The sequence below is a fragment of the Anaerococcus porci genome, assembly GCF_009696575.1.
Taxonomy (GTDB): Bacteria; Bacillota; Clostridia; order Tissierellales; family Peptoniphilaceae; genus Anaerococcus; species Anaerococcus porci.
The window spans coordinates 57,672-105,491 of the sequence record NZ_VULQ01000008.1; the positions used below are offsets into that span (position 1 = coordinate 57,672).

The 47,820-nt window shown below is 29.5% G+C and carries 42 protein-coding genes and 1 pseudogene (1 of these 43 cut by a window edge); 12 read left to right on the top strand and 31 right to left on the bottom strand.

Annotation, left to right across the window (positions count from 1 at the left end; all coding sequences use genetic code 11):
• A protein-coding gene (locus FYJ26_RS07365; protein ID WP_154541112.1) for a DNA internalization-related competence protein ComEC/Rec2 crosses the window boundary here: on the bottom strand, nucleotides 1-650 show its 5' portion. 1,519 nt of this gene lie to the left of the window's left edge; only the first 650 of its 2,169 coding nucleotides appear in the window; the start codon lies at nucleotides 648-650; its stop codon lies off the left edge, out of view.
• A 43-nt stretch (nucleotides 651-693) separates the two neighbouring features.
• Here FYJ26_RS07365 and FYJ26_RS07370 point away from each other — a divergent pair, with 43 nt between their 5' ends.
• Nucleotides 694-1,437 (top strand): alanyl-tRNA editing protein, encoded by a 744-nt coding sequence (locus FYJ26_RS07370; protein WP_154541113.1) that lies wholly within the window; start codon nucleotides 694-696, stop codon nucleotides 1,435-1,437.
• Between the two features lie 41 nt (nucleotides 1,438-1,478).
• On the opposite strand, the gene leuS is transcribed toward FYJ26_RS07370, so the two are convergent.
• The 16 genes from leuS to hflX all read right to left on the bottom strand — a co-directional run bounded on the left by leuS (nucleotide 1,479) and on the right by hflX (nucleotide 17,701).
• The gene (leuS, locus tag FYJ26_RS07375) at nucleotides 1,479-3,887 is read right to left on the bottom strand and encodes a leucine--tRNA ligase (RefSeq protein ID WP_154541114.1); all 2,409 of its coding nucleotides are present in this window, start codon (nucleotides 3,885-3,887) and stop codon (nucleotides 1,479-1,481) included.
• 9 nt (nucleotides 3,888-3,896) lie between these two features.
• On the bottom strand, nucleotides 3,897-5,285 hold the full coding sequence (asnS, locus tag FYJ26_RS07380) for an asparagine--tRNA ligase (RefSeq protein WP_154541115.1): 1,389 nt from the start codon (nucleotides 5,283-5,285) through the stop codon (nucleotides 3,897-3,899).
• A complete protein-coding gene (locus FYJ26_RS07385; protein WP_154541116.1) occupies nucleotides 5,282-6,598 on the bottom strand; it encodes a replication-associated recombination protein A in 1,317 nt (438 codons plus the stop codon). The genes asnS and FYJ26_RS07385 overlap by 4 nt, the downstream gene beginning before the upstream one ends.
• Before the next feature lie 46 nt (nucleotides 6,599-6,644).
• Nucleotides 6,645-7,100, bottom strand: a complete 456-nt coding sequence (gene nrdR, locus FYJ26_RS07390; protein ID WP_154541117.1) for a transcriptional regulator NrdR — start codon at nucleotides 7,098-7,100, stop codon at nucleotides 6,645-6,647.
• A 1-nt stretch (nucleotide 7,101) separates the two neighbouring features.
• Nucleotides 7,102-8,187 carry a cell division protein FtsZ gene (gene ftsZ, locus FYJ26_RS07395; RefSeq protein ID WP_154541118.1) on the bottom strand — a complete coding sequence of 362 codons (1,086 nt, stop codon included), beginning with the start codon at nucleotides 8,185-8,187 and terminating at the stop codon, nucleotides 7,102-7,104.
• A 23-nt stretch (nucleotides 8,188-8,210) separates the two neighbouring features.
• Complete coding sequence (locus FYJ26_RS07400; protein ID WP_154541119.1) at nucleotides 8,211-8,981, bottom strand: cell division protein FtsQ/DivIB; 771 nt, start codon at nucleotides 8,979-8,981, stop codon at nucleotides 8,211-8,213.
• Nucleotides 8,982-8,983: 2 nt separating this feature from the next.
• Nucleotides 8,984-10,069, bottom strand: coding sequence for an undecaprenyldiphospho-muramoylpentapeptide beta-N-acetylglucosaminyltransferase (gene murG / locus FYJ26_RS07405; RefSeq protein WP_154541121.1), 1,086 nt, complete (start codon nucleotides 10,067-10,069; stop codon nucleotides 8,984-8,986).
• Nucleotides 10,066-11,379, bottom strand: a complete 1,314-nt coding sequence (murD, locus tag FYJ26_RS07410) for a UDP-N-acetylmuramoyl-L-alanine--D-glutamate ligase (RefSeq protein ID WP_154541123.1) — start codon at nucleotides 11,377-11,379, stop codon at nucleotides 10,066-10,068. The genes murG and murD overlap by 4 nt, the downstream gene beginning before the upstream one ends.
• On the bottom strand, nucleotides 11,376-12,326 hold the full coding sequence (gene mraY, locus FYJ26_RS07415) for a phospho-N-acetylmuramoyl-pentapeptide-transferase (protein WP_154541125.1): 951 nt from the start codon (nucleotides 12,324-12,326) through the stop codon (nucleotides 11,376-11,378). The genes murD and mraY overlap by 4 nt, the downstream gene beginning before the upstream one ends.
• 5 nt (nucleotides 12,327-12,331) lie before the next feature.
• Nucleotides 12,332-12,724, bottom strand: a complete 393-nt coding sequence (locus FYJ26_RS07420; RefSeq protein WP_154541127.1) for a septum formation initiator — start codon at nucleotides 12,722-12,724, stop codon at nucleotides 12,332-12,334.
• A 1-nt stretch (nucleotide 12,725) separates the two neighbouring features.
• Entirely contained in the window at nucleotides 12,726-13,646 is a 921-nt protein-coding gene (rsmH, locus tag FYJ26_RS07425) for a 16S rRNA (cytosine(1402)-N(4))-methyltransferase RsmH (RefSeq protein WP_154541129.1), read from the bottom strand.
• A gap of 1 nt (nucleotide 13,647) precedes the next feature.
• Entirely contained in the window at nucleotides 13,648-14,061 is a 414-nt protein-coding gene (gene mraZ / locus FYJ26_RS07430; protein WP_154541131.1) for a division/cell wall cluster transcriptional repressor MraZ, read from the bottom strand.
• A gap of 258 nt (nucleotides 14,062-14,319) precedes the next feature.
• A complete protein-coding gene (gene lgt / locus FYJ26_RS07435; RefSeq protein ID WP_154541132.1) occupies nucleotides 14,320-15,090 on the bottom strand; it encodes a prolipoprotein diacylglyceryl transferase in 771 nt (256 codons plus the stop codon).
• Between the two features lies 1 nt (nucleotide 15,091).
• Nucleotides 15,092-15,835, bottom strand: a complete 744-nt coding sequence (locus FYJ26_RS07440) for a YebC/PmpR family DNA-binding transcriptional regulator (RefSeq protein ID WP_154541134.1) — start codon at nucleotides 15,833-15,835, stop codon at nucleotides 15,092-15,094.
• An 8-nt stretch (nucleotides 15,836-15,843) separates the two neighbouring features.
• On the bottom strand, nucleotides 15,844-16,491 hold the full coding sequence (locus FYJ26_RS07445; protein WP_154541136.1) for a YigZ family protein: 648 nt from the start codon (nucleotides 16,489-16,491) through the stop codon (nucleotides 15,844-15,846).
• The gene (gene hflX / locus FYJ26_RS07450) at nucleotides 16,466-17,701 is read right to left on the bottom strand and encodes a GTPase HflX (protein ID WP_154541138.1); all 1,236 of its coding nucleotides are present in this window, start codon (nucleotides 17,699-17,701) and stop codon (nucleotides 16,466-16,468) included. Before hflX ends, FYJ26_RS07445 begins: the two co-directional genes overlap by 26 nt.
• Nucleotides 17,702-17,868: 167 nt before the next feature.
• On the opposite strand from hflX, the gene FYJ26_RS07455 reads away from it, so the two are divergent.
• Nucleotides 17,869-20,790, top strand: a complete 2,922-nt coding sequence (locus tag FYJ26_RS07455; RefSeq protein WP_154541140.1) for a transglycosylase domain-containing protein — start codon at nucleotides 17,869-17,871, stop codon at nucleotides 20,788-20,790.
• Between the two features lie 36 nt (nucleotides 20,791-20,826).
• On the opposite strand, the gene FYJ26_RS07460 is transcribed toward FYJ26_RS07455, so the two are convergent.
• From FYJ26_RS07460 to FYJ26_RS07470, 3 genes are all read right to left on the bottom strand, one after another.
• Nucleotides 20,827-21,333, bottom strand: coding sequence for a P-loop NTPase family protein (locus FYJ26_RS07460; protein WP_154541142.1), 507 nt, complete (start codon nucleotides 21,331-21,333; stop codon nucleotides 20,827-20,829).
• 50 nt (nucleotides 21,334-21,383) lie between these two features.
• Nucleotides 21,384-22,247 carry a thymidylate synthase gene (gene thyA / locus FYJ26_RS07465; protein WP_154541144.1) on the bottom strand — a complete coding sequence of 288 codons (864 nt, stop codon included), beginning with the start codon at nucleotides 22,245-22,247 and terminating at the stop codon, nucleotides 21,384-21,386.
• 67 nt (nucleotides 22,248-22,314) lie between these two features.
• Complete coding sequence (locus FYJ26_RS07470) at nucleotides 22,315-22,560, bottom strand: GlsB/YeaQ/YmgE family stress response membrane protein (RefSeq protein WP_154541146.1); 246 nt, start codon at nucleotides 22,558-22,560, stop codon at nucleotides 22,315-22,317.
• 172 nt (nucleotides 22,561-22,732) lie between these two features.
• Between FYJ26_RS07470 and FYJ26_RS07475 the strand changes: the two genes are divergently transcribed.
• The 3 genes from FYJ26_RS07475 to FYJ26_RS07485 are packed head-to-tail and all read left to right on the top strand — an operon-like array spanning nucleotide 22,733 to nucleotide 26,153.
• Nucleotides 22,733-23,446 (top strand): response regulator transcription factor, encoded by a 714-nt coding sequence (locus tag FYJ26_RS07475; protein WP_154541148.1) that lies wholly within the window; start codon nucleotides 22,733-22,735, stop codon nucleotides 23,444-23,446.
• The gene (locus FYJ26_RS07480) at nucleotides 23,427-24,740 is read left to right on the top strand and encodes a sensor histidine kinase (protein ID WP_154541150.1); all 1,314 of its coding nucleotides are present in this window, start codon (nucleotides 23,427-23,429) and stop codon (nucleotides 24,738-24,740) included. Before FYJ26_RS07475 ends, FYJ26_RS07480 begins: the two co-directional genes overlap by 20 nt.
• A gap of 45 nt (nucleotides 24,741-24,785) precedes the next feature.
• Complete coding sequence (locus tag FYJ26_RS07485; RefSeq protein WP_154541152.1) at nucleotides 24,786-26,153, top strand: hypothetical protein; 1,368 nt, start codon at nucleotides 24,786-24,788, stop codon at nucleotides 26,151-26,153.
• A gap of 45 nt (nucleotides 26,154-26,198) precedes the next feature.
• Here FYJ26_RS07485 and FYJ26_RS07490 read toward each other — a convergent pair whose 3' ends face one another.
• Entirely contained in the window at nucleotides 26,199-27,251 is a 1,053-nt protein-coding gene (locus FYJ26_RS07490; protein ID WP_154541154.1) for a TIGR04086 family membrane protein, read from the bottom strand.
• Nucleotides 27,252-27,568: 317 nt separating this feature from the next.
• The gene (locus FYJ26_RS07495) at nucleotides 27,569-28,501 is read right to left on the bottom strand and encodes a hypothetical protein (protein ID WP_154541156.1); all 933 of its coding nucleotides are present in this window, start codon (nucleotides 28,499-28,501) and stop codon (nucleotides 27,569-27,571) included.
• Between the two features lie 189 nt (nucleotides 28,502-28,690).
• Between FYJ26_RS07495 and wrbA the strand changes: the two genes are divergently transcribed.
• Complete coding sequence (wrbA, locus tag FYJ26_RS07500; protein ID WP_154541158.1) at nucleotides 28,691-29,281, top strand: NAD(P)H:quinone oxidoreductase; 591 nt, start codon at nucleotides 28,691-28,693, stop codon at nucleotides 29,279-29,281.
• Between the two features lie 394 nt (nucleotides 29,282-29,675).
• On the opposite strand, the gene FYJ26_RS07505 is transcribed toward wrbA, so the two are convergent.
• Nucleotides 29,676-30,167, bottom strand: a complete 492-nt coding sequence (locus FYJ26_RS07505) for a macro domain-containing protein (RefSeq protein WP_154541160.1) — start codon at nucleotides 30,165-30,167, stop codon at nucleotides 29,676-29,678.
• 169 nt (nucleotides 30,168-30,336) lie between these two features.
• Here FYJ26_RS07505 and FYJ26_RS07510 point away from each other — a divergent pair, with 169 nt between their 5' ends.
• On the top strand, nucleotides 30,337-30,582 hold the full coding sequence (locus FYJ26_RS07510; RefSeq protein WP_154541162.1) for a YkvA family protein: 246 nt from the start codon (nucleotides 30,337-30,339) through the stop codon (nucleotides 30,580-30,582).
• Between the two features lie 65 nt (nucleotides 30,583-30,647).
• Here FYJ26_RS07510 and FYJ26_RS07515 read toward each other — a convergent pair whose 3' ends face one another.
• The 7 genes from FYJ26_RS07515 to FYJ26_RS07545 form a co-directional block, all read right to left on the bottom strand.
• Nucleotides 30,648-32,276, bottom strand: coding sequence for a hypothetical protein (locus tag FYJ26_RS07515; RefSeq protein WP_154541164.1), 1,629 nt, complete (start codon nucleotides 32,274-32,276; stop codon nucleotides 30,648-30,650).
• Nucleotides 32,260-33,024 (bottom strand): ABC transporter ATP-binding protein, encoded by a 765-nt coding sequence (locus FYJ26_RS07520; protein WP_154541166.1) that lies wholly within the window; start codon nucleotides 33,022-33,024, stop codon nucleotides 32,260-32,262. The genes FYJ26_RS07515 and FYJ26_RS07520 overlap by 17 nt, the downstream gene beginning before the upstream one ends.
• A gap of 85 nt (nucleotides 33,025-33,109) precedes the next feature.
• Nucleotides 33,110-33,751 (bottom strand): pyroglutamyl-peptidase I, encoded by a 642-nt coding sequence (gene pcp, locus FYJ26_RS07525; protein WP_154541168.1) that lies wholly within the window; start codon nucleotides 33,749-33,751, stop codon nucleotides 33,110-33,112.
• 193 nt (nucleotides 33,752-33,944) lie between these two features.
• On the bottom strand, nucleotides 33,945-34,952 hold the full coding sequence (locus tag FYJ26_RS07530; RefSeq protein ID WP_154541170.1) for an alpha/beta fold hydrolase: 1,008 nt from the start codon (nucleotides 34,950-34,952) through the stop codon (nucleotides 33,945-33,947).
• Nucleotides 34,949-35,158, bottom strand: a complete 210-nt coding sequence (locus FYJ26_RS07535; RefSeq protein ID WP_154541172.1) for a cold-shock protein — start codon at nucleotides 35,156-35,158, stop codon at nucleotides 34,949-34,951. The genes FYJ26_RS07530 and FYJ26_RS07535 overlap by 4 nt, the downstream gene beginning before the upstream one ends.
• On the bottom strand, nucleotides 35,145-35,888 hold the full coding sequence (locus FYJ26_RS07540) for a class I SAM-dependent DNA methyltransferase (protein WP_154541174.1): 744 nt from the start codon (nucleotides 35,886-35,888) through the stop codon (nucleotides 35,145-35,147). The genes FYJ26_RS07535 and FYJ26_RS07540 overlap by 14 nt, the downstream gene beginning before the upstream one ends.
• Nucleotides 35,888-38,515 (bottom strand): valine--tRNA ligase, encoded by a 2,628-nt coding sequence (locus tag FYJ26_RS07545; protein WP_154541176.1) that lies wholly within the window; start codon nucleotides 38,513-38,515, stop codon nucleotides 35,888-35,890. Before FYJ26_RS07545 ends, FYJ26_RS07540 begins: the two co-directional genes overlap by 1 nt.
• A 476-nt stretch (nucleotides 38,516-38,991) precedes the next feature.
• On the opposite strand from FYJ26_RS07545, the gene FYJ26_RS07550 reads away from it, so the two are divergent.
• The 5 genes from FYJ26_RS07550 to FYJ26_RS07570 all read left to right on the top strand — a co-directional run bounded on the left by FYJ26_RS07550 (nucleotide 38,992) and on the right by FYJ26_RS07570 (nucleotide 46,336).
• The gene (locus FYJ26_RS07550) at nucleotides 38,992-39,810 is read left to right on the top strand and encodes a pyruvate, water dikinase regulatory protein (protein ID WP_154541178.1); all 819 of its coding nucleotides are present in this window, start codon (nucleotides 38,992-38,994) and stop codon (nucleotides 39,808-39,810) included.
• Nucleotides 39,807-42,437, top strand: coding sequence for a pyruvate, phosphate dikinase (gene ppdK, locus FYJ26_RS07555; RefSeq protein ID WP_154541180.1), 2,631 nt, complete (start codon nucleotides 39,807-39,809; stop codon nucleotides 42,435-42,437). Before FYJ26_RS07550 ends, ppdK begins: the two co-directional genes overlap by 4 nt.
• 181 nt (nucleotides 42,438-42,618) lie before the next feature.
• Entirely contained in the window at nucleotides 42,619-44,868 is a 2,250-nt protein-coding gene (pflB, locus tag FYJ26_RS07560) for a formate C-acetyltransferase (protein ID WP_154541182.1), read from the top strand.
• Between the two features lie 33 nt (nucleotides 44,869-44,901).
• Nucleotides 44,902-45,654 (top strand): pyruvate formate-lyase-activating protein, encoded by a 753-nt coding sequence (gene pflA / locus FYJ26_RS07565; RefSeq protein ID WP_154541184.1) that lies wholly within the window; start codon nucleotides 44,902-44,904, stop codon nucleotides 45,652-45,654.
• A gap of 43 nt (nucleotides 45,655-45,697) precedes the next feature.
• The gene (locus FYJ26_RS07570) at nucleotides 45,698-46,336 is read left to right on the top strand and encodes a Crp/Fnr family transcriptional regulator (protein WP_229771225.1); all 639 of its coding nucleotides are present in this window, start codon (nucleotides 45,698-45,700) and stop codon (nucleotides 46,334-46,336) included.
• A gap of 197 nt (nucleotides 46,337-46,533) precedes the next feature.
• Here FYJ26_RS07570 and FYJ26_RS07575 read toward each other — a convergent pair.
• Nucleotides 46,534-47,704: pseudogene (locus tag FYJ26_RS07575) on the bottom strand (IS256 family transposase).
• Nucleotides 47,705-47,820 lie beyond the last annotated feature (116 nt).

The window sequence follows — 47,820 nt, forward strand, 5'->3', positions numbered from 1 at the left end:
GAAATACCTAAAGATGATAATTCACTTATATTCTTATACTTTTCTGATAAAACCACAGCCTTTACAAAATCAGATGCATCCTCACTTAAATTATTGTCAAAGATAGATTTTATATAAAAACTAAATTTTTCTTTAAGTCTTAAATTAAGATATTTCGTTTTTTCTACTCTCTTCAAATCTATAATTTTAAGTCTTGATTTAACCCCTTTTCCAAGCATGTAATTCCTATAGTTGAAAAGATAAGGGTTGGTATTCTTAGAGACTAGATCTATTTCAAAATTTCCTATAAGTCTATCTCCAAGATTAAATTCTTTGTCTGATATAAGAATTGATTTTTCATCTATTTTATAAATTTTATCTTTAGCCTTAACTGTATAAATAAATCTATCATTAGTGCTAGACTTATCCACTACTAAAAGTGATAAGTCTAGTTTTTCATATTTGTTCAATTTAAAAGAATTAAAATTTATTCCTGCTATGAAATTTCCTAAAATTACTGCTAGAAAAAAATAAAAAATTGTTTTTTTCATAAATAAAAGACATAGGAAAAAAAGTCCTAAAATCAAGACTAAATTAAGACCTTCAAAATATACAAAAAAACCTATTCCACAAATAAAACCTAATAAGCTTAAAAATAATATTTTTCTCATATCTATCTCCCACTTAAATTATAACATATGATATAATTATAGTATGAAAGATTTATTATACATAAGTCATCCCTTAATAGATGAAATTAGTGCAAATATAAAAAAGAAAAAATATAATTATCCTTATACTAAACTTATCTTAGATAGAAGCATTTTTATTCCGAAAACCGCCTATCTTCTGGATGAAAATCCCGAAATATCCTCATTTAAAATAAAAAACATACAGATGGTTGAAAAAGATATTGTATATACAATTGAAGGAAATATAGAGAAAAAGGAAGTCTACTTAAAAATTGATAAAAAAGCAAGACTTAAAAATTTATATTATAATACTGCATTTTATATTTTTAAGGCTATCTTTTATCAATTCTATAATAACAAGAACATAAGCCTTTCAATAGAAAAAAATAAATCTCGAATTAAGGTAGATAATTTTTATGAAAATTTTGATTTAAAAGCTTTTAAAGAACTTTTTGAAAAGATTATAAAGCTTGGTCTCGACATAAATATAGAAGAGGAAGAAGTTTTTATTGATGGATTTGAAAGATTTCCAAATCAGGGTGTATTTTTGAGAAATACCAAATATTTAGAAGGTATTTATGTTTTTTCATTAGAAAAAATTGAAGATAAGCTTTTAATTGATTTTATAGTTGGAGATGACTATTTAAAATTTGTTAGTAAGAGTATGGATTTGATTGAATATATTAAAAATATTTCTACAGGAGATTTAGATTCTAGTGAAAAGATTACTAAGATTATATCCGCTATACAAAATCAAAAATATTAATGGACTATTCATAAATTTATGAATAGTCCATTTTTTAGTCTTTATTTTACAAGTAGATTTAATATCTTGCCTGGTACATATATTACCTTAAATATATCTTTTCCATCTATATATTTTTGTATGTTTTTATCATTTTCTGCCTTACTTACAGCATCTTCTTGATCTGCATCTTTACTTATATTAAGTTTAGTCCTAACTTTGCCATTTACTTGAACTGGAAGTTCAATTGTATCATATTCAAGCTTAGATTTATCATAAATTGGCCATGATGCTTGATTGAGCTCACCTTCAAATCCTATCTCTTCCCATAATTCTTCTGTTAAATGAGGGGCAACTGGATTTAATAAAATTAAGTAAGTCTTATAATCTTTTTTGGTGATTGTCCCTTTATTTCTAAATTCATTTAATAGACTCATCAAAGCGGCTATAGCTGTATTATATTTTAGTGATTCATAATCATCAGAAACCTTTTTAATAGTTTGATTTATAAGAATTTCTAAATCTTTTGAATATTCTTCTCCATCTTCTACTAATTCATAAAGGTTAAATACTCTTTCAAGATATTTCCTACAACCTTTAACCCCCTCGTCTGACCAAGGAGCAGTTGATCTAAAATCACCAATAAACATTTCATATACTCTTAGAGTATCAGCACCATAATCTCTTACTATGTCATCAGGATTTACTACATTTCCTCTTGATTTAGACATTTTTTGATGGTCTTCTCCAAGAATCATTCCATGAGATGTTCTTTTTTGATATGGTTCTTTTGTAGGAACCTTACCTATATCATATAAGAACTTGTGCCAAAATCTTGAATAGAGTAAATGAAGTGTTGTATGTTCCATTCCGCCATTATACCAATCAACTGGTGTAAAGTATTCTAGATTTTCTTTGCTTGCAATATCCTTACTATTATTATGATCTGTGTATCTTAAATAATACCATGAAGAGCCTGCCCATTGTGGCATTGTATCTGTTTCCCTTTTAGAAGGCTTTCCGCAGATTGGGCAAGTAGTATTTACAAAGTCATCTATTTTTGATAATGGACTTTCTCCATCATCTGTCACCTCATAGCTTTCTACTTCAGGAAGCTCTATAGGAAGATTTTCTTCCTTTTCTGGAACCCAACCATGTTCTTGACAATAAATCATAGGAATTGGTTCACCCCAATATCTTTGTCTAGAAAATACCCAATCTCGAAGTTTGTAATTTACTTTTGCAAAGCCTATCTCATTATCTTCAACATATTCTATCATCTTAGCTTTGGCTTCATCAACTGAAAGACCATTTAAAAAATCTGAATTTATCATAAGTCCCTTGTCATTTGATATTGTAGGAAGTTCTTCATCCCCATTGTCAATTACAGGAATTATTGGCATATCAAATTTTTTAGCAAATTCAAAATCTCTTTCATCATGGGCTGGTACTGCCATAATCGCACCTGTACCATAAGATATAAGTACATAATCAGATATCCAAATTGGAACTTCCTTTCCATTTACAGGATTTATGGCAGATATTCCATCAAGTTTAACCCCTGTTTTTTCCTTAGAAAGCTCACTTCTTTCAAAATCTGACTTTTTCTTAGCAAAAGTTTGGTATTCTTTAACTTTATCGAGATTTTTAATATCATCTTTAAATTTTTCAAGCATAGGATGTTCTGGTGCTATTACCATATAAGTTGCGCCAAAAATTGTATCAGGTCTTGTAGTATAGACATTTAATTTATAATCCTTATCCTTTAATTTAAAGTCTATTTCTGCACCATAGCTTCTTCCAATCCAATTTTTTTGTTGAGTTTTGATTTTTTCTTCATAGTCAACATCATCTAAATCATCTATGAGTCTGTCTGCATATTTTGTAATTTTTAACATCCATTGATTTTTAACCTTATGGGTTACATCTGAGCCACATCGTTCACACTTACCATCAACTACTTCTTCATTAGCAAGTCCTATCTTACATGATGGACACCAGTTTATTGGCATTTCTTTTTTGTAGGCAAGCCCATGTTTATAGAGTTGTATAAATATCCATTGACTCCATTTATAATAATTTGGATCAGTTGTATTAATTTCTCTTGACCAGTCAAATGAGAAACCAATTGATTTCATTTGCGACTTGAAATTTTTAATATTATCTCTTGTAACTATTGCTGGGTGTATATGATTTTTTATAGCATAGTTTTCTGTTGGAAGACCGAATGCATCCCAACCCATTGGATAAATTACATTTTCTCCTTCTAGTCTTCTCTTTCTTGCTACTATATCTAAAGCCGTATAAGGTCTTGGATGGCCTACATGAAGACCTTGACCTGATGGATATGGAAATTCTACTAATGGATAGAATTTCTTTTTATCCTTATCTATAACAGCTTTAAATGTTTCCTCATCATCCCATATTTTTTGCCATTTTTTCTCAATAGCATTTGGATTATATTCCCTCATAATTACTCCTTAGTTTTTTGATGCAAATGACTTAACTGTTCTTGGATATTGTATTACGTCACGAATGTTCTTCATTCCAGTAAGATACATTACAGCTCTTTCAAAACCAAGTCCATATCCTGAATGAACAACAGAACCATATCTTCTAAGATCTAGATAATTTTGATATTCATCTATGTTAAGTCCATTATCTTCCATAGATTTTACAAGTTCATCATATCTTTCTTCCCTTTGGCTTCCCCCTATCAGCTCACCTACAGCTGGAACTAATAGATCAAAAGCAGCTACAGTTTTCCCATCTTCATTTCTTCTCATATAAAAAGCCTTTATGTCTTTTGGATAGTCTGTAACAAAAACAGGTCCATCTACAATCTTTTCTGATAAATATCTTTCATGTTCTGTTTGAAGGTCCATTCCCCATTCTACTGGATATTCAAAATCTACATTGGCTTCTTTTAGTTTTTTTATAGCATCAGTATAGGTAATTCTTGCAAATTTAGCATCTTTTACCTTTTCAAGCCTTTCTATAAGTGTATCATCAATTTTTTCATTGAAAAAAGTAATCTCATCTTTACAATTTTTAAGAACATAGTCAATCATATACCTAATCATATTTTCCGCTACATCCATACAATCATTGTAGTCAGCAAAGGCAATCTCTGGCTCAAGCATCCAAAATTCAGCTGCATGTCTTGGTGTGTTTGACTCCTCTGCCCTAAAAGTTGGTCCAAATGTATAAATGTCTGAAAAAGCAAGAGCAAAATCTTCTGCTTCCAATTGACCTGATACTGTAAGATATGATTTCTTTCCAAAAAAATCCTTAGAATAATCAACTTTTCCTTCATCATTTAGATTAGGTTTTTCAAGATTTTGGGTTGTAACTTGGAACATCTCTCCTGCTCCTTCAGTATCAGATGCTGTAATTATAGGTGCATTTAAGTAGATAAATCCTCTTTCTTGGAAGAAATTATGAAGAGCAAATGCAAGTTTACTTCTTAATCTAAATACTGCCCTATAAGTATTTGTTCTTGCTCTTAGGTGAGGAATAGTTCTCATGTATTCAAGAGATTGTTTTTGTTTTTGAATAGGAAATTTTTCATCACTATGGCCTAGTACAATAACCTTATTTGCTTGAAGTTCAAAGGCTTGTTTTGCATTATTTGTTTTAACCAATAACCCACTAACCCTTAATGATGCTGAAAGATGTTCTTTTTTTAGTTCTTCAAAGTTATCTAAGTCTTTACTTAACACAACTTGGAGGTTCTTAAATATAGTTCCATCGTTTAGTTCTATAAAACCTACATTCTTAGTAAACCTCGCTTGTCTTATCCATCCTTCAAGAGTAATTTCCTTATCAATAAATTTTTCTAAATCTCTTTGAATTTCTCTTAATTTCATTTGTCTAATCCTCTCTTAACTTTTTCTAATTTTTCTACAAGCTCTTTTTCATATCCAATATTTTTTGGCTCATAAAATTTTTCATTTTTATACTCATCTGGTAAATAATCTTGTTTAACATAGCCATTATAGTTATGAGGGTAAAGATACTCATCTTTTACTAATTTTTTGCTATCTTTATAGTGAGTATCTTTTAATTTATTTGGAACTTCTAAATCCCTCTTATTTTTAACAAAATCCATAGCCTTATTTATAGCAAGATATGTGGAATTGTTTTTAGGACTAAGTGCAAGATAAACGCAAGCCTCTGCTAAAATAATTCTTGCTTCAGGCATTCCAACTGCTATTGACGCATTAAAAGCATTAGTTGCAATATTTAATGCATTTGGATCTGCAAGAGAAATATCTTCTGCAGCAAAAATCATCATCCTTCTTCCTATAAATTTTATATCTTCACCTGAGTTAAGCATTTTTGCTAAATAATAGATACTTGCATCAACATCTGAACCTCTCATAGATTTTATAAAAGCAGATATTGTATCGTAGTGCCTGTCACCATTTCTATCATATATTGAAATCTTTTTTTGAATTGAATCTAAGATAGTTTGGCGGTCAATTTCTATTATACCTTTATTATCATCTTGTGAAAACACAGCTATCTCTAAAGCATTTAAAAGTGCCCTACAATCTCCATTTGAATAGGATATTAAGGTTTCTATTGCATTATTTGTTATACTTATATTTTTTCTTTGGAGTATTCTATCCTTATTTATTGCTCTATCTATAAGCATCTTTAAATCATTATAGCTATGACTTTTCAGCTCAAAAACATACATTCTAGATATCAATGCCTTATTTACTTCAAAATATGGATTTTCTGTTGTTGCCCCAATTAATATAATTGTAGAATCTTCTACAAAAGGCAGAAGATAGTCTTGTTGTGATTTATTAAACCTATGAATTTCATCTATAAAAAGTATAGTCTTTTTATTTTCAAATTTAAGATTATCCTTTGCTATTTCTATTTTTTTCTTTAGATCGGATATACCGCTTGCTACAGCAGATATTTTTTCAAAAGCCATATCAGTAGTATTTGATATGATTTCTGCAAGTGTAGTCTTACCAACTCCTGGAGGTCCATAAAAAATAGATGAGTAAATCCTATCTGCCTTAATCATCCTTCTTAAAATCTTTCCTTCACCTATCAAATGTTCTTGACCAATAAAATCATCAAGTGTTTTAGGTCTTAGCCTATCTGCTAAGGGAGCTGATTTTTCAATTTCTCTTATCCTATTTAATTCAAATAAATCCATGCTTTTCCTATCTTTAAAAAAAAGATGCTATCCTTCATGAATAACATCAATTTTCATCTTTTAAATTTTTTAATTCTTCGTAAAAACTTTCTACATCCTTAAATTCTCTATATACTGAAGCAAATCTAACATATGCTACTGGATCTATATTTTTAAGTTTATCACAAACAAATTTTCCTATTGTAGTGGAAGATACTTCCTTTTTTCCCAAATGATTTATTTCAAGTTCTATTTCATTTGCTATTTGTTCAATTTGATCGATAGAAACTGGTCTTTTCTCACAAGATTTTACTATACCATTTATAAGCTTTGACCTATCAAAAGATTCCCTTGTATCATCTTTTTTTATAACCATAAGTGTCCTGTCTTCATACCTTTCATAAGTTGAAAATCTCTTGTTACAGCTTTGGCAAAGCCTCCTTCTTCTTATAGCAGTATTATCTTCTGTAGCCCTCGAATCTATAACTTTTGTATCATTTGAGTCACAATATGGACATTTCATTTTATTTTAAGAAGTCAGGAAGATCTATATCATCAAATGGATTTGATATTTTTTGTGAATTCTGTCTTTTTGTTGTATTTTTCGCTGGTGCTTGTCTTCTATTTTCAATAACTTCTCTTCTTTTTTGAGAATCTTGATCAAAACCTGTTGCTATTACAGTAATCTTAATATCGTCACCTAGGGATTCATCACTTCCAACACCAAAAATGATATTGGCATCAGAATCGATATGCTCTCTTATTAACTCTGCTGCTTCATTTGCTTCCATAAGTCCAACTTCTGCTGCAGTAACATTTAATAATACTGCATTTGCACCTTCTATTGATGTTTCAAGTAGTGGAGAGTTTACAGCAGCTTTTGCAGCATCAACTGCTCTATTTTCACCACTTGCCCTACCAATACCCATATGAGCAATACCTTGGTCTGACATAATTGATTTAACATCTGCAAAGTCAAGGTTAATAACATTTGGTATAGCTATAAGTTCTGATATACCACTTACAGCATCCATAAGTACTTGGTCAGCCATTTTAAATGCTTCTACCATAGATGTTCTTTTTTCAACTATTTGTAAAAGTCTATCATTAGGAATTGTAATCAATGTATCTACACTATCCTTAAGTGCTTCTATACCACCTTCTGCGGATGTTTGTCTTTTTCTTCCCTCAAATGTAAAAGGTTTTGTAACAACTCCTACTGTAAGTATACCTTGCTCTTTTGCTTTTTTAGCAACTACTGGAGCCGCACCTGTACCAGTTCCACCACCCATTCCAGCAGTGATAAAAACCATATCAGCTCCTTTAAGTGCCTCATCTATTTCAGATTCACTTTCTTCAGCAGCCTTTTCTCCAATTTCAGGATTAGCACCTGCTCCAAGTCCTCTTGTAAGCTTTGCACCAATTTGTAATTTTATATCAGCATTAGCTTCATTTAATGTTTGAAGGTCTGTATTAAGCGCTATAAACTCAACTCCAGAAAGTCCTCCTTCTCTCATTCGGCTTATGGCGTTATTTCCACCACCACCTACACCTATTACTTTAATTTTGGCTAAGGCATTATTTTCTACTTCCATATTGATATTTGCCATATTCCTCCCCCGTTTCATAACTTTTATTTCTCATTATCTTGATCTAGACTTGTTTTATCGACTTCAACTACAGGATCTTTACCTTTATCAAGTCTTATAGTGTAGGCTTTAAGCCCTTTATCACTAATATCTTTTAAAACTGAATCGAGTAGTTTCAGCTTATAATCATAATTATTTAAATCTCCAAAATTAATATGAATATCATTTATTATTATACCAATATCCTGATTGTTTTCCAAGTCTATTTCTTCTAAGTTAAGGCTATACTTATATTCTTGAATTTTCTCTATAAAACCAAGAACTTGCTTATTATCTGTAAACTTTTCACCAAGTTTTGGTTTTTTTTCTATCCCTTTTAATACAACTAGGCCATTCTTATTACTTGTCTTATCTAAAACTTTAGATTCATTTGATATTATATACTCTTTATTGTTGAATGTTGCTGTCATAAATGCAAATTCTTCTTTTACATTTATAAGTATCTTATCTGGATATTCTTTTTGTATATCGACATCTTTAATAATTTCTTCTTTTTTTAAGTTTTCTATACTCTTATTCGCATCATAGAAAAAAATATTATTTCCTATAGGATTATTTAATTTAGATAAGATTTCTTCATCGCTTAAAATTTTATTGCCTTCAATATATATTTGAGAAATTTTAAAATAATCATTCTTAAATATATTATAAATAATAACAATAAAACTAATTATTAATAAAAAAATCATGAACAAAGATGTAAAAACTTTTTCTTTTCTTTTTTTCTTTACTTTTCTTCTTTTTCTTTTTTCCATAATTAACTTGCCATAAGTTTTCTGATTATATTATAAATCTCATCAGCTGCTTTAGGATTTTGTAAACTATTGGCCTTCTCTCCCATGTTTTTTAATTTATCCTTGTCATTGATTATCTCTTTTATATTATCATATAATTTTTGACCAGTTAAATCTTTTTCAAGAATCATCAGGCTTGCACCATGTTCAAAATAGTTTCTTGCATTAAATTCTTGATGATTTTCTGTTGTATAAGCCTTTGGAATTAAAATAGAAGCCTTTTTTAAGGATGAAATTTCAGTCAAGCTCATAGCTCCAGAAGAGGCTATAACTAAATCACTTACAGCATAAAAAAGGTCAATACTATCTATATAAGAAAAAATTTTAAGAAATTCATTATTATATACTTCTTTTTTGAAATTTTCAAAATACATATTTCCTGTTTGATGAAGTAGGTAAAAATCACCCTTCATAAGTTGGCTCATTTCTTTTACTGCTTCATTTAATGCATATGAGCCGTTTGATCCACCAAACGAAAATACTACTGGTATATCCTTTTTTATACCAAGCTTATCTAAATCCTTTTTTGAAAAATCTTCATTAAAGTTTGTTCTTACAGGGTTTCCAGTAATATAAATATTATCTTTGTTTTTCAGGTGTTTTTTAGCCTCTTCGAATGATATACAAACCGCATCTACCCTAGAAGATAAAAACCTTGTTGTTATTCCAGGAAATGAGTTTGACTCATGAATCATAGTTTTTATATGTTTTCTAGATGCTTGATAAATAATTGGAGCACAAACATATCCTCCAGTTCCTATGACAAGATCTGGTTTAAAATCATTGATTATTTTTTTAGCCTTAGAAAAACCCTTTAAATTTGTAATAAGAGATTTGAATAATCTCTTAGATATCTTTCTTGGAAGACCCATAGCTTCTATAGAATGGAATTTATAATCATACTTTTTTACAATTTTTTCTTCAGGTCCACCCTTTATTCCAACATAAAGAATTTCAAGATCATCAATTTCCTTTTCTAATTTTTGGCATATTGCAATGGCTGGATAGATATGCCCTCCCGTTCCTCCGCCTGATACTATTATCTTCATCTTGGCTCTCTTTCTTTTACTAAATTCTTAAAGTCATTTCCTCTTTCTTCAAAACTTTTATACATATCCCAACTTGCTGATGCTGGAGATAATAAGACTATATCATTTTTCTTCATTATCATAAATGCTCTATCAACAGCATCTTTCATGGTATCTTCTATAAAATATTTTATACCATAATCTTCGCTGACAGATTTTAAAATATTTTTAGTTTGACCAATTAAAATAATAGCTTTTATTTTTTTACTTGAACTTTCAAATAAGGGTCTGTAGTCTATATTTTTATCATAACCTCCAGCTATTAAAATTACATTCTTATCAAAACTTTCTAAGGCTTTTATTGCAGAATCAACATTGGTTGCCTTTGAGTCATCAAAAAATTTAACATTATTAATTTCTGTAACAAATTCAAGTCTATGACTTATAGCCTTAAATGTTTTAATATATTTAACTATTTCATTTATATCAATTCCGTATAGATATAATGCCAAGACTGCTGCCATGGCATTTGATATATTATGATTACCTACAATTTTTAAATCATTCCTAGAAAATAATTTTATAGGTTCATCTATGTTTAAAACTATATCATCACCATCTAGGTATATACCATTAGATATCTTATCTTTTGTTGAAAATTCATAAATATTTGCATTGAAGTTTTCTTTATTTTTACTTAATATTTTATCATCATGATTTATAATAATATAATCTTTTTGATCTTGATTTCTAGCTATACTTAACTTATCTTTAATATAGTTTTCCTCACTTTTATGCCAGTCTATATGATCTGGTGTAATATTTAAAATGATTCCAATATGAGGTTTGTAAAACTTTGTATTATGTAGTTGAAAAGATGAAACTTCTTCTACAAAGACTGCTTCATTTTTATACATTTGCCATAGAATACCTTCACCAATATTTCCAACTGCTATAGCTCTTTTTCCTGACTCATTTAAGATATGGCTTATAAGTGAAGTTGTTGTTGTTTTGCCATTTGTTCCAGTTACTGCCAAAAATTCTTTATTATTAAAAATTCTATAAGATAATTCTATATCTGATATTATCTCATTATTTTTTTCAAGAACTTTTACTATCTCATCATCCGGTTTTATACCAGGGGATTTTACTACAAAATCAAATTTATCCTCTTTTTTTACATCAGAAATAGGGCTATAGTCATAGCCCTTTAATCTATCGTCTTCTTTTTTGAGTTTGTCAAAAGTATAAACTTTATATCCCTTACTTGCTAATGTTTTTACCGTTGAAATACCTGTTATTCCTAAACCATATACTAAAACTTTTTTCATATTGCTGCCAATAAAGTAATCAAAGATAAGATTACTGATACTATTGTAAAACCAGTAACTATTTTTGGTTCTTTGTATCCTTTCAATTCAAAATGATGGTGGATTGGTGTCATTAAAAAAATTCTCTTTTTATTTCTAAGCTTATATGAGCCTACTTGTAGGATTACTGAACCAGCTTCAGCTACATATATACCTCCTAATATCACTAAAAAAAGAGCCATTTCCATATTTAGTGCAAGTGCTACTACAGCCCCACCTATAGCCATAGAACCTGTATCACCCATAAATACTGATGCAGGATTTGAATTATAAAATAAAAATCCTAATAGTCCAGCCAACATAATACTTGCAAATAATTTATCTTCAACACTTGTTGCAAGAATTATAAACGAAATAAAAACAGGAATAGAAACTGATGAAGAAAGTCCATCAAGTCCATCCGTAAGATTTACTGCGTTAGATGTTCCTATCATTATAAACATCATAAGTGGTATGCCAAATATTGAGATGTTAATTCTGGTATGAGTAAATGGTATCCAGAGTTTAGTTATGGTGTCATTTTGAAATATAAAACATAAAAGTGCGATTACAAACGATAATCCTACTTGCAATACAATTTTTTGTTTGGCAGTAAGTCCAAGTGACCTTTTTAAAACAAGCTTTCTAAAATCATCAACAAAACCTATTGCTCCAAAACCAAATGTTGCAAGAAGCAATATAAAAGTTTTCATAGAAAAAGGAACAAAAATCAATGTCATTACAAGCGTTGATATCAAAAATATAATACCACCCATTGTCGGTGTACCCGCTTTTTCATAGTGACTTTTTGGCCCTTCTTCTCTAATATTTTGCCCTATATGGCTATTTCTTAAGATTGGAATAATAATTCTTCCAAGTATAAGTGTTAGTATTAATGTTAGTAAAATTATTCTTAAAATATCTTTCATTTCTCCTACCTATCAATATCAAGATAAACAATATTGTTCTTGTTCTCATATACCATACCCAATTCTTCTATTGCATATCTTTGAATTTCTTTTAAATCAACTGTATCTTCTAGGTTTTTATTAAGCCTATCACGTGTAAGTTGATAAGATGTATATTGACTTTGTAAACTATTATACTCGTTTCTTGTATTATTCAATTTTATGTAATTTTTAATAGTAATAAAGCCCATTACTATAAAAGATAAAAATAATAAAGCTAAAATATTTGCTTTAAACTTTTTATCTTCTTTTTTAAACTTATTATACTTAAGCTTTAGATTATAATCAGTTTGATTTTGCAAACTTAGCTTTTTAATTCTTTTTCTATTTTGTTTTCTTTTTCTTAAAGCTTCCTGCATATCAAACCCTTTCAACTACTCTAAGCTTTGCACTATGAGACCTTCTATTCTCCTTAAGCTCAGACTTTTTAGGTAAAATTGGTTTTTTTGTAATTACTTTTACCTTCCTTTTGTGGTTACACACACAAACCGGGAAATCTGGTGGACAAATACAGTCTTTGCTCATTTCTTTAAATTTATTTTTAACAATCCTATCTTCAAGCGAATGAAATGTAATAACACATAACCTTCCACCTTTTTTAAGATTGTCTACTACAGTTTCTAAAGTATTTTCCAAAACTTCAAGTTCACGATTAACTTCGATTCTCAAAGCTTGGAATACTCTTTTTTCAGGATGAGCTTCGTTTGAGTTTACAGAATTCATAACAATATTTCGGAGTTGTAAAGTTGTATTAATTTCTTCATTTTTTCTGTAATCTACAATGGCTTTGGCTATAGTTTTAGAATATCTTTCTTCGCCAAAATTTTGGAATATCTCCCAAAGCTCATCCAAAGAGTAATCATTGACAATATGCTTTGCTGTTAACTCATTATCTTTGTCCATTCTCATATCTAAAGGACCGTCTTTCATATAAGAAAAACCTCTATCTGCCTTGTCAATTTGATATGAACTTACGCCAATGTCCATCAAAGCGCCATCTAATTTATCTACGCCTGCTTCAAGGAGAACATTTTGTATATTTTCAAAGTTTCGGTTAAAATACAATACATTCGAGAAGTTATTTAAGTTCTCCTTAGCTGCTTTGATAGCTTCTTTATCCTGGTCTAGTCCAATTAAAAGTCCGTCTTCATTAAGTCTTTCCAAAATCTCTTTAGAATGACCTCCCTTACCTAAAGTTAGGTCAGCATAAATACCATCTTCTTTTATATTCAAGTTTTCAATTGATTCATTTAACAAAACTGATATGTGTGAAAATTTCATACTACTGATCCATTATCTCTGATAAGTTTCCTTCTACATCTTCTATATATTGGTTCCAATTATCCAAATCCCATATTTCTATGTTGGTATTGTTACCAATTATCATAGCTTCGTCTTTTAATTTGGCATATTCGCGTAATTGCTTATTTATTAGAACACGTCCTTGTTTGTCTAAATAAGCTTTGATAGTGGAAGAAAAAAACAATCTTTTCATTGCCCTGTTGTTTTTGTTTTGGTAGGATAGTTCTTCATACTTTTTTGCACGATTTTGAAACTCTTCTATAGTATAAATAACTAAAGAGTTTTCAGGGCCCTTTGTAATATAAAATTCATCTCCCAAGTCATCTCTAAAGTCACTTGGCATCATTATTCTATTTTTAGAATCTACTTTATGAATGAATTCTCCTAAAAACATGACCCACCTTCTACCACATATTTCCACTTCACTTATATCTTATAACAAAGCCTACAAATTGTAAAGACTTAAAAAAAATATTTTTAAGAATAAATTTCAACTTTTGACTATAAATTCAAACTAATTAATGTTTGGTGGTAGAAAAACCCAAAAATAAAAAATAAAAGGGCTATTGCAAAATTATGAATTTCTATCATTGTGCAACAGCCCCAGTATGAATATAAAATTGTAAGCTAAGTATCGAATATCCTTAAAAATCTAGCATCTATTCTTCTTTATGAATTGTCCCATGTTCAAATGTTTATATCTTACAAACAAATATATGCCTAAAATAAGGTAAATTACACTTGTAAATTGTGCCATTCTTATAGGCCCTATCATTAAAGAATCTGTCCTTAAAGCTTCTACAAAAAATCTAAGTACTCCATATGCCATAAAATATATAGCAGTTTGCTTTCCCTTGGCAGGTTCTTTTTTCCTATAATTTATCAAAAATAAGAATATAAGAAAATCTCCAATAGATTCATAGAGAAAAGTAGGATGAACCCTTACCCCATCAACAAGGATTGCCCAAGGAAGATTTGTTGCACTACCATGAGCTTCACCATTTACAAAATTACCCCACCTTCCTATAGCTTGCCCTAAAGCAAGTGATGGTACCATAACATCTGTTATATCAATAAGTGGAATTTCTTTTTTCTTACTATAAAAATATAAGGCAATTATCGCAAATAAAATTCCTCCATGAATAGCAAGACCTCCTGCCCTAAAGTTTAAAATTTCTATAGGATTATTTTTATATAAATCCCATTCAAATACAACATACCAAAGCCTAGCCCCAACTATTGCAAAAGGTAAGGTTACAAATAAAATATCATAAATGAAATCCTCACTAAATCCCCTTCTTGAAAACTCTTTTTGAGCAAATTTTGCGCCTATTAAAATTCCTGTAATAATAATAATTGCATACCAATATACATCTATACCGAATATAGAGAAGGCAACCCTATCAATTTTAAAATCTAACATATTAATCAATTCCTAAATCTTCAGGTACTTTCCAATTTGTATAAACCTCTTGAACATCATCGTTATCTTCAAGATTTTCTATCAATTTAGCTATTTGTTTTAAGTTTGATTCTTGAGCTTCAATTAGATTGTCTGCTATATAAGATAAGTCAGCTTTTGATAACTTATATCCAGCTTCTTTAAATTTATCTACCACTGGTTGAAATTCATCAACGCTAGTTGTTATTTGATATACATCTTCATCCTCTTCTACATCTTCTGCGCCAAACTCAATTGCCTCAAGCATAAGCTCATCAAAGTCTATAGAATCATCCTTATCAATTTCTATAATACCCTTTCTATTAAACATAAACATTACTGAGCCATCTGTTCCAAGGTTTCCTCCAAACTTATCAAATAAATGTCTTATATCTGGAGCAGTCCTATTTTTATTATCTGTAAGACAATCAACTATTACAGCTACCCCATCTTTAGCATAACCTTCATATATGACTCTTTCAAAATTTGCTCCATCTGTTGAACCACTTGCTTTTTTAATAGCTCTTTCAATATTATCGTTAGGCATATTTTCTGCCTTAGCCTTATCAATAGCAGCTTTTAGTGCAGGATTATATTCAGGGTTATCTCCACCTTCCCTTACTGCAACTGAGATAATCCTATTTAATTTGGTAAATATCTTACCACGTCTTGCATCTTCGCTACCTTTTTTGTTTTTTATTTTGCTCCATTTATTATGTCCTGACATATATCCTCCTAATTCTTAAATAACATAACAATTTCTTTTTCTTCTATTTTTATGTTAGCACTTGTCATGTCTATTAATTCATTTTTAAAATCTTCAAATTTATCATATTTTATATAAAGTCTTATTGATACATCTTGAAGATAATCCTTATCTATAATAATATAATTTCCTTCATTTAGGAAATTTTCTATTATTCCAAGTAAAGTATAATTAAAAGTAATTTTACTGTCTATATATCTTCTTCTATAAGTAATATTTCCTTCTATACAATCTGCTACACCCTTAGTATAGGCACGTACAAGCCCTCCCTTGCCAAGTTTTTTACCTCCAAAATATCTGCTTACAACACATACCACATTATAAACTTTTTCTTTCTCAAGAACTGATAACATAGGAAGTCCAGCTGATCCTTGTGGCTCACCATCATCAGAATACCTTTTAATTTCAGGCTTTTCATTTATGATATAGGCATGACAATTATGACTTGCATCCTTGTAATTTTTCTTTATTTTTTCAATAAAGTCTAAAGCCTCAGCTTCTGTCTCTACATATTTAATATTAGTAATAAAGGTGGACTTTTCTATCTCAAATTCATCAATGATTTCCCCTTTTATAGTTTTGTAATCTTCACTAATTTTTTTTGATATATCTCTCATACTTATTATAATCTTTCTTTGAAATATTTAGCTTGAGAACAATCCCATCGTTATTATAATCCTTATTGTCTACATCATAATTTGACATTATATAATCTAAAATTTTCCCATCCTTATATGAAATTTCCATAATAACTTTTATATATTCTTCTTTAATTAAATCAACTATTTTTTCCTTAAGTCTAACTATATCATTTTTATCTCTTGCTGACATATAGATTTTCTCAGCCTTTGCTCTATTAATTAATATATTCATTTTGTCATCTACAATATCAAGCTTATTAAATACATAAAGAATTTTCTTTTCTCCTACATCTATATCATCTATAGCCTTATCTATTGTTTTTAGCTGAGTTTCAATATCATATGATGAATCAATAATAACCAAAAGCATATCAGCAAATTTTATCTCTTCTAGAGTTGTTAGAAATGAATCATTAAGTTCCTTGGAAAGATTATCAATAAAACCTACTGTATCTGTTAGTGTTACTTTTGTATTTGAAAAATCAAGTCTTCTTGTTGATGTATCAAGAGTAGCAAATAACAAATCATCAGAATAAACATATTTCTCTTTCCCATATAATTTTAGCATTTGGTTAAGAATCGTTGATTTTCCTGCATTTGTATATCCTAATAAAGATATATTTAAAATATCTTCTCGACTCTTTCTGTTGACCACTTTTGTCTTCTCTAGATTCTTTAATTTCTCTTCAATTGATCTTATATCTCTTATTATAGCCCTCTTATCTGTTTCAAGCATGGTTTCACCTGGTCCCCTTGTACCAATTCCACCAGACTGACGAGATAGATAAGAAAACCACTTGTTAATTCTCGGAAGTTGATATTTTAACTGAGCAAGTTTTATCTTTAACTTGCTTTCTTTTGTATTAGCTCTTTGGGCAAATATATCAAGAATTAAAGTAGTCCAATCTACCACATGAAGCTTCATCTTCTCTTCTAGATTTCTAAGCTGACTTGCTGAAAGTTCTACATCAAATACAACAGTTTTTACATCAAGCTTTTTTGCTATATCTTCTATCTCTTCAACCTTACCACTTCCTATGTAATAGGAGGGATTCACTTTATTTATAACTTGGCTAATCTTTGCAACAGACTTAGCACCTGCTGTATTTATCAAAGATTCAAGTTCAAAACTCTTATTTGGATTCTCTTTTTCATTGTAAACATTAACTTGTATAACTTCTTGCATAAATTTCCTTTCTTTAATAAATTATACATTTTTTTGGCTTATTTTAAAGATAGACAAAATTCTATTATCAAAATATGTAATTTTATAGATTAAATACTTAAAAGATGATAAAATAATAGTGTAATTCTATTATTTTTAAAGATAAGACTTTAAACAAGGAGGTCAAAATGAATAAAAAAGTCTCCCCTATAGTTTTAAAAGTTTTACTTATTACAATACTGGTTTTAATCGGTCTAGGAACAGTGTTTTCTGGACTGATAGGTGGTGGAATTCTACAAGTTATGAAAAAAACCCCAGATATAGATCCAGAAAATATAAAATATGAAATGAGTGAAAATTCTACTATAGTTGATAAAGACGGAAATGAGATAGACTCTATTAGAACTAGTGAAAATAGAGAGATAGTTGATTTTAAACAAATGCCTGAACATTTAAAACATGCCTTTATAGCTGTTGAAGATGAGAGATTTTTAAAACATAATGGTATAGATCCTATCTCTATTATAGGTTCAGCTATCCAAAATTTTAAAAGTGGTTCTATTGTAAGAGGTGGTTCAACCTTAACTCAACAGTTGGCAAGAAATACATACCTTTCCAACGATCAAACATATGAAAGAAAGATTAAAGAAATTTATTTAGCCTTAAAAATTGAACAATATTTGAGTAAAGATGAAATTCTTGAAGCATATATGAACAGAGTTTTTCTTGGGCAAAATTCTTTTGGTGTTCAAGCCGCTAGCAAAACTTATTTTTCAAAAGACGTATCAGAGCTTACAATTGCAGAAGCAGCTGCAATTGCAGGTATAGTTCAATCTCCAACAGAATACGCCTTATTTAAGGCTGTTCCGACAAGCGAAGTTACAGATGAAAGAATTTTTGGAGAATTTTCTATAGATGGACAAAAATATTCAGCAGTATATAATGAAAAGCCTTTTGAAAGACAAAAGTATGTACTTTCAAAAATGCTTGAAGAGGGCTATATATCAGATAGTGAATACAAAGAAGCCTTATCAGAAGATGTAGCAAGTAATATTAAACCACCTGAAGATAAGTCTCCACTTATGGCCTCATACTTTAATACTCTTTTAGAAAAACAAGTTGTTAAAAAGCTTCAAGAAACCCTAAACATTGGAGAAAGACAAGCCTGGGATAAACTCTACTATGGCGGGCTTAAAATTACTACTACTGTAGATAATGATATGCAAAGTAAACTTGAAGATGTTTATGAAAATTTTTCAGAAAGCATTCTAGGTAATACACAAGGATGGGGTTCAGCTCCTTTACTTGACTTAAGATATGATAATTGGGGAAATATAGTTAAAAACGATGGAACTTTAATATATTATGCTAAAAGTAATGTTATGAATGATAATAATGACTTTACTATTTCAAGTGATGAAGCTTACTATGATGAAAATTCTAATTTGATTATAAATTCAAATAAAATTAGCCTTAATAATACAAACCTTGTATTTAAAGATTATTACAGTTTGGATGATAAAAACTCCAACTTAAGAACTCATAAAACAGGATTTGTTAAATTTCCATCCAACGAAAACATAAGAGAAAATCAAGATGGATCTATTCTTATATCAGCCTCCTACCTTAAAAATCATAATGATTTTGTATGGCAAAATGAATCTGGATCATTTTCTTTTAATAAAGAGTATTATGATACAGACCTAGAAGGTGTTATACAACCTCAATCATCCACAGTGGTAATTGATCAAAAAAATGGAGAAGTTAAGGCTATTATGGGAGGTCGTGATCAAAAGGGACAAAAAATATTAAATAGAGCAATAGATCAGCCTAGACAACCTGGCTCATCTGTAAAGCCTTTAGCAACCTATACAGCTGCTCTAGATCACGGATATAACCTAGCTACAGGTATAGATGATGTTCCATTTATGAAGAATGAAAATGGAGAAATATGGCCTGAGAATGTTTATAGGTCTTATAAAGGGATTGTAAGTCTAAGGGATTCCTTGGTTTATTCTGTAAATACAAATGCTGTAAGAACTCTAAAAGATATAGGCATTGATACTTCAAAGAAATATTTGAAAAATTTTGGTCTTATAAAAGAAAATGGTGATGATAATTTCGTTACAAAAGAAGAAGATTCACAAAAAAATGATGAAAACCTTGCAGCTATGGGACTTGGAGCTATGACAAAAGGTCAATCAGTTCTTGATATGACAGCAGCCTATGCTGCCCTTGCTAATAATGGTGAGTATATAGAACCTCTAACCTTCTCAAAAATTGAAGATAATCAAGGAAATATAATATTTGATGAAAAAGATAAGAAGAAAAATAAGGTTACAAGTCCTGAAACAGCCTATCAAATGACATCTGCTCTAATGTCTGCTGGAAAAAACTATGGAACAATTAACTTATATGGAACAGATTATGCAACAAAGACAGGAACTAGTGATAATAATATAGACTTTTGGTGTATAGGATACACACCTTATTACACAGTTGGAGTGTGGATGGGATCTGATAATCAAAACATATCTCTTAACTCTTATTCTACTGATAGGACTGCTTTAATGTGGGGAGTTATAAATAATAGGATACTCCATGACTATAAACAAGCTTCATTTGAAGAGCCTAGTGGAATTATACACGCTAAGGTTGACACTATAAGTGGTAAACTTCCTACCCAAGCATCTTACGCAGATCCAAGAAATACCGTAAAAGATGAAATCTTCTCTAAAGATAATTTACCAACAGAACAAGATGATGTCCACGTTTGGATCTTAGTTGATACAAGAAATAATCTACTTGCATCAAATAAAACTCCTAAAAACTTACAAGCAAATAGGGCCTTTATAGATAGGAAGGGAAGCTATGATCCAAGCAAGTGGAATGGAATTTTACCTGAAGACTGGAAATATTCTATACCTCAAAAGTACTCGGATCTTGGTTATGTTGAACCTAAGCCTAAAGACGATAATAAATCTAATAATGCAAAAAAACAAGACGATAAAAATCAAAATAATCTAGAAAATAAAGATGGTCAAAATCAAGATGAAAAGCAACAAAATAAACAAAATCTTGAAGGAGAAAATCAAAAAAATAATAATTAAAAAATGCTGTTGTAGGAACTTCCTACAGCAGCATTTTTATCCTATTGATTCAAGAAACAAATCTTTTTTGTTGTCATTATCTATAATAACAATTCTTTTTTCAAGCTTTAACTTGTTTAGCTTATCTAAAATTTTGCTTCTTTCATTCTTATCAAAATTAAGTAGCCAAGAAATATATTCTTTATTAAGCTTCTCAGTCCTATCAAGAGATGGATCATCCTCATCATTTTTCTCAGTAAGAGATCTTTTTACCGATCTTTTCAAGTTTGATACAGGTGGAAAATCTAAATAAATTATAGTATCACTTGCATCTAGTCTTATATCTAAAGTTTTTGGATAATAACCATCAAATATAAAAGAATCCTCATTTCTTATAATATTTTCTTGTATTTTTAGAAACTCATCTTCAGATATGTGTTCCTTTTCATTTTTCCACCAAATCTTATTAAGGTAGTATACCTTAATACCAAGCTTTTCGCCTAGTTTTTTGGCTAAAGTGGATTTTCCGGATCCTCCGGAACCAATTATAGTAATTTTCTCCATAATTCCTCCATAACAAAGAAACTATACTCATAGCTTTTAAAATTTCAAGACTATAAGGCTATATCTATATCATACTTAGTTTGATCAGGATAGTAATCTTCTAATTTAAAATCATCAATAGAAAAATCTTTAAATTCCTTAATATCCTCATTTATTAAAAGCTTAGGATTATTCCTAGAATCCGGTTTAATATTAATAATCTTTTTAATACTTGGTATATGTTTCTTGTATATATGATAATTTTGAATAAAATGAACAAAATCCCCTGCTTTATATCCAGTAACCTGAGAAATCATTCTTAAAAGAACATAGTATTGAAATGCATTAATTCCGCCGGGAGCCGCAGCCGCAAGAAAATCCCCACTTCTTTGAATTAATGTTAAATTCAAATAACCTCCAGTAACAGTCCACATAGTTAAAAATGCACATGGAATAAGGGTCATTTCACTCATATCATCTACATCTATTAAATTAATAATAAGTCTTCTATTAAGAGGATTGTTTTTAAGCTCACTTATAAGCCTATCAATTTGATTTGTAATTTTCCCTGTTTCAGGAGACTTAAATTCTTTATTTATTTGATATCCATAAGCCTTACCTAAGTTTCCTTTTTCATTTTTCCAAGAATCCCAATAATTTACCTTGTACTTTTCTTTAAGTAAATCCACATCATTAGATCTATCTTGGTAAATCCATAATATTTCCTTAATAGCTGATTTCCAAGCAATCTTCCTAAGACTTGTTAAAGGCACTTCTCCTTTCTCATATCTTACAAATTGTTGAGGAAGATAGAGAGTATAAGCATTCTCTCCATTTTCCCAAACTGGCCTTACATCCTCATTAAGAGATTCTTCATCATAACCATTATTTAATATATCTTTTGCTATTTTTATATATTTGTCGTTTACATTCATAAAATCACTATACTCCTAAAAATCATTTTAAAAAAATCGGCCTAAGCCGATTTTAATTTCTTAAAAGTTATTTATTTTTACCAGTTATTGCATTATAAATGAAAATTAGTACAACTGAACCAATAACTCCAGCTATAATGTCACCAATAAGTCCAGTACTAGCAATATTTAGAAGACTGAATATCCATCCTCCTATTACTCCACCTATTAGACCTACTATAATATTTGCTAAAGCTCCCATTTGAGCATCAGTTTTCATTATCATACTAGCGATCCATCCGCATAAAGCACCTATAATTAATGAACCTATCATAATTCTTCTCCTTTAATTAATACTATACCTTAAAAAGCAAAGCTAATTAAGTGTTTCTTTTTGTCTTATTATATATATACCCACTTTTTTGCAATATACATAATAAAAACGCAAATATTTCATATAGTAAAATAAAATATACTAGGGTATAAAAATAATAGAGGTGAATTAGATGAATAATATTAAAATATTAATAATAGAAGATGAAGCTGGAATTTCAAAGATTATAAAGTCATATCTAGAAAAGGAAGATTACGAAGTTTACCAAGCATATGATGGTGAAGAAGGCTTAAAAATTTTTCAACAGAATGAAATAGACTTAGTCTTACTCGACTTAATGATTCCAAAAATATCAGGAGAAGAAGTAATCAAAGAAATTAGAAATAAGTCTGAAATACCTGTAATAATGGTTACAGCAAAGGTAAATGAAGATGATATAGTAAATGGTCTAAAACTTGGAGCTGATGACTATATGACTAAGCCATTTTCTCCTAAAGAATTAATTCAAAGGATAAAAACAGTGCTTAGAAGAATTGAAAAATACAATATACCAAGAGCTGATATTATAAAAACTACAGATGGAAGACTTGAAATGGATCTTGAATACAACAGATTTTTTAAAGATGGAAAAGAAATTTTTTTAACCAAGAATGAATTCCAAATTATTAAGACACTTTTTTCAAATCCAAATAAGATATTTACTAGAGAAGAAATAATTGAATTAACTTTTGGTTATGATTATGATGCCTATGATAGGGCAATTGATACCCACATTAAAAATATTAGACAAAAAATTGAAGATAACCCTAAAAAACCTACCTATATTAAGACAATCTATGGAATGGGATATAAGTCAGGTGGGATAGATGACATCCTTAAAAAATAAAATAATTAAAAACTTTGTTGCGGGAATTCTTGCCTGTATTCTTGTTTTTTCTATAGCTATATCTTATCTTTTAGGAATCTATACTAAAAATTTCCTTGATACAACAGAGTTTAGGAGACCATCTGAGATAAAAAAAGAATTTGAACATTTATTAAAAAGTGAAGATCCAAATAACTTTAAAGAAAGACTAGATTGGTTTTCTAAGAATTTAAATGTAGATATAGAAATCTTAAATAAGGATAATGAAACTGTTATGATTTTTAAGGGCAGAAAATCTGATCATAAGTCAGGAAAAACTCAATCCTATGAACTTTATTCGCCTAATCTTAATGACTATATGGCACAGCTTATAGTGACATATGATTCAGGAGAAATGGCTGCAAATGAACTTTTAAGTAATTTTAAAAATTCATTACTCATAGCTATTGTAATTTCTGTTTCTATAGGAATTTTAATAGCTTTAATCTTATCTGATAACATTACAAATCCTATTAAACAAATCTCTGATGCAACTATAAAGATTAAAGATGGGGATTATAATATAAAACTTAAAGATAGTCAGATAATAGAACTTGAAAACTTACAAAATAATATAAAATATCTCTCAAGCAATTTGAAAAATCAAAAAGAATTAAGAAAACAATACGCCCAAGATATATCCCATGAACTTAGAACTCCTATTACAAATTTACAATTATATATAGAAGCCATAAAAGATGGAGTTATTGAAGTTGATGATGATACACTTAAGTCAATTCTTGATGAAATATTTAGGCTTGAAGGTTTGGTAGTAAATTTAAATAAGTCTTTCGATGATAATACTGAGTATGTAAAAATCAGAAAGAAAGAATTTAATCTTTCAATACATCTAAAGTCAATCCTTGATACTATAAAACCAAGGTTTAATAAAGAAAACATTGCTTTGGTTGAAGATATAAAGGACAATGTAGTAATCTTTTCTGATAAGGATAAAATAACACAAGTAATACAAAATATTATCTCAAATGCTATCAAGGCTATAGATAAAGATGGACTTATAAAAATATCTTTAACTGATGATAAAACAAATATTTATATAGATATAAAAGATAATGGAGTAGGAATAAGTGAAGATAGAAAAGAAGTCATTTTCGAAAGATTTTATAGGATTGATGATGCAAGAAATACCAAACTAAATGGACATGGACTAGGCCTATCAATAAGTAAAAACTTTGTAGAAAGTCTCGGTGGTAAAATTAAACTCAAGTCAAAGCTTGGTAAAGGCACTACTTTTTCAATAATTTTACCTAAATAATTTGGGAAATATTACAATATTTGTTATATTATTTATAGGTGAACTATGAAAAGAAAAAAAAATTTATCATCATCAAGACATAAAAACAAAAGAACAAGAAAAAAAGATATAAGAATAAGCTCAACTAAAAAAAGAGATAAAATAAGAAGGAAAAAAAAGAAAAAAACCTATATGAGAAGGAGGTTAGTCCTTCTTCTTATTTTATTTTTAATAATTTTTCTTATATTTAGATTTGTATATGGATTCTTTAACCAATATAAAAATTTTGATTACCCTGAATTTAGAAATCAGTTTCTAGAATCAATTACACAAAATGTATTTGTTGCAAATACAGATGGTAGATCCCTAACAAGTTCTGAGAAAGAGAAAGATTTTAAAAAGCTTTATGAAACTATAGTTAGAAATCATGTTATAGATAATGATAGTGAGGAAGCTTTTAAAGAGTTCTCGGACTCCTATGATTCCAATTTCAATAAAGTAAAGGAGTCAAAAACTGACCAAGAATTTTATGATATAATAGATTCTTATTTAAGCATACTTTCCGATAATAGGACAAAAATCCTAGATAAAAAATCATATGATATGATTTTTGACTATTATAAGGAAGATAAAAACTCTCCAAGAGCTAAAATTTTAGGAAATAGTCAAGTTGTAAATAGGTATAAGAGACTCATAGGAAAAAAATCAAATCTTCCTAAAATTAATATTAATGAAAACGGGTCTATACTTGAAATAACAATTCCTGCCTTTAATAGTATGAATTTAGAAGAAGATATGAATAAGATAAAAGATATCCTAAAAAAGAATACAAATATAAAAAATATTTACTTAGATTTTTCGGATAATGAGTCCATAGATGATAAGTATGCCTTTAGACTACTTTCTCTTTTAATTCATGATGATTATCAAAAGGAAAAACTTGTCTTTTATAGGGGAAATCTTCTTAAGGAAAACCTAAGTTTTATGAAGGAAAATAAAGATAATTTAAATATATCATCATCTTTTATGGAAAATCCCTCCAGTAAGTATCCTGAAAAACTTGATTATATAAACAAAGACTATTATATGTATTACGACACTATTAATATAGATATAAAAAAAGATAGGGATCTTGAAAATAAAAATATTTTTATTCTTGTAAATGAAAATACTAAAAACTCCCCTATTACCCTAACACATCTTCTAAAAGAAACATCCAAGGCATATATTGTTAAAAATGCCTTAGATAGTGAAACTAGCAAAAATGATAGAATTAATTATCTACGAAGTGATTTTTTTAATCTTGATTATTCAGGACTTGTAATTTCAATAGATGATTCATATGAACTTGATGAAAATGATAAGTATCTAAAATATGATCAAAAAATAAATACAGACAATCCAAAAACTTACGTACTTGAAAATATAAAATAAAACAAAGAAAAATCCTGAAATATTCAGGATTTTTTCAATCTTAAATTAATATTTAATCATATATTCTTCGCCAAGTCTTGCGACATAAATCTCTATACCAAGACCAATTATTAGAAATAAGATTATTAATGCTGTTGCAAATGATGCTTTATTTGTAGTGCTTTCAGTACCATTTTTAACATCTTTTATAGTCTTATCAGCTTCTTTATTAGTTTGATTCAAAGCTTCTTTAGCATTTGTAATTTGTTTACTTGCTTCTTTAGAAGCTGTTTCTAAACCATTGAAAATATTATCTACTGCTTCTTGAGATTTTTGTGCTGTTAGGTTGGAATTTTTATAAACTTCTTCTTGAATAGTTTCCTTATTAATAGAATTTGTAATATCTGTTGCTCTCTTTTCAAGTGAATCAGAAAGATCTTTTAAAATTTTATCTTTATTTTCTGGATTTGTTAAAAGTTCCTTTCCAGCGTTTGATATTTCAGCTTTTACTTCATTTAAATTCTTTGTTATAAATTCTGGTTGTAGTTCAGCTATATCTGTTTTAGAAAAAGTATTCTTGATATTTTCTTCAAGCTCTTTTGTATCGACACCAGATATAGAATCAGCAACACTTGATAGGACATTTCCTCTTGCATCTCCTGCTGTACTTATAACAGAATCAGCCACTGTTTGAACCGGTTGTTCTGCAAGACCTAAAGCTTGTACTATTATTGTTGTTATTAGTGAAAATAGAAGAATAATTGAGAGAGCCCAACTCATAAATCCATGTAGTAGCGGTTGTCCTTTAGAAAAAACACCTGTTATAAAACCTGAAACTATAAACGAAATTAAAAGTATTATCACAGTTGCAATTGCAACTCCTATTCCAGTTGATGATAGTGAATTTTGGTTATTTGGAGAAAAAATCCCAAGTCCCAATGCCCAAACTAATAAACTTAAGACTATAAATACAGCTGAAAATGATATTGCACCTGCAATTATTGCACTCCAAGAGATTTTATTATCTTTTAAACAATTATTTGTAGCTCTTACTCTTCTGCTTTCTCTTGAATCAGAAGATTTTCTTTGACTATTTTTGTCGTCACGTCTTTCAGTCATTATATTCTCCTTTTTACTTATAATAGCCTATCATTATTTATTATACCTTTACATTTTATAAGCAAAAGCAAATATTATATATTTCAAAATATATTTCCAAAATGCTTATATATAATTCTTGAATTTATTAAAGAAAATAATCTCCAAAAAATTAACTATATTAAACTATGAAACTTAAGAATATATTGGTATTATAAATCTTACAAAAATTTAATAAAAGTAGCTCAACGAAGTCATATAATTTCTTTTTCCATCGTATATCCCTTTATTCTCTATCTTTTTTAATATATTTTATAAACACATAATACATTAATATATTAATTTTTATTTCTATTTATATATTGATCTTGAACTAATTCAATTTCTCTTATCATATCTCTTCCATTGAGCATCTTCTTGATATTTTTAACATCTAAGATTAATACATTTCTAAATATAAGCTCGTTTTTAGATTCATCTTTTAAAAAAGAAGAATTTATGACAAGGACTGGTCTTATATCATCATCCCTTATATTTTTAATATCGTCAGCAAGCTTATTAGCAAATCCTTTATCAATATCTCTTTGTCTTTTGTAATTTCTAATCTCTATTGCATATTTTTTATTTTTCTTTTTTGCAAATAAGTCAAATTTATTGCTTCTTTCATAATCTTCTTGATATGGTTCAACCCAATAAGAAGAGTTTCTAAGAGCCTTTGAAATTAGTTTTTCATTAGTTAAATCCTCATTAATTTCTCTAAGAGCCCTTAAAAGATTTTTAGGCTTTATTTTAAAAATTGCAGTAGTTTGAATTTCATCTTTTCCTATTATCTTTTCATCAAATCCTATCATAAGATCATTTACTATAGTAAATGATCCATGGGCTATAGCATTTCTTATATGCCTTAGCATAGATTCAGTCTTGGTCTCATTATCCGATTGGGTTAAAATAATCTTTTGAGTATTGATACAAATTCTTTTCCTATATTCATTTGCTAAATCCTCATCTATTTTATCAGTAAAAAGACAATCCTCATCCCTAAGTTCCATATAATTCATTATTTCTATAAAAGTATAAAGATCATATTCCATATTAGAAACTAATTCGTTAGATTTTGATTGAATAGATGATATATCTGGCACGTACCACAAAAGATATGCTATTGCATTTACCATGTCATCTGTCATTTTGAGAGGTATTTCCTTATGTATCAATGAATATTCTACAGGTTTTCTACACTTGTCTTTTTCAAATTTATCAGTTAATTCCATATCTCATCCTTTTTTTATTTAAACTACTTCTCTTTTTCTATTTTTACCCAAAATTCCAAAAGTAAAGCTTGCTTTATTAAGATATAAATAAAAGTTAATTAATAAATAATGTTTAGAATTCCTGAATATGGTTATATTTATAATATCACTAGTTAGAGATAATTTTTGAAATAAAAAGGAGAATAAACAATGAAACTTGCAATAATATACTATTCACAAACAGGACACAACTTTCAAATGGCTAAATGGGCTAAAGAGGAAGCTGAAAAAAATGGAGCAGAAGTAAGACTTCTAAAAGTTAAAGAAACTTTAGATGAAAGTTTAGCTGAAAATAATCCAGCTTGGAAAAAATACCTTGATGAATCAAAATATATAGAGGAAGCTACATCAGATGATTTAATATGGGCTGATGCAATTTTGTTTTCAACACCAACTAGATTTGGAAATGTAGCAAGTCAACTTAAAGCATTTATAGATGCACAAGGTGGTATTTGGGCTCAAGGTAAACTTATAAATAAGGTGGTTTCTGCTATGTCATCAGCACAAAATAACAATGGTGGTCAAGAAGGAACCATCAAAGCAATCTATACAACAGCAGCTCACTGGGGTGCAATAATTCTTCCTATTGGATATACTGCAGATGAAGTTTATACACAAGGTGGAAATCCATATGGAGCAAGTGGTACAGCTACAAATGATGGTTTTGCAAACGACCTTGAAGGTGCAGTAAGAGTACAAGCCAAAAGAGTTGTTGATGTAACAAGTAAACTAGTTGACTAATAAAAACGCAAGATAAAGCTTGAAGATTAAGTGATAATTGTATTTTGTAATTATCACTTAATTTTTTCTATTTTAATCATATTTCAACTCTCACTTAATCAAATATCTTACTGACTATATCATTAATTCTATGATTTTTAGCCCTATATCAATTAATATTAGATTAGTTTGATATATTATCTATATACTTCAGCCTTATAGAGTATTAATTATCCATAAATAATGTATCAATTTTCTAATCAAAAAGTGTTTTACAAAAACTTTTTCTGTATTTAGCAATCTTTAGTAATATTGCTATAAGTTTACATATCTGGCTTAATTTTAATTACTCTAATTAGAAATCAGCCCTTATGCTTTAGATATTATTAATATTTTTACTGAAAGAATTCTATGATTAAGACATTATTAAATTAATTAAGCTATTGCCAAGAATCGAAAGATAAACTTCCATTTCATTATCATGAAGAAATTCTTCTATAGTATTCCTTGCTATCATAAAGGCTTCATTTAAAGGATATGCATAGATTCCAGTTGAAATAAGAGGAAAAGCAATTGATTTAATATTATTTTCTTTGGCAAGCTTTAAGGAGTTCATATAAGAATCTTCTAAAAGTTTCCTACACACTTCCTTATAAATTTCATTATATATTGGACCAGCAGTATGGATTATATATTTTTGTTTTAAATTAAACCCATCTGTAATAACAGCTTGCCCCGTTTTTATAGGTGAAAGCTTATCACAAGCTTTTTTTAAGTCTTTTCTTCCTGCAGCTCTAAAAATTTGTCCACAAATTCCTCCACCTTCTAAAAGATCTATATTTGCTGCATTTACAATAGCATCTACATTCAATTTTAAAATATCTTTATTTATTACTTGTAAAGTCATTTTTTCTCCTTTTATACTATTATAACTTGAAAAAATCATTTTGCATAATATAGTTATTTAAATCAACAATTAAAATCAAGCTTTAAGATTTTTAATTTACAAAAAGAAAAATCAAAGTATAATTAAGTTAGAAATTAAATATATTTATAAAAGAAAGAAAAGGGATTATATGCTCAAAAATAATTTTTCAAAGATATCAACTTTTATTCCAGTATACTTTAGAGCTATGAGGGATAAAAATACACCAAAGCTAGCAAAGTTTTTGGGACTTTTTGCAATAGCTTATGCTATTATGCCTGCTGATTTAATTGCTGATACCATTCCATTTTTAGGAATATTAGATGATGCTATTGTTTTGCCATTTTTAATTTATGTAACTAGTAAAATGATACCTGATTCTATTATGAATAGATAGAAAAAGATACTTAAAAGAAAATAAATAAAATTCTAGAGCTGTCAAGTTGTCTAACAGCTCTTTTTTTAATTTTTGATTTTAAATGTTTTTGGTGAAAACTTATATATTAAAAAGCTAGCAAGTAAGGCAAATAAAAAAATAAATACCGACATTGCCAACATAAACTTAATTTCCCCCAAGTAAACCATTAATGATGGAAATGCAAAGATAAACATATAATATATTCCTAAATTCATTAACACAACTAGGATTGATTTTTGATTGCCTTCCTTATCAAAGGGTTGAAATAAATAATATTGAAATAAAGGTAAAACAGTAAAAAATATCCCATTTAATATTATATAAACTATAGGAAGAATAAAATTAACTATATCCCCATCTATAAATTTAAGGAAAAAAAACATATAAATCAAGGTCATAGCAATAATTGGAATAAGCATAATCTTAAATATAGCCCTAAATCTTAACCAAAACATTTTTAATAACTTCTTATCTTCCCTATAAAAACCATAATACAAAAGTGATGAATCGCAATTTTTATAAAAAGCTATAAGAATCTTATCTTGCTTAAAAAGTATATAGGATATTATTGGTATAGCATATATCAAGATTTTATATACCTCATCTGAGCTTACTTTAAGTCTTGATAAAATCCAAAAACATCCAAAACCAACCAGTATAAAAATACCTGTCATTATAAGAGTTGGTTTATATAAAATTCTCCTATGTCTTAAGAAAAATAGTCTATTTAAATACTCAAATCCCTCTACATTTATTTTTTTATTTACCCTTATATCTTTATCTTTAAGCTCAACTAAATTTTTATTTGTATTCTCTGCCTTTCTCATTTGCTCACTATAAGAATTTACAGCCTTTTCTATCATATTATCATAAGCTCTAAAATTCTTTAAAAAACTTATTGAAAAGTATATTCCAAATAAATTTAAAAGCAAAAAACCAAAGCTTAATACTTTTATATCAACTCTTATTAAAAGAGTAAGAAATGATATAAGAAAAACAAAAAATAAAACCAAAATAATTTTTACAAAAGGATTTTTAATAAATTCTTCTTTTCTATCTCCATTTATCCTTGTCCAAAAGGCTGTCATATTTATGATAAAAAAGTAAAGACCTAAGCTGTATAAAAAAGTATAGACTGGATTAATACCTGCAAGTAATAAGGATACTATACAAAAGGCAAGACTTCTACCTATAAAGCATAAAAATGGCTCAAAAAATGTAAAAATCATAGCCAAGTCCTTAGGATAATAATTAAAATTTTTACTTAAATCATTAAACTTATAACCATTATCCAAGATATTGTTTCCTAAAAGATTAAAGGCAATATATACGACAAAGGGAAGACAAGTAAAAAGGAGTTCTTTACCACTTTTAGGAAAAGAACTTAAAATAGATATTCCTAAATCACTTCCAATATCACCTATAAGTTTTACCCAAACACCACTTACAGCTATTACAAAAATAAAACTTAAAAAAGATTTTATAATTTGCCAAATAATTGAAAAAATCGGTATAAAGGTATGCATTATCTGTTTGAAATCATAAAAATAATACTTATCACCTAAGTATTTACCCATCAATGGGATTTTTCTAATCCCATAGATAAGGCCATTGAAGACCTCACTTACCTTAATCCTTTCACTTGTTAAAAATAAACTAAGATAATGATTCATACTCATCCTCCAAATCTTTAAAGTTTTTATCTAGCACTTTTATACTATCATCAGATGTAGTTAAAAGAGTAATTATCTTATCTTCAAAGTCTTTATCATTTTTGATAGATTCGTCAACCTTTTGAAGATTTTTATTATGTAGTAGAACTATGTTATCACAAATATCTTTGGCAAGTTGTAGGATATGAGTTGAAAAAATTATTATATGCTCTTTATGGATTTTTCTTATAATCTTTTTCATCTCAAATTGAACTACTACATCAAGGCTTGTAAGCGGTTCATCCATAAGAATAACCTTTGGCCTGAGTATTAAAAACATAAGCATTTGAAGTTTATTTTTCATTCCAGTCGAATAACCTTGGATAAGTATATCTATATCATTTATATCAAAATCTACGATCTTAAAATAATCTTCTATAGGTTTTTTATCCTTTATCCTATCCTTATTGGCTTCTATAAAAAACTTAATGAACTCTCTTCCTGTAAGAAATTTGGGAAGATTTGGTTCTGCCACCATGAAAAATACATCTTTGAAGTTTATCTCATTTTTCACCCCATCCTCTTCTAAGAAAACTTTTCCTTTGTCTTTTTTTATCTGTTCACTTATAAGAGAAAAAAGCGTTGTCTTACCTGAGCCATTTCTTCCTAGAAGTGCATAGACTATACCTTCTTCAAATACATAATCTACATTTTCTAAAACCTCCTTTTTGCCAAACGATTTGGATAAGCTTTCTATAATTAACTTCATATATCCTCCTTTTTTACAAATATAGCATAAAAATCAAATATAGAAAACTGCTATAAAGCTAAAGCCTTATAGCAGCAAACTAAAACTATGCTATTTGTCCACCAGTAACTTCTAAGTCATCACCATCATGATTTACTATAGCTCTAATTGCAGCATTTAGTCCCTTGACTATATCATCAAGGTTCATAGAAGCTGTATTTGGCTTATCTAAAACTTGATTTGGTAAAAATGGTACGTGGATGAACCCCGCTTTAATATTTCCATATTTTTCAGCCAAGTAAAGTGCTTGATACATTATATGGTTACAAACAAAGGTCCCAGCGCTATTTGAAATAGAGGCTGGAATATTTTCTTTTTTAATTTCTTCAACCATAGCCTTTATAGGAATTGATGCAAAGTAAGCATTTTTACCATCTTCTCTAATTTTGACATCTATAGGTTGATTTCCTTCATTATCTTCTATTCTTGCATCATCTTGGTTTATAGCTACTCTTTCAACAGTTAAATCGTACCTTCCACCAGCTTGACCTACACAAAGAATAACATCTGGTTTAACTTCTTTTAATTTTTCTTCAAGCACATCTGCTGATTTGTGAAATACTGTTGGTATTTCAAGTTTTATAACTTCTACACCCTCTATATTTTCATCAATTCTTTTAACCGACTCAATAGCAGGATTAGTAGTTTCTCCACCAAAAGGATCAAATCCTGTTACTAATATCTTCATAATATCCCCTCTCTTTCTTATTATATAATTACCCAAAGATTTTAATATTAAATATAATATTTTAAAAAGCTTATATGCTTAATTTTCTTCTGTTTTATTTGATTTTATCCAAACACATACTTTATTTTTATAAACTAATGATTTTAAAGACTATATTCTATCTTTATAATTTCATCATTATAAAAATTAAGACTTATTCAATGTTAAAAAACTTATTTATATCATCAAAAACATCTATGTTATTTTCTTCATTTAAAACTTCATGCTTCATTTTGTCATATATTTTATAGTCTATATTTTCATATCCTAATGATTTTAAAATACCAAGGCTTCTTTTTATTCCTTCTTCTCCTCCTGTCACATCATCATCTATTCCATTTAAAGAAAGGATTTGGAGTTTCTTATTTCTAAGTTTATATTTTTTCTTTTCATTTAGTCCTTTTACAAGGGAAAACAAAGAAACATTACTTTTTGCAAGAAATCCATTAAGCCTCATTGGATCATTTTCCTTTATCCTTATATTTTCTTTATTATAAGATATCCAAGATGAATCTTTTGAAGTGATTCCTGATAGTTTATCTAAAAGCTTTGACCTTCTTTTCTCTCCTAGATAAAAAGAGATTATATTTCCCAAAAATACACCTATACTAGCTATTGGAATATAAGAAACAGTTCCTGTAAGAACTAATTTATCTATAGTTTGATCATTCTCTTTCAAATAATTTCTTGCAATTAAGGAACCCATGGAATGACCAAGCATATAAATTTTTTTGTCCTTATGAAGCATCCTTATATACTTATTTACAATTACCTGGTCATCTATAAGCTCATGATAGTCTCTTATAAAGCCTGAAGGATGATTTTCTGAAATACTTTTCCCATGTCCCCTGTTATCAGCTATAACTACAGCATATCCCTTATCATTTAGGTATTTTGCAAATTCTAAATAATTTAAAGAATGTTCTAGCATTCCATGGATTATCTGAACTACAGCTTTGGGCTTTTCTAAATCAAATAAATTTACATATAAATCGAATCCATCGCTATTAGTTAAAATTATTTTTTTCCTATCCTTAAGGTTTTTTTCCTCTTTTATAAAAAACCTAGATCCATTTTTTAAATCTTTATAATTTTTATACTTAAAGGCATAAAAGATTTGAGGTAGAAGGATAAAAAATAATAAAACAATTATATATTTCATCTTCCAATCTCCCTTACATTAAAGGCAGTATTTCCCCTACCAAAATCTTTTGTCTCAAACTCAACCTTAGTATCTTTTTTTATAGTCCTGTAAGAGTCATCAGATATAATTTCAGAATAATGAAAGAAATAATCTTCTCCACCATCTGTTTCAATAAAACCATATCCTCTTTTATTGTCAAAAAATTTAACCCTACCTTCTTTCATTTTTATCCTTTCTAGCAGAAAATAAAATCCTTAAGCTATAATCCTTGACTTGGGCAAATGTGTCCTCATCTAATATTTTTATATCAGTGAAGTTATTGTTTTTAAGTAAGGCTTTCATAAAATCTATTGAATAGTATCTTTCTATTTGATTTTCTACAATTCTTTTGTATGAACCATCATTATTTTTTATAAAAAAATTAAGTTCCATATCAATTATGTCGCCTTCTTTTATATTATCCCGAGTGTAGAATATATCTTCATATTCATATACAAATGAGTTCGACCCGAAAACTTGATCCATTTTATAGGCTGAATTTATATCAAAGACTAAAAGTCCACCTTCTTTTAAATTCTTATAAGAATTTTTAAATAATTTTCTCAACTCATCTTCATCAGTAACATAGTTTATAGAATCAAGAAGGATTACTATTAAATCATACGAATTTTCATTTAAAAAATCTACCATATTGTAATTATATAAGCTTACATTATCTTCTTGATGTTTTTTAGAAAAAACCTCAAGCATAGACTGAGATAAGTCAAGGGCATCTATATGGTCAAAATCATCAAAAAAGTATTGGGTTAGCATACCAGTGCCGCATGCTAACTCCAACATCTTAACTTTTTTTATCTTATATTCATCACATAGTCTTTTTATATTTTGGCTATACTTTTCATATTCCAAATCAAAAGATAGTTTATCATATATATAGGCAAAATCTTTATACATTACTTATATTCAATTACCTTATAAGACTCTTTTGTTTTTTCTAAAAGGTCTTGATATTTTTCAAGCTTTTCGCGTTCTTCATTTACTACTTTTTCTGGTGCTTTTGATACAAAACCTTGGTTGTTTAATTTTCCTTCTGCTCTTTTTATTTCAGATTCAATGTTTTTAATCTCATCTCTTAGTCTTTTTCTTTCCTTATCATAGTCTATAAGATTTTCTAAAGGAATATATATTTTAAAGTCATTAAAGATAAGATTTACTGCATCTTCTACTTCCTTATCTTCAGCTATTATAGATATTTCACCAGACTTAGAAAGATTAATAAATTGACCCTTTAAATCATCTAAGAAACTTCTTGTTTTCTCATCAGATGAATATATTACAAGATCTTGTCTAGTTTTTGAACCAAGATTTAAAGTTTGTCTTTGATTTCTTATTGATTTTATAGCTTCAATTGCTCCATCTACAATTCTTGCTTCATTATCAAAGTTAAAGTCATCACTAGCCTTTGGCCAATCTTCAACTATAAGCATATCCTTTTTATTTGGCAATTGCTTGTAGATTTCTTCTGTTATAAATGGCATAAAAGGATGAAGAAGGGCTATCATATCTTTTAGAACATATACTAAAACTTTTTTAACTGTGGACTTAGCCTTATCATCTTCTGAGTTTAGTCTTTCCTTGGCAAATTCTATATACCAATCACAAAACTCTTCCCATATAAAGTCTTCAATCCTACTTGCAGCAAGACCAATTTCATATTTATCTAGGTTTTTAGATACCTCTTCTATAACATTATTTAATCTTTTAAGTATCCACTTATCCTCAAGACTTAGGTCAAAATCTTTAAATTCTACATCGTCAGACTCATCTATATTCATTAAAACAAATCTTGTTGCATTCCAAAGTTTATTTGCAAAGTTTCTACTTGCAATAATTCTTTTTTCATCATAACGCATATCATTTCCTGGAGAATTCCCAGTTATTATTGTAAACCTTAGGGCATCTGCGCCATAGTTATTTACTACATCAATTGGATCAACTCCATTTCCAAGGGATTTTGACATCTTTCTACCTTGAGGATCTCTTATAAGACCTGTGAATAAAACATGGTCAAACGGAATCTTATCTGTATTATAAAGAGAAGAAAATACCATTCTTATAACCCAGAAAAAGATTATATCATAGCCAGTAACAAGAATATCTGTTGGGAAGTAGTATTTATAATCTTCTGTTTCATCAGGCCAACCTAAGGTTGCAAAAGGCCAAAGAGCTGATGAAAACCAAGTATCGAGGGTATCTTCTTCTTGGGTAACCTTCTTACCTTCTAGCATTCCATTTTCATCTGGATCATCTTCAGACACAATAATCTCTCCATCTTCAGTATAGAAAACTGGGAGTCTATGACCCCACCATAATTGTCTAGATATACACCAATCTCTGATATTTAAAAGCCAATTCATATAGGTCTTTCCTATAGATTCTGGAATTAAATTTAATTCACCATTTTTATAGACTTCTATTGCTTTTTTGGCAAGATCTTCCATCTTAACAAACCATTGTTTAGAAATCAATGGTTCTATAACAACCTTTGTCCTTTCACTATAACCTACAGCATGCTCTATAGTTTCAGTCTTAATTAAAAGATTTTCTTTTTCTAAATCTTCTATTATTAGCTCTCTTGCCTTATACCTATCAAGACCTGAATATTTACCATAGCCTTCTTTAATGTGGGCAGCCTCATCTATAACTACACATTGTCCCAACTTATGTCTTTTTCCAACTTCAAAGTCGTTAGGATCATGGGATGGAGTGATTTTTACACAACCTGTACCAAATTCCATATCTACATAGGAATCTTCAATTAAGGGAATCTTTCTTCCTACAAGAGGAAGTATTAAGTTTTTCCCAATTTTATCCTTAAATCTCTCATCTTCTGGATTAACTGCTACTGCCAAATCTCCAAACATGGTTTCAGGCCTTGTTGTAGCTATGGTTATATAATCATCACTATTTTCAAAGAAATATTTTATATACCATAAGTGTCCCTCTTGATCCTTATGATATACTTCTGCATCTGATAAAGCAGTTTTTGCTTCAGGGTCCCAGTTTACAATCCTATTTCCCCTATAGATTAGACCTTCATCATACATCTTTTTAAAGACACGTCTTACAGCTTTTGTAAGATTTTTATCCATAGTAAAGGAATCCCTATCCCAATCGCAAGAAACTCCTATCGTTCTTAATTGTTTTTTTATGGTTCCACCATATTCTTCGGTCCAATCCCAACATTCTTTTAAAAACTCATCACGACCAAGCTCATCCTTGCTCTTTCCTTCATTTCTTATTTTTTCAACAACCTTAGCCTCAGTTGAAATTGAGGCATGATCTGTTCCCGGTATCCAACAAGCTTCAAAACCTTGCATTCTCTTATATCTGATTATAATGTCTTGAATAGTATTATTTAAGGCATGACCTAGATGAAGTTTTCCAGTTATATTTGGTGGTGGCATAACTATAGTAAATGGTTTTTTATCCTTATTAACTTTTGACTTAAAATAGCCACCCTCTTCCCATTTTTTATAAATATCTTTCTCAAAATCTTTAGGTTCGTACTTTGTTTGCATAAAATCTCCTAACTAAAATAAATTAAAAAATGGTAACACATTCTCTAGGACGAGATTATCGCGTTACCACCTATATTCCTTTTATAAAAGGCTCTTATTTGCATATATGCATGCTACAATTAAACTATTTCAAACTAACCTTCATAGGTTTTTCTTAAAGACTTCCACCAACCGTCTTCTCTCTATAAAGATCCACCTACTACTCCTTTTTGTCAAAGTTTAGTATTTAATTCTTTAATCATTATATTTTACTTTAAAAAAATGTCAATATTCTTATATTATTCCTTTTTTTATACTTTTCTATGAATAAATAGAAAAAATACCATAAATATCGAATAAAAGGAAAAGATAAAATAAAAGCCTTTAAATATAAGCTTGTATAAATATATAAAAATAGAAAACGATTATTATGCTTGGATTTTTATAAAAAAATGCTATAATTATATTAGAATCTAATGTAAGGAGGTGGTAGCTTAATGAAGCTAAGTATAAATATTCTTTCAGATACTAGCGGATATGCAACTGAGCAAATTGTAAAAGTTTCTCTTAGTCAATTTGATGTTGATACTATTATAAATATATATCCTGATATAAGAGATATTGATTCTTTGAAAGATAACTTAGAATTTATAAGAAAGACTAATGAAAACTTTTTCATCTACCACTCATTTCAAGATTCACAGATGAATGTGTATATCAATAACTTTTGTGAGCTAAATAATATATCATATGTAGACATTACTGGATATTCTATAAGGAATTTATCAAAAAAACTCAAACTAAAACCTAAAAATAGGTACTCTAGCCAAAGTCTTTATGAGAGCATTCACTTTAAGACTATGAATGCTTTTGACTTTGCCATAAAATATGATGATGGTAAGGATTTTAGATCACTAAAAGCTTGTGATATAGCTATTATTGGAGTTTCTAGGTCATCTAAGACCCCCCTATCTATCTATCTTGCTAGTAAGGGTCTTAAGGTATGTAATATACCTATACTATTAAAGGCAAGCCTACCTAGAGAATTATTTGAAATAGATTCAAATAAGATTTTTGGTCTCACTATAGATGAGAATAGGTTAAAAAGTCTTAGGGAAGAAAGACTGAAAAGTTTAAATATCTTCAGTGAAAGTAAGTATTCAGATATTAATGAAATAAGAAAAGAACTTAAATATGCTAAAGATATTATGGATGACTTATCTTGTAAAATTATAGATGTTACAAATAAGTCAATAGAAGAAACTTCTGATATCATAGTTAATACGTTAAATGAATACGAAAGGGGAAAAAAATGACAGAAAAATACGTATACAATTTTAACGAGGGCGACAAATCAATGCGCTCATTACTTGGTGGTAAGGGCGCAAATCTAGCAGAAATGACAAATATGGGCATCAATGTACCATATGGTTTCACAGTTTCAACAGAAGCTTGTGCAAGATTTTATAAGGAAGATAAAAAGATTTGGGACAGTCTAAAAGATGAAATCACAAGGCATATCAAAGACCTTGAAGAACACAATAAGAAAACCTTTGGTTCTACCGAAGACCCATTATTAGTATCAGTAAGAAGTGGTGCTCCTGTTTCAATGCCAGGTATGATGGATACAATCTTAAACCTTGGTTTAAATGATGATGCAGTTATAGGCCTTAGCAAAAAAACAAATAACGAAAGATTTGCTTATGATTCTTATAGAAGATTTATACAAATGTTTGCAGACGTTGCTATGGGAATTGATAAAAATAATTTTGAAAAAGTACTTACAGCCAAGAAAAGAGCAAATGGTGTAAAAGAAGATACTGACCTTACAGCAGAAGATTTAAAAGAGGTTGTAGAAAAATACAAGTTAGTTTATAAAACTCTAAAAGGCGAAGACTTCCCACAAGATCCTAGAGAACAGCTTGATGCGTCAATAACTGCAGTATTTGCATCATGGAATAACGAAAGAGCAATCCTTTATAGAAAACTTAATGATATTGATGATTCTATGGGAACCGCAGTAAATGTTCAATCAATGGTATTTGGTAATATGGGTGATAATTCTGGTACAGGAGTAGCTTTCTCAAGAAATCCAGCTACAGGTGAAAACAAACTATTTGGTGAATACTTAATAAATGCTCAAGGTGAAGACGTAGTAGCAGGAGTTAGAACACCTAAAGAAATTGCCACCTTAAAGGAAGCTATGCCTGATGTCTACCAAGAATTCTATGACACAAGCGAAAAACTTGAACAACATTACAAAGATATGCAAGATATGGAATTTACTATACAAGATGGTAAATTATATCTACTCCAAACAAGAAATGGTAAAAGAACTGCTCAAGCTGCAGTAAAAGTTGCTGTAGATATGGTTCATGAAGGTCTACTCGATGAAAAAGAAGCAATTCTTAGGGTAAATCCTAAGGACTTAGATGGAATCCTTCACCCTACCCTATCTCAAAAAGCAATAGATGAAAATACCCCAATTGCAAAAGGTCTTGCAGCAAGTCCAGGAGCTGCTGTAGGTTATATTGCCTTTACAGCAAAAGAAGCTAAGGAAAGAGCTGCTAAGGGTGTTGATGTAATTCTTGTACGTGAAGAAACAAGCCCTGAAGACTTAGAAGGCATGGTATCAGCTACAGGAATACTAACTGCAAGGGGTGGTATGACAAGCCATGCTGCCGTAGTTGCAAGAGGTATGGGAAAATGTTGTGTATCTGGTGCCCATGATATAGAAGTTATAGAAGATGAAAGAGTTGTATTAGTTGACGGTAAAGAGTTGACAGATGAAAACATAATCTCTATAGATGGTTCTACAGGAAATATCTATCTAGGAGAGCTTGAAACACAAAATCCAAAACTTGAAGGTGACTTCGGTGAATTTATGGGTTGGGTTGATAAGTATCGTGATATGAAAGTTAGAACAAATGCCGATACACCAAATGATGCTAAACAAGCCCTCGAATTTGGAGCAGAGGGAATTGGTTTATGTAGGACAGAACATATGTTCTTTAAAGCTGATAGAATCTTCCAAGTAAGAAAGATGATTCTAGCTCACAATAAAGAAACTAGAAAAGAAGCCCTAGATAAAATTCTTCCAATGCAAGAAGATGACTTCTATAAAATCTACTCACTCATGGGTGAAAGACCAGTTACAGTAAGACTATTAGATCCACCTCTTCACGAATTCTTACCACGTGGACAAGAAGAGATAAGAACTCTAGCTGAAGACTTAAATATGGAAATAGCTCAAGTTAAGAAAAGGATATTAGACCTTGAAGAAGTAAACCCAATGCTTGGATTTAGAGGACTTAGACTTGGGGTAAGATACCCAGAAATCTCAAGAATGCAAGCAAGAGCTATAATTCAAGCTGCTTTACATTGTCATGAAGATGGAATTAAAGTTGTTCCAGAAATAATGATTCCACTTTCATCTGATGCAAAAGAACTTTCTTATGTAAAAGAAGAAGTAAAAGATGAAATTGAAAAAGTATTTGAAGAAAAAGGTAAAAAAATCGACTATCTACTAGGTACAATGATTGAAATCCCAAGAGCTGCCATAACAGCTGATGAAATTGGAGAAATAACTGACTTCTTCTCATTTGGTACAAATGACCTTACACAAATGACATTTGGACTTTCAAGAGATGATGCTGGTAAATTCTTAGACTTATACCTTGATAAGGACATCTTTGCAAAAGACCCATTCCAAGTACTAGATCAAAAGGGTGTTGGTTTCTTAGTAGAAACTGCAGTAGAAAAGGGCAAAAAAGCAAATCCTAACCTTCACTTAGGTATATGTGGAGAACATGGTGGAGAGCCAACTACAGTTAAATACCTATATGGAGTAGGACTTGACTATGTATCTTGTTCACCATTTAGAGTTCCTATAGCAAAACTTGCAGCAGCACAAGCAGCTATAGAAAATCCTAGGAAAAAATAATATAAAAAAGTAGATGAAAATCAATTTTCATCTACTTTTTATTACTCTCTAAAATTCATTATAAATTCATAAAAATTTTTATTATGTGATTTAAATCACTGACTTAACTCTCCCCTTCCTTATATAATTGACATATAAATAAAGAAACTATTTAAATTAACATAAATTATAGGAGGCTACAATGAAGGCATATGAAAATTTTAAGGGTCAGATTTGGAAAGACGAAATAAATGTTCGTAATTTTATCCAAGAAAATTACACCCCCTACGAAGGTGATGAATCTTTTTTAGTAGGTATGAGTGAAAAAACTAAAAAACTTCACCATATAGTTGATGAAATGATTAAAAAAGAAGTCACTGAAAATTATAGAAATGCTGATACTACAAGATTTGCAACAATAGATGGATATGACGAAGGCTACATTGATAAAGAAAATGAAGTTATATTTGGTCTTCAGACAGATGAAGCTCTTAAAAGAATTGTAAATCCATATGGTGGATATAGGATGGTTGAACAAGCACTAGATGCTTATGGTCAAAGTATGGATAAAACTTTAGAAAAAACTTTTAAAGAATTCAGAAAAACTCACAACCAAGGTGTGTTTGATGCTTATACGAAGCAAATTAGAAAGGCTCGTTCAGTAGGACTTTTAACAGGTCTTCCAGATGCCTATGGACGTGGTAGAATAATCGGTGATTATAGAAGAGTAGCTCTATATGGTATGGATAGACTAATTGAAGAAAAGATAAAAGACTTAGATAGACTTCCTATAAGTGAAGAAGATATAGAAGCTTCCATTAGACTTAGGGAAGAAGTTTCTGAACAAATTAGGGCTTTAGGTAAAATTATCAATATGGCAGATAAGTATGGTTTTGATATAAGAAGACCAGCTGAGAATGCAAAAGAGGCTGTTCAATGGCTATATTTTGGATATCTTGCTGCAGTTAAAGAAAATAATGGTGCTGCAATGAGCCTTGGCAGAAATACTACATTCATAGACTGTTATATCCAAAGAGATATGAAAAAAGGACTAATTGATGAAAAGATAGCTCAAGAATTAATAGATCAACTTGTTATTAAACTAAGACTTGTAAGACACTTAAGAACACCTGAATATGATGAAGTGTTTGGTGGAGACCCAACTTGGGTTACAGAATCAATCGGTGGTATGGGACTAGATGGGAGAAGTCTTGTTACAAAAACAGCCTTCCGCTTCCTTCACACCCTTACAAATCTTGGTCCATCTCCTGAACCAAATATGACTGTACTTTGGGCAAAAGATTTACCAAAAGCTTGGAAAAATTACTGTTCAAAAATGTCAATTAATACAGATTCAATCCAATATGAAAATGATGATTTGATGAGAAATATGTATGGTGATGACTATGCTATAGCATGCTGTGTATCTGCTATGGAAGTTGGAAAAGAAATGCAATTTTTCGGAGCACGTGCAAATCTAGCTAAATCACTCCTCTACTCTATAAATGGTTCAATTGATGAAAAGAAGAGAAATAAGGATGGATCATTTATAAAAGTATTTGATGATGTAGAAAAAATTGAAGATGATTACCTTGACTATGATAAGGTAATGAAAAACTACAAGAAAGTTTTAGCGGAAGTTGCTAAAATGTATATAAAAGCTTTAAATACTATTCACTTCATGCATGATAAGTACGCATATGAAGCTGGACAAATGGGTCTTTTAGATACAAAAGTCAAGATAAATATGGCGTGTGGAGTTGCGGGTCTTTCAATTGCTGCTGACTCACTTTCAGCCATAAAATATGCTAAAGTTAAGCCAATAAGAGATAAAGATGGTATAGCGGTTGACTTTGAGACTTTTGGGGACTTCCCTAAGTATGGAAATGATGATTCAAGAGTTGATGATATTGCTGTAGAAATTTTATCCTATTTCTCAGATGAACTTAAAAAACACCCAACATATAAAAACGCCCACCATACCCTATCTGCCCTTACAATCACTTCAAATGTAATGTATGGTAAAAAAACTGGTTCCACACCAGATGGAAGAAAAGTTGGTGAACCATTTGCCCCAGGTGCAAACCCAATGCACGGACGTGATGAAAATGGTGCACTTGCATCTCTTAATTCTGTAGCTAAACTTCCATATGAGTGTGTTTGTGAAGATGGCATTTCAAATACTTTTACTATAGTTCCAGATGCCTTAGGTAAAGAAAATAAACAAAGAGTAGAAAATCTTGTAAATATAATGGATGGCTACTTTGGACAAGATGCCTTTCATTTAAATGTAAATGTCCTTCAAAGAGAAAAATTGATGGATGCTTACAATAATCCGGAAAAATATCCAAACTTGACTATTAGGGTTTCAGGATATGCTGTAAGATTTAATAGGTTAACAAATGAGCAAAAAAGAGAAGTTCTTCAAAGGACATTCCACGATATAGCTTAAATATATTAAAATAAAAGATAAGGAGAGGACAATATGCTAAGATTACATTCTATAGAGACTATGGGACTTGTTGATGGACCAGGAATTAGAACTATATTTTTCTTACAAGGTTGTCCTCTTCACTGTATTTACTGTCATAATCCTGACATCCAAAATACACTAAAGGGTAAAGAAGTAAGTGTAGACTATCTTGTAGAAAAAGCAAAAAGAATGAAGCCTTATTTCAAAAATGGTGGCGGTGTAACTATTTCAGGTGGAGAACCTCTTATTCACGGAAAAGACTTAATCAAATTGATAGATAGTCTACATAAAGAAAATATCCATGTATGTCTTGATACATCAGGAATTGGAAATAGTAATTACTACGAAGAAATAATAGATAAAGTCGACCTTATACTTTTAGATATAAAACACTATAACATCCTAGGTTTCAAGGAAATGGTTGGATTTTCAAATGATAAGCTTTTAAAATTTATAGACTATATAAAAAACTCCTTTACCCCTATTTGGATAAGACATGTCATGGTCCCAGGCTTTACTGATAGCAAAGAAGATATGGAAAACCTTGTCAAATTCATTCATCCAATAAGTAAAAATATAGAGAAAATTGAAATTCTACCCTACCACACCCTAGGAATAAAAAAATATGAGGAAATCGGAAAAGACTATAAACTAAAAGGTGTTGAAGCAATGGATAAGAAAAAAGCTAAGTCACTTGAATCTTACGCTAACTCTTTGCTAGAATTGTATAGAAAGGAAAGCGTAAAAGAAAAAACGCAAAAGTGATAAAATGAGCCTTGATTATGGAAAAATTGACTTATTTAATTTTTTGACAAAAAAAGAACTTGATAGACTTTCTAAAGATGTTAAAATAAAAGAATATAAAAAAGGAGAAACTGTTTTCTCTCCTGGAGATAAGCCAGAAAAAATGTTTGTAATATATGAAGGTTTTATAAAAATATTTATGCTAATATCAGATGGACGCGAACAAATTCTATATATTTATGGCAAAGGTGAATTTGTTGGAGGACACAACATGTTGAAAAACGAAGATTATATATATCATGGTCTTGCTACAAGTGATGTCAAGATAATTGAGCTTGATAAATATGACTTTAGTGTACTTATAAACAACAAGATTTTTCTTAGAAGACTTATAGACCAATCTTATAAGAGAATAAGAAAAAGTGAAAAACTCATAGATAGACTTATTGTAATAAATGCTGATATGAAAGTTGCAAAGCTATTAATTGATTTAATTGGAATCTATGGAAAGATTAAAGCTAATGGAACTATTCTACTTGATACAAATATAACGCGCCAAGAGCTTGCTTCATACGCAGGTATATCAAGAGAAACCATGTCTAGAAAATTATCTTACCTTGAGGATATGGGAATCATAGATTTAGAAGATAAGGGAAAAATCCTTATAAAAAATATGAAAGAATTAAGAAAGTTTACTCTTTAATAAGAGGGTCGGGTCTGTAAATAGTTTTATGTATCAACCTGACTCCTGATAAAAGGGTAAGGGTTGATACAATTTTTTATGTATCAATCTCTGTCCATTCCTATAGGATGGAGCTTATTTTAATTTTATACGAACTGAATAAACTGTCAAATTTTCATGAAAATTTCCAGCTGATTTTATAGTTTTTTTACCTGTTTTTAAAACCTCCCTTCAAAAAATATTGATAATTGGGATAAGATTTGATCCCAGCCACGAATTCTACTTGTCCATTTGCTTGAGGCATATACCATTGCAAGGTACAAGCTTTTTTGTAGTGCGTAGTCATTTGGAAATATTGTTTTATTTTTGGTTACTTTTCTCAGTTGTCTATTGAAGTTTTCCATCACGTTTGTTGTATATATTAGTTTTCTTATTCCTTCTGGGTATTTGAAATATGTGAGAAGTTTAAGTCCAGTTATTTTTCCAAGAGCTTACACACATTGGGTATTTTTTATCCCATTTTTCTTCAAATATTCCTAGGTTTGTTAAAGCTAGTTCTTCTGTTGGTGCCTTGTATACTGCTTTTAAGTCTTTCATTAATTCTTTTATATCTTTGTAGGATACATATTTTGTTGAGTTTCTTATTTGGTGGATTATGCATTTTTGGATTTCGGCTTTTGGGTATACTGCTTCTATGGCTTGGCTAAATCCTGGAAGGTTGTCTGTTGAGAATATTAATACATCTTCTATCCCTCTTTCTTTTAGCTGATTTAATACTAAGAGCCAATATTTGCTTGATTCGTTTTCTCCTACCCACATTCTTAGTATTCCTTTAAAGCCTTCTAGATTGTAGCCTAGGGCTATATATACTGCTTTTTTGACTACTATGTTGTTTTCTCTTACGTGATAGTGTATGGCGTCTAAGAAGACCATAGGATAGATTTTTTCTAGTGGTTTATTTTGCCACTCTTCTATGGTTGGTAGTATTTTATTGGTTATTTTACTTACCATTATTTCTGATATTCCAAAACCATAGATATCTTTGATGTGACCTGATATGTCTCTTGTTGTCATTCCTTTGGCATACATTGATCTTATCTGATTTTCTATGTTTGATATGTCTTTTTCGTATTTTTTTAATGATTGTGGTTCAAGTGTTCCTTCTCTATCTCTTGGTATGTTTAATTCTATGTTTCCGTAAGATGATCTAACTGTTTTTTTACTTGCTCCATTTCTTGTATTTATGGAAAGTGGTTTTTCACCATATTCATAGTCTAAATGCTTATCTAATTCTGCTTTTAAAAGCTCTTGTATTGTATCGCCTAAAAGATCTTTTAGTGCTTCTTAAATATCTTGTGCACTTTGAGGCTGATATTCTTCAATTAACATCTTAGATATTTTGTTTAACTTTGTTTCTGTTTTTTTCTTGGCATAAAAATTCCTCCTGGTTAGTTTTTCTTTACCCTAATCAGGAGGTTTCTATACACAAAACTTTACACAGTCTC

Excerpts from the sequence above, each read along its gene's own strand:
- FYJ26_RS07370 (WP_154541113.1), top strand. The coding sequence starts at position 694 with ATGAAAGATTTATTATACATAAGTCATCCCTTAATAGATGAAATTAGT.
- leuS (WP_154541114.1), bottom strand. The coding sequence starts at position 3,887 with ATGAGGGAATATAATCCAAATGCTATTGAGAAAAAATGGCAAAAAATA.
- asnS (WP_154541115.1), bottom strand. The coding sequence starts at position 5,285 with ATGAAATTAAGAGAAATTCAAAGAGATTTAGAAAAATTTATTGATAAG.
- FYJ26_RS07385 (WP_154541116.1), bottom strand. The coding sequence starts at position 6,598 with ATGGATTTATTTGAATTAAATAGGATAAGAGAAATTGAAAAATCAGCT.
- nrdR (WP_154541117.1), bottom strand. The coding sequence starts at position 7,100 with ATGAAATGTCCATATTGTGACTCAAATGATACAAAAGTTATAGATTCG.
- ftsZ (WP_154541118.1), bottom strand. The coding sequence starts at position 8,187 with ATGGCAAATATCAATATGGAAGTAGAAAATAATGCCTTAGCCAAAATT.
- FYJ26_RS07400 (WP_154541119.1), bottom strand. The coding sequence starts at position 8,981 with ATGGAAAAAAGAAAAAGAAGAAAAGTAAAGAAAAAAAGAAAAGAAAAA.
- murG (WP_154541121.1), bottom strand. The coding sequence starts at position 10,069 with ATGAAGATAATAGTATCAGGCGGAGGAACGGGAGGGCATATCTATCCA.
- murD (WP_154541123.1), bottom strand. The coding sequence starts at position 11,379 with ATGAAAAAAGTTTTAGTATATGGTTTAGGAATAACAGGTATTTCAACG.
- mraY (WP_154541125.1), bottom strand. The coding sequence starts at position 12,326 with ATGAAAGATATTTTAAGAATAATTTTACTAACATTAATACTAACACTT.
- FYJ26_RS07420 (WP_154541127.1), bottom strand. The coding sequence starts at position 12,724 with ATGCAGGAAGCTTTAAGAAAAAGAAAACAAAATAGAAAAAGAATTAAA.
- rsmH (WP_154541129.1), bottom strand. The coding sequence starts at position 13,646 with ATGAAATTTTCACACATATCAGTTTTGTTAAATGAATCAATTGAAAAC.
- mraZ (WP_154541131.1), bottom strand. The coding sequence starts at position 14,061 with ATGTTTTTAGGAGAATTCATTCATAAAGTAGATTCTAAAAATAGAATA.
- lgt (WP_154541132.1), bottom strand. The coding sequence starts at position 15,090 with ATGTTAGATTTTAAAATTGATAGGGTTGCCTTCTCTATATTCGGTATA.
- FYJ26_RS07440 (WP_154541134.1), bottom strand. The coding sequence starts at position 15,835 with ATGTCAGGACATAATAAATGGAGCAAAATAAAAAACAAAAAAGGTAGC.
- FYJ26_RS07445 (WP_154541136.1), bottom strand. The coding sequence starts at position 16,491 with ATGAGAGATATATCAAAAAAAATTAGTGAAGATTACAAAACTATAAAA.
- hflX (WP_154541138.1), bottom strand. The coding sequence starts at position 17,701 with ATGCAAGAAGTTATACAAGTTAATGTTTACAATGAAAAAGAGAATCCA.
- FYJ26_RS07455 (WP_154541140.1), top strand. The coding sequence starts at position 17,869 with ATGAATAAAAAAGTCTCCCCTATAGTTTTAAAAGTTTTACTTATTACA.
- FYJ26_RS07460 (WP_154541142.1), bottom strand. The coding sequence starts at position 21,333 with ATGGAGAAAATTACTATAATTGGTTCCGGAGGATCCGGAAAATCCACT.
- thyA (WP_154541144.1), bottom strand. The coding sequence starts at position 22,247 with ATGAATGTAAACGACAAATATATAAAAATAGCAAAAGATATATTAAAT.
- FYJ26_RS07470 (WP_154541146.1), bottom strand. The coding sequence starts at position 22,560 with ATGATAGGTTCATTAATTATAGGTGCTTTATGCGGATGGATCGCTAGT.
- FYJ26_RS07475 (WP_154541148.1), top strand. The coding sequence starts at position 22,733 with ATGAATAATATTAAAATATTAATAATAGAAGATGAAGCTGGAATTTCA.
- FYJ26_RS07480 (WP_154541150.1), top strand. The coding sequence starts at position 23,427 with ATGACATCCTTAAAAAATAAAATAATTAAAAACTTTGTTGCGGGAATT.
- FYJ26_RS07485 (WP_154541152.1), top strand. The coding sequence starts at position 24,786 with ATGAAAAGAAAAAAAAATTTATCATCATCAAGACATAAAAACAAAAGA.
- FYJ26_RS07490 (WP_154541154.1), bottom strand. The coding sequence starts at position 27,251 with ATGACTGAAAGACGTGACGACAAAAATAGTCAAAGAAAATCTTCTGAT.
- FYJ26_RS07495 (WP_154541156.1), bottom strand. The coding sequence starts at position 28,501 with ATGGAATTAACTGATAAATTTGAAAAAGACAAGTGTAGAAAACCTGTA.
- wrbA (WP_154541158.1), top strand. The coding sequence starts at position 28,691 with ATGAAACTTGCAATAATATACTATTCACAAACAGGACACAACTTTCAA.
- FYJ26_RS07505 (WP_154541160.1), bottom strand. The coding sequence starts at position 30,167 with ATGACTTTACAAGTAATAAATAAAGATATTTTAAAATTGAATGTAGAT.
- FYJ26_RS07510 (WP_154541162.1), top strand. The coding sequence starts at position 30,337 with ATGCTCAAAAATAATTTTTCAAAGATATCAACTTTTATTCCAGTATAC.
- FYJ26_RS07515 (WP_154541164.1), bottom strand. The coding sequence starts at position 32,276 with ATGAATCATTATCTTAGTTTATTTTTAACAAGTGAAAGGATTAAGGTA.
- FYJ26_RS07520 (WP_154541166.1), bottom strand. The coding sequence starts at position 33,024 with ATGAAGTTAATTATAGAAAGCTTATCCAAATCGTTTGGCAAAAAGGAG.
- pcp (WP_154541168.1), bottom strand. The coding sequence starts at position 33,751 with ATGAAGATATTAGTAACAGGATTTGATCCTTTTGGTGGAGAAACTACT.
- FYJ26_RS07530 (WP_154541170.1), bottom strand. The coding sequence starts at position 34,952 with ATGAAATATATAATTGTTTTATTATTTTTTATCCTTCTACCTCAAATC.
- FYJ26_RS07535 (WP_154541172.1), bottom strand. The coding sequence starts at position 35,158 with ATGAAAGAAGGTAGGGTTAAATTTTTTGACAATAAAAGAGGATATGGT.
- FYJ26_RS07540 (WP_154541174.1), bottom strand. The coding sequence starts at position 35,888 with ATGTATAAAGATTTTGCCTATATATATGATAAACTATCTTTTGATTTG.
- FYJ26_RS07545 (WP_154541176.1), bottom strand. The coding sequence starts at position 38,515 with ATGCAAACAAAGTACGAACCTAAAGATTTTGAGAAAGATATTTATAAA.
- FYJ26_RS07550 (WP_154541178.1), top strand. The coding sequence starts at position 38,992 with ATGAAGCTAAGTATAAATATTCTTTCAGATACTAGCGGATATGCAACT.
- ppdK (WP_154541180.1), top strand. The coding sequence starts at position 39,807 with ATGACAGAAAAATACGTATACAATTTTAACGAGGGCGACAAATCAATG.
- pflB (WP_154541182.1), top strand. The coding sequence starts at position 42,619 with ATGAAGGCATATGAAAATTTTAAGGGTCAGATTTGGAAAGACGAAATA.
- pflA (WP_154541184.1), top strand. The coding sequence starts at position 44,902 with ATGCTAAGATTACATTCTATAGAGACTATGGGACTTGTTGATGGACCA.